At 57.7% G+C, this 43,274-nt stretch carries 26 protein-coding genes, 2 rRNA genes and 1 pseudogene (1 of these 29 only partly in view); 13 read left to right on the forward strand and 16 right to left on the reverse strand.

Features of this window, described 5'->3' with window-relative positions; all coding sequences use genetic code 11:
- Window positions 1–619, reverse strand: partial view of a long-chain fatty acid--CoA ligase gene (locus tag NMA52_RS17230; RefSeq protein WP_254828951.1) — the 5' portion only. The gene continues 1,010 nt to the left of window position 1, outside the view; 619 of the gene's 1,629 nt are visible here — the first part of the coding sequence; its start codon is at window positions 617–619; its stop codon lies off the left edge, out of view.
- Window positions 620–1,255: 636 nt separating this feature from the next.
- Entirely contained in the window at window positions 1,256–2,767 is a 1,512-nt protein-coding gene (locus NMA52_RS17235) for an arylsulfatase (protein ID WP_254828952.1), read from the reverse strand.
- Between the two features lie 166 nt (window positions 2,768–2,933).
- On the opposite strand from NMA52_RS17235, the gene NMA52_RS17240 reads away from it, so the two are divergent.
- Window positions 2,934–3,821 carry a glycosyl hydrolase gene (locus NMA52_RS17240; RefSeq protein ID WP_254828953.1) on the forward strand — a complete coding sequence of 296 codons (888 nt, stop codon included), beginning with the start codon at window positions 2,934–2,936 and terminating at the stop codon, window positions 3,819–3,821.
- A gap of 34 nt (window positions 3,822–3,855) precedes the next feature.
- Window positions 3,856–5,424, forward strand: coding sequence for an arylsulfatase (locus tag NMA52_RS17245; RefSeq protein WP_254828954.1), 1,569 nt, complete (start codon window positions 3,856–3,858; stop codon window positions 5,422–5,424).
- Window positions 5,425–5,431: 7 nt separating this feature from the next.
- On the opposite strand, the gene NMA52_RS17250 is transcribed toward NMA52_RS17245, so the two are convergent.
- Genes NMA52_RS17250 through NMA52_RS17270 form a run of 5 tightly spaced genes read right to left on the reverse strand, consistent with a single transcriptional unit; the run spans window position 5,432 to window position 10,867 of the window.
- Window positions 5,432–6,448 (reverse strand): L-rhamnose/proton symporter RhaT, encoded by a 1,017-nt coding sequence (locus NMA52_RS17250; RefSeq protein ID WP_254828955.1) that lies wholly within the window; start codon window positions 6,446–6,448, stop codon window positions 5,432–5,434.
- A gap of 51 nt (window positions 6,449–6,499) precedes the next feature.
- The gene (locus NMA52_RS17255) at window positions 6,500–7,591 is read right to left on the reverse strand and encodes a mandelate racemase/muconate lactonizing enzyme family protein (protein ID WP_254828956.1); all 1,092 of its coding nucleotides are present in this window, start codon (window positions 7,589–7,591) and stop codon (window positions 6,500–6,502) included.
- A gap of 21 nt (window positions 7,592–7,612) precedes the next feature.
- Window positions 7,613–9,046, reverse strand: a complete 1,434-nt coding sequence (gene aldA / locus NMA52_RS17260) for an aldehyde dehydrogenase (RefSeq protein ID WP_254828957.1) — start codon at window positions 9,044–9,046, stop codon at window positions 7,613–7,615.
- 18 nt (window positions 9,047–9,064) lie between these two features.
- Window positions 9,065–9,838, reverse strand: coding sequence for an SDR family NAD(P)-dependent oxidoreductase (locus NMA52_RS17265; RefSeq protein WP_256534358.1), 774 nt, complete (start codon window positions 9,836–9,838; stop codon window positions 9,065–9,067).
- 6 nt (window positions 9,839–9,844) lie between these two features.
- On the reverse strand, window positions 9,845–10,867 hold the full coding sequence (locus NMA52_RS17270; RefSeq protein WP_254828958.1) for a zinc-binding dehydrogenase: 1,023 nt from the start codon (window positions 10,865–10,867) through the stop codon (window positions 9,845–9,847).
- Between the two features lie 235 nt (window positions 10,868–11,102).
- Here NMA52_RS17270 and uvrA point away from each other — a divergent pair, with 235 nt between their 5' ends.
- The 7 genes from uvrA (at window position 11,103) to NMA52_RS17305 (ending at window position 28,910) form a co-directional block, all read left to right on the forward strand.
- The gene (uvrA, locus tag NMA52_RS17275; RefSeq protein WP_254828959.1) at window positions 11,103–13,925 is read left to right on the forward strand and encodes an excinuclease ABC subunit UvrA; all 2,823 of its coding nucleotides are present in this window, start codon (window positions 11,103–11,105) and stop codon (window positions 13,923–13,925) included.
- Between the two features lie 1,017 nt (window positions 13,926–14,942).
- Window positions 14,943–20,045: an MBG domain-containing protein gene (locus tag NMA52_RS19265; RefSeq protein ID WP_254828960.1), complete on the forward strand. Its 5,103-nt coding sequence runs from the start codon at window positions 14,943–14,945 to the stop codon at window positions 20,043–20,045.
- A gap of 73 nt (window positions 20,046–20,118) precedes the next feature.
- Window positions 20,119–22,071 carry a tetratricopeptide repeat protein gene (locus tag NMA52_RS17285; RefSeq protein WP_254828961.1) on the forward strand — a complete coding sequence of 651 codons (1,953 nt, stop codon included), beginning with the start codon at window positions 20,119–20,121 and terminating at the stop codon, window positions 22,069–22,071.
- A gap of 466 nt (window positions 22,072–22,537) precedes the next feature.
- Window positions 22,538–23,296: a LuxR C-terminal-related transcriptional regulator gene (locus NMA52_RS17290; protein WP_254828962.1), complete on the forward strand. Its 759-nt coding sequence runs from the start codon at window positions 22,538–22,540 to the stop codon at window positions 23,294–23,296.
- A 396-nt stretch (window positions 23,297–23,692) separates the two neighbouring features.
- On the forward strand, window positions 23,693–25,546 hold the full coding sequence (locus NMA52_RS17295; protein ID WP_254828963.1) for an LGFP repeat-containing protein: 1,854 nt from the start codon (window positions 23,693–23,695) through the stop codon (window positions 25,544–25,546).
- Window positions 25,547–26,589: 1,043 nt separating this feature from the next.
- Complete coding sequence (locus NMA52_RS17300) at window positions 26,590–27,633, forward strand: hypothetical protein (protein ID WP_254828964.1); 1,044 nt, start codon at window positions 26,590–26,592, stop codon at window positions 27,631–27,633.
- Between the two features lie 8 nt (window positions 27,634–27,641).
- Window positions 27,642–28,910: a hypothetical protein gene (locus NMA52_RS17305; RefSeq protein ID WP_254828965.1), complete on the forward strand. Its 1,269-nt coding sequence runs from the start codon at window positions 27,642–27,644 to the stop codon at window positions 28,908–28,910.
- A gap of 197 nt (window positions 28,911–29,107) precedes the next feature.
- Here the strand turns inward: NMA52_RS17305 and NMA52_RS17310 are convergent, their stop codons facing one another.
- Together NMA52_RS17310 and NMA52_RS17315 are read right to left on the reverse strand one after the other, a co-directional pair.
- Window positions 29,108–29,635, reverse strand: coding sequence for a hypothetical protein (locus NMA52_RS17310; protein ID WP_254828966.1), 528 nt, complete (start codon window positions 29,633–29,635; stop codon window positions 29,108–29,110).
- 130 nt (window positions 29,636–29,765) lie between these two features.
- Window positions 29,766–34,028 (reverse strand): Eco57I restriction-modification methylase domain-containing protein, encoded by a 4,263-nt coding sequence (locus tag NMA52_RS17315; protein WP_254828967.1) that lies wholly within the window; start codon window positions 34,026–34,028, stop codon window positions 29,766–29,768.
- A 427-nt stretch (window positions 34,029–34,455) separates the two neighbouring features.
- Between NMA52_RS17315 and NMA52_RS17320 the strand changes: the two genes are divergently transcribed.
- Window positions 34,456–36,225: an OmpA family protein gene (locus tag NMA52_RS17320; RefSeq protein WP_254828968.1), complete on the forward strand. Its 1,770-nt coding sequence runs from the start codon at window positions 34,456–34,458 to the stop codon at window positions 36,223–36,225.
- Window positions 36,226–36,488: 263 nt separating this feature from the next.
- On the opposite strand, the gene NMA52_RS17325 is transcribed toward NMA52_RS17320, so the two are convergent.
- Window positions 36,489–37,934 (reverse strand): amidohydrolase, encoded by a 1,446-nt coding sequence (locus tag NMA52_RS17325; RefSeq protein WP_254828969.1) that lies wholly within the window; start codon window positions 37,932–37,934, stop codon window positions 36,489–36,491.
- 32 nt (window positions 37,935–37,966) lie between these two features.
- Entirely contained in the window at window positions 37,967–38,131 is a 165-nt protein-coding gene (locus tag NMA52_RS17330; RefSeq protein ID WP_254828970.1) for a hypothetical protein, read from the reverse strand.
- A gap of 151 nt (window positions 38,132–38,282) precedes the next feature.
- Between NMA52_RS17330 and NMA52_RS19270 the strand changes: the two are divergent.
- Window positions 38,283–38,399: pseudogene (locus NMA52_RS19270) on the forward strand (antitoxin); the annotation flags it as partial.
- 499 nt (window positions 38,400–38,898) lie between these two features.
- Here NMA52_RS19270 and NMA52_RS17335 read toward each other — a convergent pair.
- The 3 genes from NMA52_RS17335 to NMA52_RS17345 all read right to left on the reverse strand — a co-directional run bounded on the left by NMA52_RS17335 (window position 38,899) and on the right by NMA52_RS17345 (window position 41,131).
- Window positions 38,899–39,357, reverse strand: a complete 459-nt coding sequence (locus tag NMA52_RS17335) for a GreA/GreB family elongation factor (protein ID WP_254828971.1) — start codon at window positions 39,355–39,357, stop codon at window positions 38,899–38,901.
- Window positions 39,358–39,535: 178 nt separating this feature from the next.
- On the reverse strand, window positions 39,536–40,030 hold the full coding sequence (locus NMA52_RS17340; protein ID WP_254828972.1) for a DinB family protein: 495 nt from the start codon (window positions 40,028–40,030) through the stop codon (window positions 39,536–39,538).
- Between the two features lie 99 nt (window positions 40,031–40,129).
- Entirely contained in the window at window positions 40,130–41,131 is a 1,002-nt protein-coding gene (locus NMA52_RS17345) for an OmpA family protein (RefSeq protein ID WP_254828973.1), read from the reverse strand.
- A gap of 97 nt (window positions 41,132–41,228) precedes the next feature.
- On the opposite strand from NMA52_RS17345, the gene NMA52_RS17350 reads away from it, so the two are divergent.
- Together NMA52_RS17350 and NMA52_RS17355 are read left to right on the forward strand one after the other, a co-directional pair.
- Complete coding sequence (locus NMA52_RS17350) at window positions 41,229–41,801, forward strand: hypothetical protein (protein ID WP_254828974.1); 573 nt, start codon at window positions 41,229–41,231, stop codon at window positions 41,799–41,801.
- A gap of 2 nt (window positions 41,802–41,803) precedes the next feature.
- Window positions 41,804–42,727 carry a hypothetical protein gene (locus NMA52_RS17355; RefSeq protein WP_254828975.1) on the forward strand — a complete coding sequence of 308 codons (924 nt, stop codon included), beginning with the start codon at window positions 41,804–41,806 and terminating at the stop codon, window positions 42,725–42,727.
- A 103-nt stretch (window positions 42,728–42,830) separates the two neighbouring features.
- Here NMA52_RS17355 and rrf read toward each other — a convergent pair.
- Both rrf and NMA52_RS17365 read right to left on the reverse strand, forming a co-directional pair.
- A 5S ribosomal RNA gene (gene rrf, locus NMA52_RS17360) occupies window positions 42,831–42,943 on the reverse strand.
- A 223-nt stretch (window positions 42,944–43,166) separates the two neighbouring features.
- Window positions 43,167–43,274: ribosomal RNA gene (locus NMA52_RS17365) — 23S ribosomal RNA — on the reverse strand; the annotation flags it as partial.

The raw sequence follows: 43,274 nt of genomic DNA on the forward strand, positions 1-43,274 counted from the left end.
GGGCGTGCAGGTAAGTGGACCGGTGGGAATAGAGCACCCCCTTGGGCAGACCGGTAGTACCGCTGGTGTAACACATGCCGCAGGCCTCGTTTTCGTCGATCTCGGGCCAATCGTACTCGTCGGGCTGTTCGGCGAGCAGGTCTTCGTAGTGGAGGGTATTGGGGAGGGTGGTGGAAAAGTCGGCGGGCGCGTTGATGAGTACGTAATGCTCTACGGTTTCCAGCTGGTTCGCGATCTTCTCCAGCAGGGGCACCAGGGTGGCGTCGACGAAGATGACCTTGTCCTCCGAGTGATTGATGATGTATTCGATCTGGTTACTCGACAGCCGGATATTGATCGTGTGGCAGACCGCCCCCATGCCGGACACACCGTAGTAGAGCTCGACGTGCGGACCGTGGTTCCAGGCGAAGGTACCTACCATATCCCCCCGTCCGACTCCCAGGGTATTCCGCAGCGCATTGGCCAGTTGCTTGCAGCGGAGGTACATTTCGCCGAAGGTGTAGGCGTGGCGGGTACCGTCGGGTAAGTAGGTAATGATCCGCTTGTGGTGAAACACCCGGTTGCCGTATTCGAGGATGGCGGTAGTGGTGAGGGGGTATGGCTGGATCAGTCCTTGCATGATGTGGTGTGGTGATTGAGGAACGGTGGATCGTTAATTTACCGATCTTATCGTTAAGTCGGGTCGAGGCGTTGCACGCCGAGGTAGGGAAGTGTTTTTTCACCACGGAGGGCCACGGATTTAACACAGATGTCTTTCGCCCCCCGGCCCCCAAAGGGGGAGGAAACCAGTCTTCCGGTCACCCATGCAGCCGCGCCTTTTCCCCTTTGGGGGCCAAGGGGGTTCACGCGGCGGTATGAATACGGCTATTCCCGATGTACTAGCCTGACTTTTGCCCCCCGGCCCCCAGAGGGGGAGGAAGCCAGTCTTCCGGTCACCCATGCGGCCGCGTCTTCCCCCCCTTGGGGGCTAGGGGCAAGCGCGGCGGTAAATACAGCTCTTTCGGTCGTACCAGCCTGGCTTTAGCCCCCCGGCCCCCAGAGGGGGAGGAAGCCAGTCTTCCGGTCACCCATGCAGCCGCGTCTTCCCCCCTTTGGGGGCTAGGGGGCCACGCGGCGGTACGAATACCGCTCTTCTGGTCGTACTAGCTTGGCTTTAGCCCCCCGCCCCCCAAAGGGGGAGGAAGCCAGTCTTCCGGTCACTAATGCAGCCGCGTCTTCCCCCTTTGGGGGCTAGGGGGCCAACGCGGCGGTCGGATCAGAAGCCGCTCCGTCGGTAGGCCATGTATTGAGTCAGCATCCTAGTGATCCGTTCTTGCTGAACGGGGGCGTTGATGAGGTCGCGGGACTGGTCCTCACCCGGATTATCGGCGAGATCGAAGAGCGATACCGGCGTGAGGGAGTCCTCCCGGTCTAGGTGCATGATTAGTTTCCACTGTCCGTCGCGGTATATGACCCTGCGGTCCGTTCCGCTCTGCAGGAGGAGGTGGTCGCGCGGGATGGCATTAGGCTGGGCGAGCAGTACCGGCAGAAAATTTCGGGAATCCATAGCTTGGTAATCCGCCAGCGGTTGGTGGGTCAGGGCGGCCAGGGTAGCGAGCAGATCGGTGCCGGAGATCAGCGCCCCGGAGGTTTCCCCGGATGGAATTTTCCCGGGCCACGCAGCAATGAACGGCACCCGGTGCCCGCCTTCGTACGCCTGGTTCTTGCCGCCACGGAATGGCCCGGGGGAACGGTGGCCGGAGGCTTCGGTATCGGCGATCCGCAGTCCGCCATTGTCGGAGGTGAAAATGAAGAGGGTGTTCTCGTACATGCCTTTCTCCTTCAGTGCATCCATGAGCATTCCCAGCTGTACGTCGAGCTCCCGGACCAGATCGAGGTGGGCGGAAGGGGTGGTCCCCCGAATTGTTTCCCCGTTCAGGGAGTCCGCCGGGGTATGCGGTAAGTGAACGGCCAGCGCCGCATAGTATAAGAACAGTGGGCGGTCCCGGGGCGCCGTACGGATTTGGTGCACGGCCTTGTGGACGAGCAACGGTCCCATACGGTAGGGGTTCCAGGCCGAATCGCCCAGGCCCTCGTCTTTATCCAACGTCACCCGGAGCGGGGTCATCTTCGCCTGGGTAATATCGCTTATGCGGGACTCGGGCGTGAGGGGCAACCACTCTTGGTTCTCGTACACGACATACGGCACGTCCTGGATGCCGGCGGGAAAGGTGAGGCTGTAGTCGAAACCCTGCTCCCGGGGGCCGGCACCGACGATGCGGGTGACGTCGACGTCGCGCTGAAATTTCGATCGGTCGCCCCGGTAAATCTTTGTGGTGTCGCCCCGCACGTGGTAGTCACCGCCCAGGTGCCACTTGCCGAGAAAAGCAGTGTGGTAGCCCGCTCCCCGCATGAGCTTGCCGAGTGTCATGTCCTTCGGTTCGATGGGGGTAGGCTGGAAGGATCCCCACACGCCCCAGGGGGCGTAACTGCGGTAGGGGTTGTTACCCGTCATCACGGCATAGCGGGAAGGCGCGCACAGGGAGGTGGGGGAATGCGCATCGGTGAAGGTCAGGCCCCGTTCCATCAGCCGGTCGAGATTCGGCGTTTCGACGACAACGTCCAGCCCCGACAGCCGACGGTAGCCGGACAGGTCGCCGTAGCCGATGTCGTCGGCCAGCACCACGACTACGTTGGGCAACGACGGCGCCGGCGGCTGGCTCAGGACAACGGCAGCGGTAAGTAAAAGAAGAAGGGTCAGAATACACTTCGAAAGGCGCAGAATCATCGGGAGCAAAATGGGTGGACGATCAAGGTATCGAGCCCCGGGAAGAAGACGCCCCCCCGCGGGCCGTATTTAACCATCCGTTACCCACACCAGAACGGGAGTGGTACGGGCCGTGCCCGCCCGGTCGGACATTTACAATCATTCCGCATCATCCAAAACCGCCGCCGTGAAAACACCTGCCCCCTTCGTTCTACTGATCTTGCTTTGCTCCTGCGTCCGCGCCCAACCTACCTTTCTGCCGGGAGAAGATCCGGCCCCGGATAACCGCGAGTGGATCGCCGTACCGGAACTGTCGGACGATTTCGAGGGGAAAACGGTGGACACCGAAAAGTGGCAGATCGAGCCCATCGGCAACGACTGGGCCTGGATCGGCCGGCCGCCCGGGCTGTTTCAGGCTAAGAACGTGAAGATCCGGGACGGTAAGCTGTCGGTGGAAGTCGGCGTACTACCCGAAATGCAACTCATCAAGGGAGATACCTTTACCCACTACGGCGGGATCGTGCGCTCCTTACGACCGGCCCGCGTCGGCTACTACGCCGAGGCTAAGATGAAAGCTAACCGCACCGAAATGTCCTCCACCTTCTGGCTGATGTCGAAATACGACTGCGAACGCAAACTGGAGCTGGACGTGCAGGAGTGCGTCGGGGTCGTCTCTCCCCTGGCCAAGGAGTGGGCCCGGGAGTGGGACCACGTGATGCATTCCAACTTCATTCACCGGACCACGGAATGCAATCCCGAGCCCGTGCAATCGCAGAACAGCGTAAAGACCCCCACCCAAAACGCGGATCGCTTCTACGTTTACGGCGTGTGGTGGAAATCGCCACGGGAACTGCGCTTTTACCTCGACGGGAAGTACGTGTACTCCATTGAGCCTACCGTAGACCACGACCGCGAGGCCTGGCTGCACATGGCCATCGAGACATACGACTGGAACCCCATCCCCCCCGACGGCGGCGCGATCAAGGATGCCCCCATCGAAGATCGCCGTACGGAGTACGAATGGATCCGGGTGTGGCAGTTGGACGGAGAGGCTCCGGCCGCGGACGGAAAGTGACCCCTCCGCCAATAATCGTTGCTAAATTAACGCCATGAACATCGTTGTACGCACCCTCCTCTTTGGTCTCTTTTTCGGCCTTACCCTCGTCTCCTGCGGCACCGCTCCCGATACGGACATCACCGCCGCCACTTCGGCCAGTGGCACCAACCCCAACATCGTATTCATCTACCTCGACGATCTCGGGTACGGGGACGTGAGCGCCTACGGGGCCGGCACCCTCCAGACGCCCAACATCGACGCCCTGGCCGAGGGCGGGGTGCGCTTTACCAATGGTTACGCCAGCTCGGCGACTTGCACGCCTAGTCGTTACGCGCTGCTGACGGGCGTATATCCCTGGCGCAACAGCGACGCCAAGATCTTGCCGGGCACCGCGCCGCTCATTATCGACACTAACCAAACCACCGTCGCGGGCATGCTCCGGGGGGCGGGCTACCATACCGGCGTGGTCGGTAAGTGGCACCTCGGTCTCGGCACCGGCAACGTCAACTGGAACGAGCACGTGAGCCCCGGCCCCAACGAGATTGGCTTCGACTACAGCTACATTATGGCCGCCACCCAGGACCGCGTACCCACCGTCTACCTCGAGAACGGGATGGTCGAAGGATTGGACCCCGACGATCCCATCGAGATCGATTACCAAAACAACTTCCCCGGCCAGCCCACCGGCAAGGACAATCCCGAACTGACCACCATGAAGTGGCACCACGGCCACAACAACACCATCGTCAACGGCATCCCCCGCATCGGTTACATGAAGGGCGGCGAACGGGCGAAGTGGAGCGACGTCGACATGGCCGACCACTTCCTGGAACGTGCGCAGCAGTACGTACGGGAGCATAAGGACGAGACTTTCTTCCTGTACTATGCCATGCAGCAGCCCCACGTGCCGCGCACTCCCCATCCGCGCTTCGTAGGGAAGTCGGGCATGGGTCCCCGCGGCGACGCGATCGTGGAGGCCGACTGGGCCATCGGCGAGTTTGTCCAAACGCTCCGCGAGGAGGGGCTGCTGGAAAACACCCTCATCGTCCTGAGCTCCGACAACGGCCCCGTCCTCAACGACGGCTACTATGACGATGCCGTGGAAAAACTCGGGGACCATACACCGGCGGGTCCGCTACGGGGAGGAAAATACAGCCTGTACGAGGCCGGTACCCGCGTTCCCTTCATCACCTACTGGCAAGGACACACCCAGTCAAAGGTATCCGATGCGCTGGTTTCCCAGCTCGATCTGCTGCCCTCGCTAGCGGAACTCGTGGGCGGGGACGCGGGAGCAACGGACGGACGGGAACTGCTGGCTACTTTCCTGGGCGAAAGCGATCAGGGTCGCGAGGAGCTGGTCCTGGAAGCCACGTCCCGCACCGCCCTGCGGTCGGGCGACTGGCTAATGATTCCACCCTATAAAGGCAAGCCGGTCAACGCTTACGTAAACATCGAAGTCGGCAACGACCCGAATTACCAGCTCTACAACCTCGCCGACGACGTCGGGCAAACCCAGAATCTCGCTGGAGAAAATCCCGACAAACTGGCCGAGCTAGTGAAGGCCTACGAAAAGATCCGGGGAACGGAAAATGCCAAAACCGAGCCACTGAAGCTGGAGTAGGCCCCACTCATGCCGCCAGACTATTCCCCCACGCGATGACGATCACCCCGAGCACCATGGCGATAAGGCCGGCGTAGAGCAAGCCCTTGGCTCTGTTCGAGGCGCTGAGCCACTCCCCGGTGATGAGGCCGGTAACGATGGCTACGGCTACGCTGACGGTGTTGAAGATGGCGTAGCCGACGGTATTCCCCGCCTGCCCGAGTTGGAAGGCCGCGTAGGCAAAGGTGACCGAAGCCGCGAAGTTGAGGACGGCCATGATGGTGGTGAGGCCGAGGTTGCGCCCCAGGGCGGGGGACTTAAACTTGCCCCAATAGTTCTTCTTGCTCAGTTGGTAGTAGAAGTAGGGAGCGACGAAGAGCCCGCCGGCCAGGTAGATGACGAACATCACCACGACCGCGGTGACCCACTCCGGATTGCCGGCGGCCTGGGAGGCGGCGTGGATGGCCGGGCGCCCGGCGGCATTGGCGTAGCTAAATCCGGTAGCCAGCAACCCACCCCCGATGGCAATGGCGATGCCCGTGCTCATAGCCGCGTCGGAGCGGGTGGAAAGGGCTCGCTCCTGCTCGTCCTTTTGCCGGGCCACTCCCGCCCGGCCGTTGGCGATCACCCCGACCAGCACGACCAGGATACCCGCCAGGATGGTGAGGAAGGCACCCCGGGGCGGTAGTCCATCCACGAGAAAGGGAAGCAGGGACCCTACCAGAATAACGGTGCCGATGAAGATCGAAAAGCCGAGCGACAGTCCGATGTAGTTGATGGCCTTTCCCCAGAGCATTACGCCGATGCCCCACAGGATGCCGGCGATGCCCATCTTAAGTAGGATCTCTCCGGAGAGGGAACCGAGAATGGCCGTAAAATCATCGACCAACAGAAAGCCGGCGATCACCGGTACGATAAACATATTGATGAGGAACATCAGTCCCCAGGTGTTCTCGAATTCGAAGTCCCGAGCGTACTTCTCCGGCAGGGCGTAGAGCCCCAGCATGATGCCGGCCGCGATGGCTGAAATGATTCCGATGGTCATGATCGATGCGCTAAAGGGTGAGTTGGTGGGTGGTCGTGGTTTGCGGGTTGATTAATCCTGGCGGAAGGGAAGCAACTTCTCCCAATCGAAAACGACCCCCGTGCCCGGGGTATCCGGCGCTACCGCCCGGGCATTTTCGACCACCAGCGGCCGGGTCGTGTATTCGTCGATTGGAAAGCTGTGGACTTCCAGCCACCCACCGTGCGACTGGCTGCTGACCAGGCTGACGTGCAGTTCCTGCATCCCGTGGGAGCAGACCGGAAGACCGTGCTCCTTCGCCAGCCGGGCTGCAGCTAACCAGCCACTAATGCCGCCGCAGTTGGAGGCATCGGGTTGAAGAAAGCCCAGATCCGCCTGCTCGCAGGCGTACCGGAATTCGTGAATGGTGTGGAGATTTTCCCCCATCGCGAGGGGAATGTTGGTGGCTGCCGCGATCTGCGCGTAACCGGCGTAATCGTCGGGAATGGTGGGTTCCTCGAACCAGGTAATGTCGTAGGGTTCGATGGCCCTGCTGAAGTCGGTCGCTTCCGCTACGCTCATGCTGTAATTGGCGTCCACCATAAAGGTGACCTCCGGTCCGATCAGCTCGCGGACCGCTCTGACGCGTTCGACGTCCTCGGCCTGATCCGGGCGACCGACCTTAATCTTGACGGCCGTGAATCCGCGATTCAGGTAGCCGCGGATGTTGCCGAGCAGTTTTTCAAGGGGAAACATGAGGTCGATACCACCGCAGTAAGCCTTACAGCTGTTACCCGCTCCGCCGGCGACTTGCCAGAGCGGCTGGCCGAGCTTTTTACCGCGAATGTCCCACAGGGCAATGTCGATCGCGCTGATGGCGAAACTGGCGATGCCGCCCCGGCCCACGTAATGAACGTGCCACTCCATGAAGTCGTAGAGCTCCTCGATCGCGGTGCCGTCCTTCCCCAGCAGGGCGGGCGCGAGATCGTGTTCGATCATGGCCCGGATGGCGCGTCCGCCCTTCCCACCCGTATAGGTATAGCCCGTTCCTTCACTGCCGTCGGACAGGGTGATGGTACAGGTAACCAGCTCGAAGTGGAAGTGATCGCCGTGTTTGGCGTCCGAGAGTACTTCGGGGAGGGGGACCTTGAATAGTTGGCAGTCTATGGAAGTGATTTCGCGCATAACTGGATCGGTAGCGGCGGCCTAATACCGGAGATAGGTAGTTTTCTTTTCGAGGTACTGTTCGATGCCGTACTTACCGTCTTCGCCCCCGCTGCCGGACAGCTTAAGGCCGTTGTGAAAGCCCTGGTGAAGCTCGCCGTGGCCGCGGTTAATGTAGATCTCGCCAAATTCCAGTACGTCGGGAAGGCGCATGATCTTCGCGAGGTCCTTGGTAAATACGATCGCGGCCAGGCCGTAGCGGCAATCGTTGGCGTATTCCACGGCCTGGTCGAATCCGCTAAACTTGATGACGGGCAGTACCGGTCCGAATAATTCCTCGTGCACGATGCGCATATCCTGGGTGACGTCCTCGACCAGGGTAGCCTCGAAGAAGTTCCCCCTGGCAAAGGCGTCGCCGTCCGGCCGTTTTCCCCCCTGGGTGATGCGGGCTCCCTGGCCGACGCTGTCGGCGATCAATTCTTCCAGCTTGGTGACCACGCCGGCTTCGGTCAGGGGACCGAGATCGGTGTCCTCCTCACTTGGGTCACCGACCCTGAGTTGAGCGACGGCCTCGCGGAATTTGGCCATAAACTCGTCGTAGATCTCCTCCTCCACGTACATCCGCTCGTTGCAGGTGCAGACCTGCCCGTAGTTATCGAAGCGGCTGTGGAGGGCACCGGCCACAGCCTCGTCCAGGTCCGCGTCGGCAAAGACGATGCAGGGGGCCTTGCCGCCCAGTTCGAGTTGGACGTGGGTCAGGTTTGCGGCGGCCGAGCGGGCGATGGCCTGTCCGGTGGGCGTACTGCCCGTCATGGTGACCATATTTGTCAGGGGGCTTTCCACCAGCGCGACGCCGGCTTCCACGCCGCCGGTCACGACGTTGAGGACGCCGTCGGGCAATCCGGCTTCCCGGGCCAGGTCGCACAGCATCAGGGCAGACAGCGGCGCGGCGGGGGTTGGCTTCAGGACCATCGTATTTCCGGTGACCAATGCCGGACCGATCTTTCTGCCCGCGAGGGCTAGTGGAAAGTTCCAGGCTGTAATGGCCACTACTACTCCCCTGGGTACCTTATGAATAAGTAACTGTTCGTTGGGGTTATCGCTGGGTACGATATCGCCCTCGAGGTGGCGGGCCCAGTCGCAGGCGTACTCCAGAAAGGAAGAGGTGACATCGACTTCGAAGCGGGCGACCTTAAGCAGCTTCCCCTGTTCGGCAACGATGGTGCGGGCCAGCTCCTCGCGGTGCGCCTTGATCTTATTGCTGAAGGCCCGGACCAGGTCGGCGCGTTGCTTATTGGGCAGGCGCCGCCAGGACACCTGAGCCACCTTCGCGGCCTCCAGGGCTTTAGTAACGTCGTCGGCCGTAGCGACCGCAACCGAACCGACCGCTTCGCCGTTGGCGGGATTGACTACCGTGTCGGTGCCGCCGCTTCCGGACGTCCACTTGCCGTCAATGAATAGCTTAAAGTTTTTCATGGCTTGTCTTTTGAGTGCTTACCGTCCCATCCAGCCGCCGTCGACGACCAGGATGGTGCCGTGTACGTAGGCGGCGGCTTCGGAGCAGAGGAATACGACCGGGCCGGCGAAGTCTCCGGGCTCTCCCCAGCGGCCGGCGGGGATGCGCGCCAGGATGCTGTCGGCCCGCTCGGGGTTATTACGTAGGGCTTCGGTATTATCGGTGGCGATGTATCCGGGGGCGATGGCATTGACGTTGACCCCGCGGCCCGCCCATTCGTTGGCGAAGGCCATGGTCATCTGGCCGATGGCGCCCTTACTGGCGGCGTAGCCGGGTACGGTGATGCCGCCCTGGAAGGTGAGGAGGGAAGCGGTAAAGACGATCTTGCCGCTGCCGCGCTCGACCATCTCGCGCCCGAACTCCCGGGTGAGGATGAACTGGGCGTTCTGGTTGATTTCGATGACCTTATCCCACATTTCGTCGGGGTGCTCGGCGGCCGGCGTGCGGAGGATGGTTCCGGCGTTATTGATGAGTATATCGGGGGTGCCGTGCTTTTCCTTTACCGCGCCGATGAAGCGGTAAAGGGCCTGACGGTCACCGAAGTCGCAGGAGTACCCGGTGAACGACCGGCCCGTAGCCCTCACTTCTTGCTCTACTTCCGAACCGGATCCGGACAGCGTCGCGCTCACGCCGATGATGTCGCAACCGGCCTGGGCGAGGCCGAGGGCCATGGCCCGGCCGATGCCGCGTTTGCAACCGGTGACGAGGGCGGTCTTACCGCTCAGTTGGAAGGCGTCTAAAATATTGGTCATACCTGATTATGCTTGACAATCGAGCAGCACTTTCATGCCGTCGGGGTTTTGATCTATTTGCTCGAAGACGGATTGCACCTCCCGGAGGGGGGCGACGGAGGTGATCAGGGATTCCAGGGGTAAGGATCCTTCCGCAACCAGGCGAATGGCATCTTCGTAATCTTCGGGTTCGTAGACGCGGGCACCGATGAGCTGCAGTTCTTTCCAGAAGAACTTGAAGAGATTCACCGGACGGGGTTGTCCGTGAATGGCGACGAGCACGATGCGCCCGCGTATTCCGGCCACCTCGGTCATGACGTCAATGGTGGGTTGCACGCCGGCTACTTCGAAGACCACGTCCGCCAGCCCGCCGTCGGTCTGCCGGGAAACGTAGTCGACCAGGTTCTCTTTGGCCGGATTCACCACCGCGAAACCCAGCTCCCTGGCCAGTGCAACCCGGGTTTCGTTGGTTTCGGAAATTAGGACGTTGGCTCCCGCGCTCCGCGCCCGCATCGCTACGAGCATCCCGATGGGCCCGCCGCCCAGCACGACGGCGTATTCACCTTCCCGGAGACCGCCCAGGCGTACGTCATGACAGGCAACGGCCAGAGGTTCGATCAGGGCGGCCAGGCGCATATCGATGTCCGGAGGCAACTTATGCAGGGTGAAGGCCGGCACGTTCCAGTAGGCCTGCATGGCACCGGGACTGTCGATGCCGATGAATTTGAGGGCCGCGGCAATATGGTGGTGGCCCTTATCGGAAGCTTGGGCTCCGCGGTCATCGAGGGGCCGGACGACCACCTTATCCCCTACCCCGAAATCGGTCACGCCCTCCCCTACGGCATCGACCGTTCCGGACATTTCGTGGCCGATGGTTTGGGGGGTACTTACGCGCTGGTCCATCATACCGTGGTAGATGTGGACGTCGGTGCCGCACACGCCGCAGTACGCAACCCTGAGGCGGACCTCTCCGGGATCGGGAGAACTGACGGGTGCGTCAACGATGTCGAATTGTTTGTCGCCCGTATACCGGGTGGCTTTGTTGGTCATGCCGAACGGAGGTTATGAGGGGGTAAAGAAGCGAAGCGGAGTAGTGATCCGGGGTTACCCGTGGGTCTAAACCTATAACATATGGGTAAGGAATCACTAAACGGTGGCTGTTCCTGACTTACGGGGTAGAGAATGAGGGATTTGGCGCGCTGGGGTCGGCCGTTTTTCCGTTCAGGATCCCGACTTCGCCGGGCGGCCGCCAAAACCCGGACGCCGCCCCAGCCGTTTCCACCCCATGTCCACCAACCGCCAAGACCTGAGCGCGGCCGATCTGAGGAGCGCCGTATTTATCAAGGGAGCCAATGCCAATAATCTGAAGAACGTCGATCTGACCATCCCGAAGAACCAGCTCGTCGTGGTCACCGGGGTCAGCGGAAGCGGCAAATCGAGCATCACGATGGATACGCTCTTCGCCGAGGGGCAACGGCGCTACGTGGAGTCGTTGAGCAGCTACGCGCGGCAATTCCTGATGCGGATGAAGAAGCCGGAGGTAGATTACATCCGGGGTATTTGTCCGGCCATCGCCATCGAGCAGAAGACCACGACGGCCAACGCGCGCTCCACGGTGGGCACCCTGACGGAGATCTACGACTACCTGCGTCTCCTCTACGCCCGGGTGGGCCGTACCTACAGTCCCATCAGCGGGGAGGAAGTGCGGCGGCACAGCGTATCGGACGTCGTGGACTACATCACCGGTCGGGAGGAGGGCAGCCGCGTTTACCTTTACGCTCCCGTACCCCGGACTTACGGAGACCGGACCCTGCGGCGCGAACTCGAACTACTACAGCAGAAGGGTTATACGCGAGTCCTGGTGGACGACGAGCCCCAACAGATCGAGGACGTGCTGGAGAGTGGGCGCGGCAGCCTCGACAAGATGCTCGATCAGCTGGAGACCGAAGAGGAAGTGATGGTGCTGGTGGACCGCTTCATCGTGCGGGCCGGCGACGAGGAAAACGATAAGCGAATCGCGGACTCCGTGCAGACCGCCTTTACGGAGGGGAGCGGGGAGGTCGTCGTCAGCCTGGACGGCGGGGAATGGGCCGCCTTCAACAATCGCTTCGAGCTGGACGGGATGATCTTTCTGGAACCCTCCCCCGCCCTGTTCAATTACAACAATCCCTACGGAGCCTGCCCGACCTGCGAGGGGTTCAGCCGGACCATGGGCATCGACGAGGATAAGGTGATCCCTAATCCCGGCCTTTCCGTCTACGACGGGGCCGTAGCCCCCTGGTCGGGCAGCAGCTACGGACAGTGGCAGACCGACTTCCTGCGCGTGGCCAATCGCTTTCAGTTTCCGGTGCACACTCCCTACGCCGACCTGACGCAGGCCCAGAAGGATGAACTGTGGGACGGCAACCGCCACGCCCAGGGTATCCACGCCTTCTTCGAGGAACTGCAGAAAAAGCTCTATAAGATCCAGAACCGGGTGATGCTGGCGCGCTACCGGGGCCGCACGCTTTGTCACACGTGCAAGGGCGGGCGGCTGCGCAAGGAGGCCGGTTACGTCAAGATCGACGGAAAGGCCATCATGGAGCTCGTCGATTTGCCCATCGACCTGCTGCAGCAGCACTTCCTGGACCTGAAGCTCAACGACCACGACGCTACCATCGCCCGCCGGCTGCTGCTCGAGATCAATAACCGACTGCAGAGCATGATGGACCTGGGCCTTGGTTACCTGACCATCAACCGTCTGAGCAACACCCTGTCCGGGGGCGAGAGCCAGCGCATCAATCTGACCCGCACGCTGGGCAGCAACCTGACGGCCAGTATGTACATTCTCGACGAGCCGAGCGTGGGCCTGCATCCCCGGGATACCGAACGACTGGTGAAGGTACTGCGGCGACTCCGCGATCTGGGCAATACCGTCCTGGTCGTCGAACACGAAGAGGGCATCATCGCCGCGGCGGATTACCTGATCGACGTCGGACCGGCAGCGGGGGTCTACGGCGGCGAAATCGTCTTTGCCGGTCCCTATGAAGCCATCTATGGGGAAGCGACCGAAAGCCTGACCACGAAATACATGAACGGCACGATGCAAATCGAGGTGCCGGAGCAGCGCCGCCGCCTGACGAACTGGATCAAGCTCGAGGGCGCGCGCATGCACAACCTGAAGAAGATCGACGTCCAGATTCCCCTGAACGCCATTACGGTGGTCTCCGGCGTATCCGGCAGTGGTAAGACCAGTCTGATCAAGGGCATCCTCTACCCCGCCCTCCGCCGCGAACTCGGGGAAGGGACCTCCCAGGCCCCGGGGCCTTACTCGCGGATCGACGGTGATCTGAAGTTGCTGACCCAGGTAGAGATGGTCAATCAGAGTCCCATCGGTAAGAGTAGCCGCTCCAATCCAGTGACCTACGTCGGGGCCTACGATGCCATCCGCAACCTGATGGTGAATCAGCAATTGGCTAAAATTCGGGGCTACAAGCCGAGTTTCTTCAGCTTCAACGTAGACGGCGGCCGCTGCCCCACCTGCAAGGGCGAGGGGGAACAGGTGGTGGAAATGCAGTTCCTTGCCGATGTCCGCCTGGTATGCGAGGAGTGCAACGGCGCCCGCTTCAAGCGCGAGATCCTCGACGTACAGTACAACGGTAAGAACATCGCCGAAATCCTGGACCTCAGTATTGACGAAGCGATCGGCTTCTTTGCCGAGGAGAAAGACATTATGAAAAAACTGCAGCCCCTGCAGGACGTCGGATTGGGCTACGTCACCCTCGGCCAGTCCAGCTCTACCCTATCCGGCGGCGAGGCGCAGCGGGTGAAGTTGGCCAGTTTCCTCACGAAGGAAAAGAAGGGCGAGCACATCCTTTTCATTTTCGACGAGCCTACGACCGGCCTGCACTTTCACGACGTCAAGGTGTTGCTGTCGGCCATGAACGCCCTGGTGGAAAACGGTCATACCGTACTGATCGTCGAGCACAATATTGACGTCATCAAGTCGGCCGACTACGTCATCGACCTCGGCCCGGAAGGCGGACGCGACGGCGGTCACCTGGTCTTTCAGGGCCGGCCGGAGGAGTTGAAGGAGGTGGAGGGGAGTTATACGGGGAAGTATCTGTAGGAGGTGGAAATTTGAAATTTCCAATTTTCAATTTAAAATTGATGGCTCTGCTCGCTGTGCTCGTGTAGGGTCGAGGCGTTGGACGCCGAGGGAGAGGAGGTGAAATTTAAAATTGCCAATTTTTAATTTGAAATTGACGGCTCTGCTCGCTGCGCTCGTGTAGGGTCGAGGCGTTGTACGCCGAGAGAAGGGAAGTGAAATTTAAAATTGCCAATTTTTAATTTGAAATTGGCGGGGATGCTCGCTGCGCTCGTTTAAGGTCGAGGCGTTGTACGCCGAGGGAAGGGAGGCAAAATTTGAAATTGCCAATTTTCAGTTTGAAATTGATGCCTCTGCTCGCTGCGCTCGTGTGAGGTCGAGGCGTTGTACGCCGAGGGAGGGGAGGTGAAATTTAAAATCGCCAATTTTCAATTTGAAATTGGCGGGGATGCTCGCTGTGCTCGTGTGAGGCCGAAGCGTTGTACGCCGAGGGAGAGGAGGCAAAATTTGAAATTGCCAATTTTCAGTTTGAAATTGATGCCTCTGCTCGCTGCGCTCGTGTGAGGTCGAGGCGTTGTACGCCGAGGGAGGGGAGGTGAAATTTAAAATCGCCAATTTTCAATTTGAAATTGGCGGGGATGCTCGCTGTGCTCGTGTGAGGCCGAAGCGTTGTACGCCGAGGGAGAGGAGGCAAAATTTAAAATCGCCAATTTTCAATTTGAAATTGACGGGTTGACTTGTCTTGCGCTCCCCCAAAATGTCGGCTCCCGCGCGCCGCCGCCCGTCCGAATACCCGATCCGAAAGACTGTGTAAACACATTGTTTGCGAACGAGGGGATTTCTGCCTAACTTCCACAGCAGGGTTTTGGTCGCTTGACCGCAAGACACGAACACATGAACATTCACACCCACCAAGGAACAGTAGGCTCTGTTCCGTTATTCGCTTATTCTCTGCCGGCTCGCCTTCGAGCAGCTGCTGCACCACTGCTTTTTCTCGTTGGCTGGCTCGTACTCAGCAGCTCCGTCGGGGCCCAGAATGTGCGTACTTACACCACCACCGGCGGCAGTGACGACTGGCTCGATGCATCGGCGTGGAGTTGCAGGGGTGGGGGCTGTAACGCGAATCCCGTTCCGACGAAGCAGCTGGACCGGCAGGTGGTGATCATCGGGCATACGATCAATTACCGCCTTAACCAGGCGATCGTGGTCCCCGCTTCGGGATCGATCACCATCCGGGACGGCGCGGTCCTCCATCTGTCCTCGAACCTGAACGTGCGGGCGGGCGGAGTGGTCACCATCAACAAGGGGCGGCTGGACATCGGTCCGGGGGTGCTCAACAACGCCGGACTGCTGGATGCGACCGACGCCGTCATCGTCAAGGACGGAAACTTCATCAACGACGGCGAGACCATCCTGAACCGCTCCTGCCTGGACCTGGTCGAAGGCAATTTCAACAATAACGGCCGGCTGAGGGGCGAGGGAGCGGTCACCACCCAGAACGGCAACATCAACAACAACGGAGACTGGGCCGCTACGGGAATTCTCTACTGCGCGAGCGGCAACGCCTCCAAGGTGCCGGGCGCGGAAGACTGTGCCGGCGTGGCCCGGTACTGCGAGTGCGTCAGCGGCAACTGCGACATCCTGCCCGGCTACCGTTCCACGACCAAGGTGGAGGAACTCATCGGTTCCGAGCTGACCTCCCTGGCGGCCGACTACGACCCCGACAACCCGCCGACGCCGCGCATTTACCGTATTCAGGCAAATGAGGTACTCATTGACATCATCGTCGTCGACGGCTTCCGGCAGCAGGTCGTGGACTTACTGAACAACACCTACGGGATTCCCTCCGCGGCCTTCATCGACAACGGAGTGAATCAACTGCTCATCACGGTGTACTTCCCCATCAACCAACTAGGTTCGCTCAATGGCCGGGGCGACATCATCAACTACGTTCGCCCCGCCTTCCCGGCGATTTCCAATGCCGGCCTGATCACCAGTCAGGGCGATACCGCCCAGGGATCCTTCCTGGCCCGGGGCGGATTCGGACTGGACGGAAGCGGAATGAAGATCGGCGTGATTTCCGACAGCTACAGTAGCAATCAGGCCGGACTTAACGCCGATATCGGCAACGGCGACCTGCCCGGCGGGGACGATGCGGTAACGGAAGTGCCGGTCATCGTCAACGGATCGCCGATTACGGTAGCGGGTTCCGACGAGGGGCGGGCCATGCTACAGATCGTCCACGACGTAGCGCCGCAGGCAGAACTCTTCTTCCGGACCGGCTTCATCAGCGCCGGCAATTTCGCCGCCGGGATCACCGACCTGGCCGAGAACTACGATTGCGACGTGATCGTGGACGACCTTACTTACCTCACCGAGCCTTTCTTAAAGGATGGATTAGTAGCCCAGGCAGTTCAGCAGGCGACCCGGGACGAGGGCGTGACCTACGTGACCTCGGCCGGCAACTTTGCCTCCCGCTCCTACGAAGGCACCCTGGCCGCCGGCGGTAGCTACCACGATTTCGGTGGCGGCGATGTGTTACAGCAAGTGAACCTGGATGTCGGTTTTTACCTGCTGGTACTGCAGTGGGAGGACAACTTCTACTCTATCGGTGAGACGGCGGAGGGCACCGTCGAGGACCTGGACATTTACCTCACCGAGAACGACGGATCTGTCCTCTACGGCTTCAACCGCAACAACCTGGGGGGCGATCCGATCGAGGTGCTGCCCTTCGAGGTGGTCAACCCCACCAGTACCAACATACGGATCGAGCGGGGACCGGGAAGTGAGGGCGGGCCGGTCAAATTCAAGTACGTCGTATTCCTGGCCGGCGACCGGGGCGTCTTTGACGCCGAATACATGAGTACCACGCCGGGTTCGGGGAATTCGACGATCGTCGGGCACGCGAACGCCGAGGACGCCCTGACCGTGGGGGCCGTGCGTTACAATAATACGGGCGCGGTCGAAAGCTTCTCCTCCACCGGCGGTACGCCCATCGCGGGTGAGGCTGCGTTACGCCAGAAGCCCGACTTTAACGGCCCCAACGGAGTGAACACCAGCGTCGGTTTCGGCTCGCTGGACGTGGAGGGTGATGGTGTTCCCAACTTTTTCGGCACCTCGGCGGCCGCTCCCCACGTCGCGGCGGCGGCGGCTCTGCTCCTCGAAGCCCGACAAAAATTCGGACTCGCCGCCACCGCAGAGACCTCCGGCGCCTGGGTACGCGATCTGTTGCGGCGGACCGCCTCCCACGGCGGCGCGTACGATCCCGTGGGGGGCTACGGCTTCGTTTCCACCCTTGCGGCGGTCGACGAGTTTGCCACTCCGACGCCCCGGCTGACGGCGCTCAACATTCAGAACCTGGCGGAGGGCCGGCAGCCCGGCGAAGTCGCGTTTAACCTTATCCTGGAGGGGGCTTTCTTTGACGAGACTACCCTCGTATTCTTTCGGGATCAGATCCTGGACATCATTTCCATCAGTCCCGACCGTACGCGGGCCGAGGTACTGGTTCCCCCCTTCATCGGCAATCCACCGATCTACGTATTTAACCCGCCCAACGTGCCCGTAACCAACGGTACCGACGGGGGGACATCCGATACGCTGACCTTCGAGGACATTCCCCTCACCGACGTGCGGATCGTCGCCGAGAATCAGAGCAAGCACTACGGCGCTCCGCTACCGGAACTGACTTACCGCATTGAAAGTACCGGCGAGCCCATCGACCCGGCGGTATTGCCCCTGATCGAAGCCGCGATCAGCCTGGAAACTGCGGCCACCACCGGCAGTCTGATCGTCGACGTCGGTTACGCCATCACTCCGGTGTGGGATCCGGCCGCCCTCGATCCGGCCGTCGCGGAACTGTACAGATTGGAGGCAGTACCCGGAATTCTGACGATCACGCCCCTCCCCGTGACCATCAGGCCGAAGCCGGCAGCCATGACCTACGGAGACCCGATCCCCACGATCGAATACGAATATCTGTTTGCGGGTGATGTGGATCCCACGGTCGCCGACGCCGTGCAACAGCAGCACCGGACGACACTCGGGCAGACGGACGGAGTAGCGATCGTGAACGGCATTCCGCTGGTCAATGGCATCCCCCTCGTGAATGGTATTCCGCTGGTCGACGGCCAGCCCTACATCGACGGCAGCGACGACGGGATCGACAACGGCGTGTCTTTACTAAACCGCACCTTTTACGTCAGCGAAAATACCGTGAGCAGCGCCCCTACCGCCGCCGCCTTCGGCATTCCGCTGGTCAACGGCAGCACTACGGCCAAGCTCTTCCGGATCGGCGTTGATGTGTTCACCATGCCCTCCATCGAGCAGGGGGATGACTCCGCCCTGGTTCCGGGTACGGCGTTGGTGAACGGCATACCCCTGGTCAACGGGCAGGCGCGACTCTTTGGCATCCCGCTCGTGAACGGCATTCCGCTCGTCAATGGCATTCCGCTGGTGAACGGCATTCCGCTCGTCAACGGCATTCCGTTGGTGAACGGCATACCCCTGGTCAATGGCGTGACGCTGGTCAATGGCATCCCCCTGGTCAATACCGAGGCGCAGGGGCGGGTAGCCCGCATCCTGGATGCGTTCGGGGGTAGCCTGGTAACCCTGAATTCAGCCGATGCGAATCTGGACGCCACCGACACCCTGAAATTTGCTCCGGTGACTCTACTGACGGGCCTCACCGTCGGTACTCAGTACATCGTTCCCGGAGCCCTGATCAACGATCAATTGCTCGTCAGCTACGAGACCGCGCCGCTGGAGATCAGTCGGGCGACCCTGGTGGTATCCGTGAATGACGAGGCCATCACGTACGGCGAATCGCCCACGGGATCGGCCGCCATTACGGGCTTCGTGCTGGACGACGACGCAGGCACGGTCTTCCCCAATGGTCTGACCTATACGACCAGCTGCACCCATCCCTGCCCGGTAGCGGGACCCCACACCATATCGGCCGGCACGGCGCCCTTCCCCCAAAATTATGAACTGGTCTTTACCGACGGACAATTAACCGTGAACCGCAAAGCCCTGACCGTTACGATCGAGGATGCAAGCGTCACTTACGGGGGGCCGATCCACCCGACCTTCCGGTACGCTGGCTTTATTGCGGGCGAGGATGCCTCCGCTGTATTTCCCGAAGAATTCACGACCACACCGACGGACGGATGCACGACCGCGACCGAGATTCAGTTCGTGAATCCGCCGCTTACGGACAACTACGCCGTGACCTACGCCTCCGGTGCCCTGACCATCCATCCGGCCACCCTGGACATTAGCGTGCGGGATGAGGTCATTACCGTTGGCGATCCGATTCCGACGACCTTCTCCGCCACGGTAACCGGCCTGCGGTGCGGAGAAACTACGGCACCCGAAATCATTTACTCCGTGCGTCTGCCCGACCCCGTCCTGCCCGGCGTATATCCGATCGAGGCCCGCCTCGCCGCGGGCAGTCCGTACCTGGCGAGGGTAACGGGAGGTTTCCTGTACGTTAATCCGGCCGGAGGCTGCTCGGATAAGATCAGGGTGCAGATCGAGTGTAAGGAAGACCTGGCGATCCCGGTCGTCATCGACGGCGTGAGCTATTCCAAGCGGCTGAGCTTCAGCTATACCAACCGGAATCCGTATCCCTACTACGTACCCGCGGGTCCCAACAACCGCCTGACCCCCGCCGGCGCCGCCAGTAAAACCGCCGCTACCCTACCGGAGGTATTCCTGGCCAATACCCACCACGCCTTCGATGTTTATGCGAACAACGACCGGGTAAAGTGGGAACTAGAAACCTTCGGCTGCGTCGATAAATCACGTACGGGCTCACAGGCCAACCCCTGTACGCCGGTAAGCAGCCCCTCGCTCGTGTTGTCGCCGACTTACCTAAAGGAAGCTTCCCCTTCTGTTGCTATCCTGCAGACCTACCCCAATCCGGCCGCAAGTGAGCTCCGCGTCAATTTTACATTACCGGAAACGGGAGATGCGCAGCTGACGCTGATCGATCTGCTGGGCCGGGTGGTCTGGACGAAGCAATTCACGGAAACCGACGAGCAGGCGATCGTCCTCGACCTGACGGACGAACCGCCGGGAACGTTCATTCTGCGACTGCAGTACAGCGATGCGGTACAAACGGTAGTCGTGATCAAGGAATAGCGAGATGCCAGCAGGAGGAACCATATACCGGAAAATTACCGCGGTCACAGCGACGGGAGCGAGGCTAGTGCGCGTGCTGCTGATCCTGATCCTGGGAGTGACGCAGGCGGTGCGGGCGGCCGATCCGCCCGTCGACAGTCTACGCGCCGTACTCGAAACGGCCAAGAGCGACACCCTCCGGCTGAGGACGCTGCTGGAACTGAGCACGCACACCTTCCGGTCGGACCCCAATTCCGCCATTGCGTACGCCGAGAGTGCGCGTCAACTGGCCCGCAGGATCGACGACCAGACCAGCCTGGCCTACGCGCTGAAGAACATCGGATTGGCCTACTACATCAAGGGGGATTACTTCGAGGTGCTGGAGAACTGGCAGCGGTCGCTAGAGATTTTCGAAGCCATCGACGACCGGCTGGGGATTAGTAACCTGACCAGCAACATCGGCGCGGTGTACTTCAACCAGGGTGACGACCCCAAGGCCCTAGAGTACTACTTGCGCTCCCTGCAGGTATCCGAGCAAATCAGGGATTCCCTCCGCATTGCCACCGCCCTGAACAACATCGGGGCGGTATACTTCAACAACACCAACACCCACGACCGGGCCCTCGATTACTACCTGCGGGCCCTAAGCATCAGTGAGGGGGTGAATGACCTGGAAGCCATCGGTACCTCGGCGGTCAATCTGGGAGAGATCTATCAGGACAGGGGTGAATTCGAGCGGGCGATCTTCTACTTCGAAAAGGCGCTCGCGGCCTACGAGCAGTCGGGAGGAAACGCGCCCTACGCGCTGTACAATCTCGGAAAGACCTACGCCGCGAAGGGTGAGTACCGGAAGTCCCTGGAGTACCACCGGCGCGCCTATACCGTGGCCGCCGGACGGGAAGCGCGGCTGGAGATGGCGACGGCGCTGGTCGGCATCGGTCAGACACAACTGCTCAGCCAGCAAATGGAGCAGGCGGCGGAGACCTTCAAACGGGCACTTTCCCTCGCCCGCGAGGTAGGCTCCCTGGTTCGCATGAAGGATGCGTACGAAGGCCTCACCGAAGCCTACGCCCGGCAGGACGACTACCCGGAAGCCTTCCGGTACCAATCCTTACTCAACTCCATCCGGGATACGCTCTACACCATCGAAAAGGACAATCGCATTCAGAGTCTGCAGTTTCAGTTCGACATCGAAAAGAAGGAGAACCAGATTGCGATGCTCAACAAGGACAATGCGCTCAAGGAGGTACAGATCCAACGCGCGCATACGGTACGCAACCTCCTGTACGCCCTTGCGCTCTTTCTGATCTTCACCGTGGCGGGAATTTTTTACCAGTACTGGTTCGCGAAGAAAAGCAACCGGCTCATCCAGAAGGAACGTAATCGCTCCGAACGGATCCTGCTCAACATCCTACCCAGCGATACCGCCGAGGAACTCAAGCAGAACGGTTTCGTAAAGGCCAAGCGGTACGAACGGGCCACGGTGCTGTTCACGGACTTCAAACGGTTCACGGAGTACGCCGAACACTATTCACCGACGGAAGTAGTCAAGAGCCTGGACTACTATTTCCGCGCCTTCGACGAGATCACCAGCCAGTACCAACTGGAAAAAATTAAGACCATCGGGGATTCCTACATGTGCGTGGGCGGCCTGCCGGTCATCAACGATACGAATCCCGTCGACGCCATTAACGCCGCATTTGAGATGGCCGCATTCGTCCGGAGCGTCAAGATTGAAAAGCCGGAAGGCATCATACCGTTCGACATGCGCATCGGCCTCAGTACCGGTCCCGTGGTCGCGGGGGTCGTGGGCACGAAAAAGTTTCAGTACGACATCTGGGGCCCGACCGTCAACATCGCCAGCCGCATGGAGACCTGCTCCGACGCCGGTCGCATCAACATCTCCTTCTTCACCTACGAACTTATCCGCCACCACTTCGCCTGCACCTACCGCGGCATGATCGAGGCCAAGAACGGAGAGCAATTACAGATGTACTTCGTGGACCGGCCGCTGGTGGAGAATCCGGAGGTTGCCGGGGTAGTTTAAAAGGGGGTAAAATTTCAAATTTTCAATTTTCAATTTGAAATTTAAAAATGGCGTGGATGCTCGCTTCGCTCGTTTCAGGTCGAGGCGTTGCACGCCGAGAGGACATAAGGGGCGGGGCCGCGGGTGCAATGAATACAGGTAAAGCGGCCTCATTCCGCATCCACTCCAGTTACCTGCGTACAGAAATATCACCTCCGGCAATTCGAGACGTGTTTTACCGCTCTTCCGTAGCGATCACCCCATCCAAATAGCGCTAAAGAACGGGCTGCATTCAGATGATCTTTTTTAAATGTGAACCCCGGTTTTCCCGTATTTTCCTACTTGTGATGAACAGACTGGGGGCGAAGATCTACCGGCCGCTCGTGACCGCGCTCGTTACCCCTTGATTTGAAGAAATAGGTTTGCCATGTGGGTTACTCCGATTGGCTCAGTGGAATTTACGCTAACACCAAAGACTCATATCCGTATGCTCCCGTCAACCTCTATACCCGCCGGCAGGGGGCGGGCTGGGGCGGCGATCAAGATTTCCGCCGTACCACTTCCCCCCATAGGTCATGATTCCCCCTTCGAGCAGCTGATGGCTCAGACCAATGTCTACTGCTATTCGGTGGATTATCAGACCGGTCGGTTCCGCTACGTCAGTCCGGGCATCTACCGACTGCTCGGCTACAACCGGGACACCTGGCAATTTAGCGGACCGCAGGAAGCCTTCCGGCAAGTCCACCCCGACGATAGAGAATGTGTAGTCAAGATTTACGCGGAGATCAAGCGCGAGCTCCTTCATCAGCCCATTACGGCGCGCGGCGACCTCAGCTTCGTCTTCACCTGCCGCATGCGCACCCAGCAGGGGCACTACCTCCACCTCAGTCACCACCTCTCCTTCCCCAACTTCGATATGCGTGGCCGCCCCCTCGCCGACCTTACGCTGGTATCGGACATCACGGCGCTGAAGGCTCCGCACTACTGCCAACTCCTCGTCCAGTACACCAACGGCACCGGCGAAAAGACCGTCGTATTCTCCTGCTCCCCTACCGTCGACTTCTCCCGCCGCGAGATTGAAGTGCTGCAACTCGTCGCCATGGGCCTCGACAGTCACGAGATTGGGCGGCGGCTGTTTATCAGCTACCACACCGTCTGTACCCACCGCAAGAATATGTTGCGCAAGGCGGGAGTGAAGACGCCAGTGGAGTTGGTGGGTTGGGGACGGGGGGTGGGGTTGGTGTGAGGGTTTGAGCTACTTATTCCAAGACCTGGAAAATACCTAGAGCTAGCGATTTGATCACGAAGGATGCGATACCCAACTTTGACTATAGCCAACGCACCATAGTCAAGAGATAGTAATCCTTTCTGTGGTAAAACATACGACTAAGTCGGGCATCCGTGTGACTAGAAATGTCATCACCCACGACCACCAACACCGTATCGTGCAAAGGTAAAATTGGTAGACTTCTTAGAAATCAACACCAAAGCACGGACATGAAAGTATGAGCCCTGATAAACTAGGACCGGAAATTAAGGCGTAAGCCGGAATATTTCCCTACCCATCATATCGACTCCTATAATCATCGCGGGACACCAGGATTGAAATCTAAGCTATTCATTCATACTAAATGATTGAGTTATGGCTGATTCAAGATCTACGTGCCAGGGCGGTGAGTTCGACGGACACAAGCTGGCCACCCCGCGCGACGAGGCCCTCTGCGGTCAGGGCGGTGGCGTGGTTGTCGCCGGTCAACCGACATCCGATGGTTGTATGGGAGGCTCCGTCGAGAACTTTTCCGCCACCCGGGGGCAAGCCTTACACTTCAATTCCTTGCGCAACGCCGCGGCCATCTTCGGGGAACGGGAGGAGGTAGCCCTACTGCGCAGATTGAGCGCGGCGGCCGTGCCGGCGACGGATGCCCTGCTCAGCATAGAACCCGAATATATTGAAAGGCTTTCCGAAGCCGGGCAACGTATTGAAATCATTGCCTCCAACCTGATCGACCCCGAATTTGACGGGGTTTTGTACACGGAGGAGGACCACCGGTTCTTCGTAAAGATCGGCCGGGAACTGGCGGAACGCACCGGGGATGATGTATTTCCGGAACTCCTTGAAACGGCAACGCAGGTCGCGGAGCAGCACCTCAACGTCAGGGCACTCGAAGTGCGGGAGCGCTTCGGAGGTCTTCCGCAGCCCCCCGACCTGGATGTTAGCGATACGGACTTGAACCTGACCTCACCGCTCGGTAACCTTTCCAACTTGACATATGACCTGTCACCGGTCTTGATGCACCATCACCACCGACTGGATAAGCTGGACCTGATGGTAGACGTAGATACGATCACCGACTTGATGCATTCCGCCCGTGCGGAAACCGCGATCGCCGCCAAGGCGGACCAACTGGGTGCCCTGGCCGCTTCCCCGCTGGGCGAGGTCACCCCCGTCCGGGGAGGGTTCGTGCGCAGGTACGCTGATTGCGACATTTACTACTCAGATACCACCGGCGCCCACGAGGTACACGGGGAGATCCGGCGAAAGTACTCGCAGGTAAACGGTCCCACCCTGCTCGGGCTGCCCACCACCGACGAAACCGGGTGCCCCGACGGGAAAGGTCGCTTCAATCACTTTGTGAAGTCATCCATATACTGGACGCCCACTACCGGCCCCTTCTACGTCAGGAACCCCTGCCGCTTCCGCTGGGCGTCCCAGAGCTGGGAGACCGGCCCCCTGGGCTATCCCGTACGGGATGAGGAATCTTTGTCCGCCGCCTACCCCGGTGGCGGCCCCACCATGTACTGGTCGCACTTTCAGAACGGCATGGTCTTTGGCCGGGGGGGCGATGCGCAGGAAGCGCTGGCCGCTACTGCGACCCGACAACAGGTTCTGGATGCCCTACGTACCACGATCGACCGCAGGATGCCTTCCTTTGAGTTGGACACGGGCATCTTTTCGTACACCGTCCGTGGCGGGCTGCACGGCGTAGACTTCCTGGGCGTAGACGACTGGCAGTACGGCTTTTACGGCTCCGTCCCCCGCACCCTACGCATTCGCGTCAATGGCTTCGTAAGTGTCCCCCTCGCGCCGGATCCGACTTTCCAAATCGAAATGGGACTTCGCTTCTCCACCCGGTGGCCGATCGGCAGCTTCTTCTACCCAACGACGAAGAAGTTTGTCGCGACCCTCATCCACACCAGGATTTCGGTTCAGGGTATCGCTTCCGGCACCATTGCCGGTATGATACAAAAGGCAATCTGGTCGGCTTTCACCCCAGGTCCGGCCGATCCCGAGATCACCGACAACTCCATGGTCATCACTTCGATTCCCACCGGTGCCAATCAGAAACCGGGAGCCGAGAACCTCGACTTCCTCGACGTGATGCTCATGGCCGACGGCTCCCTGAATGTTTTCGTCAACCCCCTGCCGGCGATTGCGGGTGGATTCCGGAGGTACTTTGCTCAGAATGCACTGAATTCAGCATTAGAGAATCTTTGAGGGAATATACCGATGTAACGGGCTACAGTTATTGCGAACAATGCTGACCAGATCAGTCGATCTGCAATGGACTGGGGATGCCAAACTTGTAGCGGATTCCCATGACGACTGCAGTGTTTGCTTCCGGTACATGACCTTCAGATTGTTTGGATTGGCTCTTGTGCGGAGAACCGGGCAACTACCTCCACCTGAGTCACCATCTCTTCTTTCCTGATTTCGGTATATGCGGCCGGCCCCTCGCTGATTTCTATCTGGCATCGGACATCACCCTCTGAAAGTTTCACGAGCTTGTTAGCTGTAAATACACTCTCCCCCTACGGATCCACCCGCTGCAAAATCCTCTTCTTCAGCTGCACCGCGCCGTGACCGAGCTTAACTGCCGATAGATCGAAATCCTCAAACTCGCAGCCTAGGGCCTCGATAGTCACACCATCGCTAGGTAACTTTTATCAGCTACTATACGGTTTGTACCCACCGCAAGAATATGCTGCGCAAGGCGGGGGCGAAGAGCCCGGTGGAACTGGTTGGGTGGGGACGGGGGGTGGGGGTGGTGAAGGCGGGTGGGTAAATGTTGAATTATACCTAGCCCTGGTGATTGAGTTCCCGCTTTATTATCCCAATTTTTATCCTAATTAGATTGAATCAAGATGGGTAAATGGAACCTTTGCAATTCAGTACATCTTCATTTAACATACATAACTTTTCATCGCTAGAGTTTATGCTATCAAAAGCAATATAATATTCTAATCTGTACAACAAAGCTGTGAGTCAATTAATATAACATTTTATTCAGAAGCTAGACTATTTTAGTGTCACGACCTATTAAAATCACTACATCAACAATTTTAAATTCATGCCCTTTCAAAATCGGCGCATTCCAGAAACTTAACAAATGACTTTACTCTAAATGCAATTGCATTGCTCCACCAGACTAACAACAAACAGAGGATGGATTCATCAACGGCCCTAATTCACAAATAATTTGTAGTACACACTAACAATTTATTTAATTTAAACAAATTATCTTACATAAAAACGCCAAAATGAAAGCAAAGTTATTTTCCAAAATTATGTTCTCAACTTATATGATATTTTTTGTTGCACAAGTTACTGCACAGGGCGAAAACAGTAAACCAAAGTCAACCGAAGCTGATGTGGAATTAGAAAAGACAATACAGAAATATGCCTCTATACGGTGTACACCAGATGAATTAAAGCTACTCAGCGACGGGTACATTATTCCAGACTCAGCGTTTGTTATCTCGCCTTTTGGGTATTCATGGCATCAACCAAATCAAATATTAGCAGGCAGCTCCGTTTACATTGACCTTATATTGCCCAAGGGTCTGTCAAATCAAGTTGGAGTTATTCGCACCAGCGAGACAAGAGATGTCAATGTTGTACATTATTTTGGAGTCCCTGATGATCAAAATGCAGCAATGGGAAGTGTTCCTGACGAGGAAACCTGTACGGTTAAAAGACTGACATTGTCCTATTTTGAAGCAGGTGAGGGCAAAATGGCAATACAAGCACGAAATGGTTTGGCTACCCTAAATCTTGCGGAATATGCTTTTCCAGTTTCTGCCACCTATTCAGGTTCGATAGTGTTCGGCCCAGTTTTGTCCTTATTGAAGGACCGTTCCTTCTCTATTGTGCCCTCTGAGTATGGCTCGAACACCAACCAAAATACATCTACACTTAACATTGAGGAGTATAACAATATTCACTATGTAGCCGGATTCACAGCATTCCTAAATGGCCCTCGTGCTATTGAACCAAGTGTTTGGGACCCTCATGTAGATTTGTTCATGGGAATCGATGTAGTCGATCCTTTAGACAATGGATACTTAGGATTCAACATAAGCTTAAATGGATTTTTCTCGTTTAACGTTGGTGCCCATGCTGGCAAGGTAAACCGTCTAGCTTCCTATTCTAACTTGAGCGCGGGGGATAACATAACTCTAGGCGAAGGTGAAAGCATACCAACCGTTTCTAAATGGGATGTTGGACTTTTTGTTGGGTTTAATATTGATGCACGCTCCGCTGCAATTGCCTTTTCTAAAACTGTTCGCGGCCTTATCAATTAAATCCCCCCATGAATAAACTGTCCTACTATTATTTTCTGGCAATCTATCTTCTGTTGACAACTAACTGCTCAACCGATGGAGATATCGGCAATAATAATTCTCTTTCAAACTACACTTCTTCATTGTGCGATTCTATTTCGCCAATAATATTTTCAAATTTTTGGCTTGAACAACCTTGCTACGAAAAAATTAAACAGTGGAACGATGCTAATCCCGACTACCCTGTAGTTCCACCAACTGCATATATTGACGCCTGCCCAGTTATTTCCAAGGGAGGTAATATACACAAATACTGTCCAGACGACCCATATTGTCCAATCAAATTACCGGCCGAACCAAATTCTGAAACTAGATATATTGATACCATTGATGGGGAAGAAGTAGTTGTCACTGAAATAATTCTTCCAGATGGTGACCTTCCTGATTTTGAGCAATTATTTTTAAGAGAAAGTAGCTTTACGGCTGAGAATGACGACATGAGTGAGATTCAATTTGGTTATGAAAACTGTGAAGATATATTCTCCTTTGGAAGCTTTAAGGAAGCTATGTCAATGATTACTCCCATGGATGTCCGTAAAATATCAAGAAGATGGATAGATAAATTTGATGTGGAAGCAAACCCATCCCTTATCCAGAGAAGCATGGCCACTGTTTTTGACAGATTTGGCGGATGGACCTACTGCAATAGCCTTCAAAGCAATAACAACTCTAAAGTTCTTGGAATATACCACGAGAATAGCCGGCAAATTGTTCTCTATAATAGCCTATGTCGCTCAGTCGATGTGTATGGACAAAATATAACTCACTTAGAAGCTTACCAACGCTACTTATTCATTACTAGTCATGAACTCGGACACCTTATAGATCACGAAACAGGAATGTTAACTGACAAAGATAGACGTTATGCAAGAGAACCAAGAGCCACTATGTATGGAATTTTCGTTGCAGAATGTGCTATGAGAAAGCTACAAAAATTACAATATTCCTTCATCGCACTTTATCAAAGACACCTTCAATCATGCTCCACAGATTCTTGGCAAAGTGATTGGTGCAAGGAAAACAGAGACCGGATCAATATTAACATTTATGCGTCAGAATGCATGGCAGAAGTATATGACCGGATTTTATCTCAACTGAAGACTCAAAGGCTTTCTTACCATAAAATTACTGATGGGGAAAAATGGTACAAATCATCAAATATTGATTATTTTGGCACTTCAATTTTATCGGTTAGCTGCGGTGGAATACAATCTAACACGACACCAATCGACCGTTAAAATTTGATCATATAGACATAGCCCTAACAAACGAGACGCAGAAAGTGTGATTTTCCAAGCACGCGAAACCGAAGCCACCACCAAAGTCAGGCAAGCGCACCTACCACTGGTTTGCCCCCCTGGCTGAACAGCCGAATGCCTTAACACCTCGACCGGTCCAAATCTCACTGCACCCCGCTAGCCCCTGTGTTGGGGGCCTACCGCACCGCCCTACCCAGCGCAAACAACACCTGATCCCCCCCATACCGCCACCCCGCCTCGGCGCGAAGCGAGTCACATAAATCCTCATCATCAGCCATCCAGGCTCTGTAGTCGTCGATAAGGTCCACGTGCGACTTGCGCAACTGACCCAGCTTAAGCATCTTTTTAATCTTAATCTCATCCTCCCCCGCCCGGTAAATGCCGAAGGCGCGCAGCACGTGCTGGTCGACAATCGGCTCCGCGCCCCCACTGCCAAGGTGAGCCCCGAACTGGTAGTACACAAAGGCAGACGCACAGTTGCGTTCCGTGGAGTTCGCTTCCGCAGCCCCACGGGCGATGTGGCGGTGCTTCCCCACGTCGCCGTTCTTCCAGGCCTGGGCGTAGAGGAGCTTGATAATTGGATCCACCGAATCGTCGAAGGAGGCATGATTCAATGAGAAGTCGTCGTTGATCCACCCTTCCCGCTTTAACCGCTCCACCTCCTCGGCCGTAAGCGAAAACCCCAGCCTCGGAAACTTCTCCAAAGGCATCCGGAACTTGCAGATGGAGTCGTGATTGCACAGCTCCTCTATGTCAGCGACGGACTGACAGACTTTCAGTCGGTCAAATACCCTTCGAACGATCTCCCGGGCGCACTCTGGACTAGTCGGTTGCTTACGCGCCATGCTCCTCGTTTTCAGCTTCCACCTCCGGCGCCGCCCCCAGATACTCCTCCTCACTCAACCCAAACTCCGGATCCACCACCAACACCTCCTCGTAGGAGAGCCCGTACAGGTGGTACACCAACAGGTCGATCTCGGCCTCCAGGGCGGTGGTGTCGGCTTGGGGGTTTTGGGATTTAATTTCAATAATCCTGTTGACGGTGCGGTCTATTGTCTGCTCATATTTCAAGTCATAAACTATTGGCAAGGACAGAATAAAAGGGCTTTGCATTGCAATAGCTCCACCACGATAGGTTGTAGCAGTATTCCGGAGAATGAACCATATAATTAAACTGTTTAGAATCCCCAAAGTATAATAGGTCCCATTAGGGATTATAAAAAGTTTATTGTTGCTATAAATATGGTTTACGTCAAGAGTAAAAGACTGAAAAGTCATTATCTCTTGATAAAAGATCTTTGGCTTCTCAAATTCTCCATAATAATCACAAGCCCGAAGTTCCCACCAAAAATCACCCTTATCATACCGCTTTTTAGCCTGGTCCTCATACTTCATTAACCACCCAGCTACTGCCGGGTACTCTCGTTTAAGTAAGGCTAGGCCCACCGTTTCGGAAATTGCAGGACCTCCCTGAGAATAGGTCCACCCCTTCTTGAAAAGGATCAAATACTTGTCCGCCACCGGCGGCACATATCGCTTCACGTCCCGTCCCGCCAAGAAGGGTTTAATGACCACGGCGCTTTTTGGGTCTTCGGCGATGAGCCTGTCGCGGGTATCGGCATCGATGACGAAAGCTTCGTTGTAGCCGGTTTTAATACCGTAATAGATCTCTCCTTTGACGTATTCTCCAAGCGGCACTCCGGTATTGCGGAGCTTTTCGAGCAGCCGCTGGGTCTTCACGTCCGCTAGGTTCCACCCTTCCTCCGTCAGTTCGGATTGTAGACTCGTAAAGCGATGCGCGGCGAGCTGTTCGCGGAAGAGCTGGGTTTCCAGTCCCGGAACGTTCATGGCGACAAAGGTGTCGGCGGGCGCTTTCTTTTCGAGACTGATGATCAAGGGATAGGTGGTGGCACCATCGAAAACCGGCAGGTCGCCAAAGTCGATCAGTTCGACGATTCGGAACTGTTTCAGGTACCGGCGCAGGGCCCGACCAAAGCCCGCCCGCATGAACTTATTGGAAATGATGAAACTGAACTGCCCATTGTTGCGCAGATTCTTCATCGACAGCTCAATGAAGTACACCAACAAGTCGGCGGTGCCCGCATAAACCTCGTAAGATTGCTCCAAATAGCCTTTCAGGTCCCCCAACTCCTCCTGCCGGATATAAGGCGGATTCCCCACCACCACGTCAAAGCCCAGAAACTCCCCATCCTCCCCCAGCACCGCCGGGAACTCGAAGCGCCATTCGAAGGCGTTGCGGTAGATGGCGTTGGAGCGGACGGACTCGATCTCGGTCTCCAGTTTTTCCACCTTCGTTTTCAGGGGTGCGATCTCCTTGCGCACCTTCTTCTCGTCCACCGAGCCAAAGAGGTCGCCTACCTCCAGTAGTCCCTGCAATTGGTCAAGCCGGCCACGGGCCTTTGCCAGGGCTTTCACTTTCTTATCGTTGCGGCTGATATGCGACTGGAAGTTGCCCTTGATCTCATCGATCACCCGCAGCAGTCCCTGCTTTTCCTCCGGCCCCGTAGCGCGGTGGTAGGCGGCTACGGCTATGCGGTAGCTGTCAAGTCTAAAGCGGGGAGAATCCGCCAGGGCCTCCTTCAGTTCGTCGTCGAGGGCGAAGCGGCTGACCAAGCTGTTACCCTGCTTGATGTTGATGTCGATGTTGGGCAGCGTTTCGAGTTGTGACCGTCCCGCTGTACTCCCCCCTTCGGGGGTTAGGGGGCCATATAGTGAGGTAGGCTCGCCAGTACCCGTGCCCGCCGTACTCCCCCCTTTTGGGGATAGGGAGCCATGTGGCGGGGTACGCTCGCCAGCACCCGTGCCCGCCGTGCTCCCCCCTTTGGGGGATAGGGGGCCAGGTGGCGGGGTAGGCTCATCGGCACCCGCGCCCGCCGTACTCCCCCCTTTGGGGGCTAGGGAGCCATGTGGCGGGGTACGTTCACCACCACCCGTAACGGCGTTTGCCCCCCGGCCCCCAAAGGGGGAGGACGCCTCCCCTTCCACCCGGTAATAGGCGTGTTTCAGCAGTTCGATCCACAGCCGCAGCCGGCAGATCTTGACGGAGTTGGGGTTGATGTCGACGCCGAAGAGGCAGTTTTCGATCAGGGTGCGCTTCTCGTCGAAGAGGGTGCGCTGCACGGTCTGCACGGTATCGTCGACGTGGAGGGTACCGTTGCTGTCCTCCCGCACGTGGTATTCGAACGGCCGGCCGTCGCTGCGGTAGGTGAGTAGCAGTTCGTCGTTCTCCACGGAAGCCTGGACCTCGCGGTTGAACACTGCACCCGCGGCCCCGCCCCCGAGTATGCCGAGTTCCGCCTTAACGGCGATCAGTTCGTTGAGGGCCGATACCAGGAAGTGGCCGGAACCCACCGCCGGGTCACAAACGGTAACGGAATTGACCACGGCGTTGGCGGCTTCCAGTTCTTCGGACCGGTACTTGCGACTGAGGAAGTGGCACAGGTCAGCGAAGCTTTCGGCGTCGAAGTCGGCAAAGTGCGCACTACGGTCGTCGCGGAACTTCTGCACCACGGCCCGCCGGATCGTCTCGCGGCACATGTATTCGGTGATGAAGCCGGGGGTGTAGAAGCTGCCGTCCTTATAGCCGTTGATCTTCTCAAAGATCAGGCCCAGCACGCTGGCGTTGATGAGGCGCTTGTTCTCCTCCTGGATGGCCCCGCCGCCGCCGCCGAAGTCGTAGGCGTCGAGGAAGTCGAAGAGGTAATGCAGGGGGTGGGCCGAGCCCTTACGCCGCAGCACGGAGTTGGGGTGGTAGGGCAGTTCGAACTGGTCCTTGAGGGCGTGGACGAAGAGCACCTGGCTCTCCAGTTCCGTAGGCTCGAAGAGGGAGCTGTTCAGGTAGGGTACGCGGTGGAAGTGGTCGACGATGGACTGCCGCTCTCCGGGGCGCACGGCCAGCACCTTGAAGAAGAGGGTGTGGAGGCCGTCGTAGTCGGGTACGAGTTTGGGGGTAAGGAAGCGATACGCAGCCCCCGTCGGACGGTTGGAACCGTCCGACGGGTTGGGTGCCGGGTGGTAGCTCACCAGCTGACTTTCCAGCAGCTTCAGGAAGAGTACGCGGTTGATCCAGGTGATGCACAGCTCGATGGCCACGGCGAATTCCCTTTCCTCGCGGTTGCTGCCGTAGCTCAGGAAGTCCGGCAGGCGGCGGAAGCGGTGGTCGGTGGTGGCCATGTCGATCACGTTCTCGAGCAGACTGGCCGGGTGGCGCTGTCCGGGCGGCAGGCGGCGGATGATTTTCTTGCCGCCGCTCTTCTTCACCTTCCCCTTGCCGTCTACGCTCACCTCCTCCAGTCCGATGATGTGGAGCAGTTCGCGGTAGAAGGCCTTATCGAGCTTATTCGAGTCGTTCGCGAAGGGCCGCCGCAGCAGGTGCACGGGCGAGAGCGCCTTGTAGAGGGGAATCAGCTTGTCGTCGGTATCCGCGTTACCGTCCTCGCAGTATTTGCGGACCTTGCTTAGCTGGACTTCGGTCACCGTTACCTTATCGTCAAGCTCCGCGATGTGCCGCCGGATGTGTTCGTAGACCTGCTCGTTCGTCTTGCCGCCATCGGCGTCGATCTGTAGCAGTTGTTTACGGAAGCGTTTCTTCTCCCAGAACAGCCGCTCGAAGTCGCGGTCGGCAAAGAGGTAGATGGCGTCGCCGTTGGTGATTACGAGCGTCTTGATCCCGGTGTTGCCCGCTTCGCGTTCCCGCATGAAGTACAGCACCAGTTCGTGCAGCGCTTTGGAATTCGGGCGGGTACGCAGGTGCCACATTTCCGAGGAATTGCGGCGCGTTTTGGCTTCCACGATTACGCCGATGGGGTCCTTCTTTTTCGGCCCGTCGTGGATCACGGTATCCATACGGCGCACTTCGCTCTGCACCAGGAAATCCTGTTTCGGGTACCACACCTCCCGCAGGAAGTGCTGCAGGTGGTCGCGCAGGGTGGATTCGCTCACGTCGTCGCCCCCGGTCAGGTCGAGCAGCCGCGGCAACTCGGCCTTAAGGCGGTCGATGTCCTTGCGGGCTACCTTTTCCTTGCGGTAGGCTTTGTTGAGGGATTTCTGGGGGGTCTGGGTGTCGAAGGTCAGCATGCGCCCGGAAAATACAGTTGGGTGCCGGGATATAGATAGAAAGTCGGCATATAAAATGGGGAGATGTACAATTTCGGATTCAGGAGGTACGATGCTGGATTGCGGCTCAGCACGAGGCGCCCGTATCTGGTCTAGCACCAAGCAGTATCCCCAGCTCAGCGAAGGCCCCGCGAGTGTTCGGCCACCAGCACGGCCATCCCGAATCGCTAACCGTAAAACCCTACCGTGGCCCGCGCAACTGCGCTGAGCGTATGTCCCCCCCCACTCTGCAGGAGGAATATCCCCAATTCTGGGGATAAACACCCCGCGCAGTAGCTCATACTTTGTTCGCTACGCAAGCTACGGCCCGTAGCGTACAACATCCTTCACCCATCCAGAATGGCGCCGGCTGTCTTATTTGGTTGGCACCTCACTATGAACACCCGTTATGAAATATATAATCCTTTTGGGATGCTTGCTTATGCAGGTGACCTTCCTCGGCGCCCAGTGTGCCGAAGTATTCTTTTACCGCGTCAACGGGGCCCTGGCGGGCTCATCCACGGTATACCTGATGTACGACGGCGTTCCCATCGCCCAGGTCGATCTCGGCCAGCGCTACCGCATGGAGTTGTGCGATGAGGGCGAATATGAATTCGTGGTCCGAGCCAACCCTACCGACGTCATATCGGACCGGCAGGTGCTTCAGGTGAAGCCCGGAGATCGTCACTACTTACGGGTTGGCCTTACGATGGGCGTCGAGGTGGTCAGTCTTCGCAACATGGGCACCGACAAAGGAAGCAGGGAAATGGACCGGTCGGCCAAGTTCGTAGGTGCTATGCAGGAACTCAGTCTAAACAGCACGCTCGCAACCCATACCGGCGGCGGCGGCAACGGCGGCGTCCCCTCCGGAGGAAATGTCGGAAGTGGGGGCAAGAGCAGTAGCGAAGCGGTAACCATCAACAATTTCCGCTTCGACATGACCGATGTCCGAAAATCCGGTGAACTGGTCGAAATGGATTTCAAAATCACCAACCTGTCGGGAACCGACCGGCAGATGGAACTTTGTACCCGCATGCTCAGCTTTTACGATGAAAATGGACAACTCTATTTCGTTGATAAGGTATGCCTGGCCAATGATTGTAGTTCTTCCGGATCCGGCGCGGAAGTAGTATCGCAAGAATATAGGTGCAATCGGTACGAAAAGGCTTATGCGACCATGCCATCCAACATACCGCTGAACGCTTCTTTCACACTGAAGGTAGACCGCAATGCCAAGCAATTCGTCCGGGGGGACATGTGGTTCATGGCGGAGGAGCCCGTTCACTTCCAGTACGGCGTAATTCCCTTTCCCGGGACGGTGGATACGGAGAATCCGAATCGCAAAATTGCCGGTCGCCAAACGATCACCTACCTGGACAACTTCCGGCGGGGCAACCAAGTCTTCACGCACTTCCGTGTAGAAAATTCGGTTTCCAGTCCGCACAACCTCCAGGTGGAGGGCGGCAAAGCGTACGATGACCAGGGGCTGCCGCACGACGCTGCCGCCCTTTCCTTCGGCAGCAGCGAAAACGCTCAATTCACCTCCCCCGGCCGTAACGGATGGCAACAGTCCATTCCAGCCAACGGCCAACTCGAGTTTTACCTCGGTTTCGACGGGGTTCCCCGCGAGGCCAAGTCGTTACCCCGGGTAGACATTGACTTTGGTGACTTTGACCTGCGGTGGGAAAACATTTCCATTGGTTCCGCCGCGCTTTCACCACCGGACGGCAGCTCCTCGGCCAGCCCCGCCCTCGCCACCGCCAACTCGGACCTACAGGCGGAATACATCAGTTACGACCGGTTCAAGACGGAAGCCCCGGAAAAAGCCAAACTGGTGGGGAAACGCGTCATCTTGGATAACATCTACTTTGACAGCGGCAGCGATAAACTGCTGAGTACGTCCCACTCGCAACTAAACGATCTGGCCACCACCCTAGCGCAAAATCCTGGATTAATAATAGAAATCTCGGGACATACCGACAACGTTGGATCTTCCGGTACGAACGTGCTGCTGTCGCAGAAGCGAGCCGATGCGGTCCGGTACTATCTTATCGAACGATCAGTACCCCCCTCCCAAATGAAGAGCACCGGCTACGGCGACGGCCGAGCCATAGCGGACAACAACAGCGCGGCGGGCAGACAAAGCAACCGGCGCGTGGAGGTCAGCGTGTTAGAGTAAAGTGGAAGATGCACCCTCATGGTTGCCCCCCCGCAACAACCGAAGACCGTTCGATCCGTGATGATCTACGGTTCCTGAAACAGGTTACAGATCGAGGAAATATCAGAATAATCCAGAGCCACGGGACACCCCGGAGGCAGCACGTAAACCTCTCCGTATCCCTAATGACTTTCGTGGATTACCGGTCACCAAGACGGTGGCGAATTAGCAGTTGCTAAGCCCTCCAGTAGATCATTCGTCAGTAAGTTATTAGCGGTAAGCAGCTACTCCCCCACCGGCGGCGGCCCCTCCGGCACCATCGGCTTATACTCATACTCCCCCAGATCCTCCTCGAATTCGGCGCGGATGCGGTCACGCAGCTGCTCGTCCCGGTAGAGGTCGACCATGGTGCGGGCCAGGGCCTCGGCGGCGAAGGCCATGCCCTTGTGACCGATGCTCATGCCCCCGCAGGCCACGACGGCCCAGCTGTGCCAGGGCGTGCCGTTCGGGGCGGTGGTGGCCCGCAGACGGATCACCGGTACCACGTAGCTGACGTCGCCGACGTCCGTGGAGCCTCCGCTGGCGACCTCCTGGGGTTGCTCCAGAGGCTCGATCTTGCTGATGGCGCCGATCTGGGGCTTGTTCACGGCTTGCTGGATGCCCCGGGCGAATTCCTGCTCCGCGTCGGTATACTCGATGGGGCCCATCTCCTCCAGGTTCTTTTGCAGGACCTCGGCGCCGGTCCGGTTGACCAACACTTCGTGAATGCCCGACACCAGCTTGACCTCGTACTCCACGTTGGCCATCAGGGCGGCCCCCTCGGCGATGCGCTTGATCTGGTCGTAGACCGGCCGCACGCCCTCGAAGTTGGCATCGCGCACGCGGGTCCAGATGCGGGCATAGTCCGGCACAACGTTGACCACTTCCCCGGCTACCTCGATGTCGTAGTGAATGCGCACGCTCGGTTTTACGTGTTCCCGGTAGTAGTTGATCCCGGTGGTATACAGTTCCAGACCGTCGGAGGCATCGCGGCCGTTCCAGGGGTCGCTGGCCGCGTGGGCCGCCTGACCGCGGAATTCGACGATGAAGTCGACCAGCGCCAGACCGGTTTGTACCCCCGTTTTCGTTTCGTCGGAGGGGTGCCAGTCCATGACCACGTCGACGTCCTCGAAGGCCCCGGCGCGGATCATCCACAACTTCCCGAAGTATTTCTCCTCGGCCGGCGTACCGTAGAAACGGATGGTGCCCTGCAGTTCTCCGCTTTCGATCAGCTCCTTAATGGCCGTAGCCGCGCCCAGGCTGGCCGTACCGAAGAGGTTGTGTCCGCAACCGTGACCGGCTCCGCCTTCATTCAGCGGCTGCTTGTGGGGTACCGTGGCCTGACTCAGTCCCGGCAGGGCGTCGAATTCCCCGAGGATTCCGATCACCGGTTTCCCGCTGCCGTATTCCGCCGTGAAGGCGGTCGGCATGTCCCCGATGTTTTCCTTGATGGTGAAGCCCTGCGCCCGCGCGTACTCCTTGAGCGCCTCCGCCGAGCGGGACTCCTGGAAGGCGACTTCTTCGTACGACCAGATCCGGTCGCTCAGCTGGGTCAGCTCCGAAAATTGCTCCTCGATGCTTTCGCTTACGGCTGCTTTGAGGTCACTCTGGGCGGCGAGCGCGGGAGCAAGCTTAGCGACGGGAATCCCCATCAGTAGCCAGAATAATAGAAGGGTAATGCGTGTGTCCATACTGATCCGTTTGCTACAAGGTAGCAATATAGTCAGTTCTTGATGCGGACTACATCCTTGAAATCTGCCCGGCCATCACCAGTAAATACCGCAACAATCAGGATGCGCTCAGCAACCGCACGTCGGTCTCCCAGCTCTTTCATGAAGGATGTGAATTCTTTTGATGAATAGCTGAGAGCTTGTTTGGGCTTTACCATTCGACCTACAAACGGTCCCTTTGCGCCTGTCCTTCGTTGCTGAAAATGGCTTCGTAGCCCGGCTACGATCCACTTCCAGTGCCTCGGCCACACAAAAAGTGACTCGCTTTTGGTCAGAAAAGCAACGCCCAAACAAGTGAATCACAAAATGCTACGCAGAGCTATCGAACGGGTGATTGAAATTATCGGTGAAGCGATGAATAGAATCTTGAAAGTATACCCAGACATCGAAATACCCGATGCAAGAAAAATTATAGCTACCCGGAATATACCCGGCACGAAGTGGTTTGAAGATTTAGGTCGGCGCTATCTTCGTTCAGATTAAGGCGGCAAATGCAGGCGACACCTGAGTGTCGGCGAGGCTTGCCAGCGTAAAGCTGGGCGCAGAGAGCAAGAGATAAACGCCCAAACCACTTTGTAACGGGTATAAAATAATTCATGGATACGACGAGGTTGATGATGTAGTAATATATTATTGCTACGAAGTACTTCCAGGAATTAAGGAATAGTATCAGCAAATTTTAATGGCCCCCAAACACAATTATGGGGGGGAGTATTTCAGAGAGTGGGTCAACTGCTTGGGCACTGCATAGTTTTTGAAACTGTCTCTCTCACTCAGCCGCAACGCTTTTCCGCTGGCGGAGGTGATGTCGCGCAGGATCACCCGCTCGGCCCTGCCGGCTTTCATTATTCGGGCGGCGGAGCGCGGGAGCAATACCCCTTCCCGGAATGCCGGCCTCTCTGGTGAAGACCTTAGTAGATCCCATCTAGAGAATATCCTCGATCGTATGGGTTCTTCCGTTAAAGGTGATGCTATCCCCTACCCCACGGTTCAGGAATGCCCGGCCAATCGGTGACTGCACGGAGATGCAGAAGTATACCTGATCCCCTAGCCTGACCTTGCCGAGTCCGATGGACAGGTAGTAGCTTCCGTGCTTGGTCACCACCAGACTACCCCGGGTAACGCGGTCGCCGCCATCCTGTAATTTCAGGGCCGCCAGGGTCCGCCGGTCCTCCATCACCTGCAGCAGTTGTCGATTGGCCTGGACTTCCTCACGGTGCAGCATGGCGCGTCCGGTTTCGTATTTATCCCCCGCGCTGCTCTTGGTTTCGCTTTCGCGGGAGCTGTTGATTCCGTCCAGGATATTCTGGAGGGTAGTGATGCGGCGGTCCGTGTCGGAGACGCAGAATTGGTGAAGTTGGCTTTTGATGGTTTGGACTGACACGGACCGGGGATTGGTGTAAAGGTAGCGAGTAGAACCAGGTGAACCCGCCTCTGGTCGATACCCACAGCATGGCGGCTTTAGGACTATGCAACGGACTTGAGGGGTAACCGGCAGTGAAAGCTCCTTCCTGAAACGCCTTGCTCCCGCGCCCCGCCGCCCAGTGCACGTCAAGACCAATTCAGAAACTCTGATCGTCCGCGCTAGGCCCGTAGCTCGACGGGACGGGGATCTCCAGTAATCGGTAGTAGACGCCGAGTTGCGCGCGGTGATGGGTGATCTGGTTGAGGGCCTGACGAATGGCAAAATACTTGCTCCATTCCGCGATGACGGTGCCGTTCATTTTCAGGGCCCACTTAGACGTGAGGTCGTCGTCGGTGGCTATACTCAGTGCCTCCTGGCTGTGCCCGAAATTCTTGTCCAGTTCGGTGATCAAGCTGGAGGAGGAGGTGAGGGGCGTCGGCGTTTCCGCTCCGGCGAGGTCCATGTATGAGGTAGCGAGCATATCGCCCGTCCAGCCGAATACGTGGGTGAGGTGAGTGACCAGGTGACTAAGCTTCATACTCTTTTCGTGGGGAGCGTAGTCATTGTTGTCCCCGGGATAGCGTGCAAAAAATTTGGCGGTGGTAGAGTGTTCCCGCGCCAGTTCGGTTTGGAGAAGGTGGGTGATTTGCATTGGGTGTTAGTTGATGATGCGATTGTGCAAGGTAATCACGTGGGGTGCTCGGCGTGCGACGCCTTGGCCAATGTGGGACTCGGCGTGCAACGCCCCGACCTAGTTTTGCCGCAGGACCAGTTCTACCCGCCGGTTAAGCGCACGGCCGTCCTCCGTATCGTTGGCGGCTTTGGGGGATAGGAAGGCCACTCCGTCGGGCAGGAGGCGGCCCGTAGCGATGCCGTGGTCGGTTTCCAGGGCACGGACGACGGCGGCGGCGCGATCGTGGGAAAGCGTGCGGTTGTACTTCAGGGTACCGGACATATCGGTGTGGCCCACGACGTAGAGCTTCTTATCCGGGTACTGCGTAAGGTAAGCGGCGATCTGCTCCAGAACGGGCCGGGATGACTCCCGCAAGGTGGCGGAGTCGAAGTCGAATTCGATGCCGTAGATGCTGATGCTGCCTTTAGCTTCCAGTTCGTTGGCCAGGTAGTCGGGGTCGAGGCTGACCAGACCGGTTTCCGCGGGGGTGACCTCGATGATGTCCACCAGGTAGCCGATGAGATCCTGGCTGTGGCGCTCGCCGTAGATGGCAACGTAGGTCGTACCCTCCGGCCGGACCAGCTGCCCGACCAGCGTGAACGTCCCGCCGCTGGTAGCCGTACCCGCGAACAACTTACTGGCCGGCGAGCCACCGGCCGGCTGCTGGCCCGCCAGGGCAATGCCGATCCACTGGGGAGAGCCGATCTTATTGCCGCCGCCGTCGGGGATCAGACTTTCGGTCAGGATTGTGATTCCGGCCTGTTCCATGGCTCGTTTGTAGTCGATGTACACCTCTCCGATCGAGACTTCCTCCTTGGTGGAGGGTACCTCGTAGTAGATGCGGTAGACTTGGCCGGCGACCGTATCCCGCTCAGCGATGTAGCGGTAGCCCGCGATGGGCCCGGTGGCCAAATCGTACTCGAAGTACTTTTCGGTTTCGTACCAGGTGATGGAACTGCCGGGATAGCGCGTCAGGAGGGGATGATCCCGGGAGCCTGCTACGTCCGTTTGCGCGTGAAGACCCGCCCACGGGAGGATACAGAGCAGTAAAAGTACGGGAGGGAAGTACTGGCATTTCATAGGGTGAAAGGTTAAGTGAGGGGTTCAACCTGCAATGGAATATACGCAGCTATTTCTTATTTGTGTTGTAACTTGTAAAGCAACCAATCCGATGCTTATGTTACCCATCAGATTTCTTCCCCTTCTTTTCCTCTTTTTTACAGCTTGTGGCGATCCGGATGCCGAAGTGGATAATTCGGTGACCTCCGATCCTACGACCGCTACCGATGTCGCCGCCCACATTCAGGGGGTGAATGAGCGTTCCGTGCTAGACAAGGATGCGCTCAAGGCCATGCTTCCCGCGAAGTTGCTCGGTATGGAGCGACAGGAAAGTAGTGCGAATAGTATGGGGGTGGGTGGATTTGATATCGCGACCGCTTCGGCTACTTACCATACCGGTGATAGCGGAGGCCGGCGGATAACCGTAACCGTCAGCGACGGTATGGGCGGAAATCTCGCGAATATGGGGATGGTAAATTCCTTCACCATCGACAGTGAGGAAGGATCGAAATCGACCAAGACCCTACAGATCGACGGACATAAGGCCATTCGGCATTTCGATCAGTCCAGTATGAACGGTACCCTGGCCGTGATCTTCGATCAGAGCGTCGTGCAGATCGAGGGAAGGCGGCTGAACCGGATGGAGGATCTCGAGTCGGCCTTTAGTGAACTTGACGTGGACGACCTATAGGGATGCGCTGGTCCAGGATACTCGCCACGGTCATCAGTGTATTCCTTGCCTTCATCGCAGGTGCGCTCATTGGTGCGTATCCCGGTCGTGTGGCCGGAGAAGGTCAGATGCTGGCGGGAGGGGCTATCGTTGCCTTTTATATGTTGATCGGCGGCGGCATAGCCGTGGCACTCGTGGGGTACTACTGCTCACGCCAGGGCTCCCGGAAAATATGGCGGCTGGCCATTGGTCTATTCTTTGTTGCCGCGTTACTGATCTTCCATACGCGCTACAGCCTCGCCGAACGGCGGGTAAAGCGGCAGATGACTCCGGATACCGTAGCTCCGAAGGTGGACACCGTGATGAAGGTCGAACAAGACGGGGGCACGGCGCTGGAGGGGTACGGGTTCGTGGGAGCGCCCTTTAACCGCGAGGGATTAAAGCTGTATTTCTACCCCGGAACCGACTACTTCGAAGCGCCGGTGGATAGTCTCGTATATGATACGGAAGGGTACCGGAATACGCTCGTGTATGCCCCCCCTTATCTGCTTCCCTACTACCTGAAGGAAGATTACGAGTCGCTGTACTTCAGGCTCACGGGAACTCACGGGAACCGCGTACAAATCGAACTGAATGCCGATACCGGTCAGCGCGGATGGGTCGATCGCCCGGCCGTATCCATTTTTTACTGGCCTGACTTTCTGCAAAGCGTGTTTGCCGTCTATCCCTTGGATCCCGCGACCAATCCCGTGCGGCAACGGCCCCTCCCGCACGCCGCTGCGGAAACGAACATCACCGCCGACGAGATCTTACTCTCCGAAAGAGTGGAGGGGGACTGGATATTCGTCAGGGCATTCGTGGAGGGCGATTCGGAAACCGGGTTTAGCGGATGGATCCGCTGGCGGGACGGAGATCGGTTACTGGTGGGATGGGATTATCGATTATGATCTGGGGCACCGGTGCCTGTCGCTCGGGCCGACCGCATTCCTGGTTGGACCCTGCCTAAATGACACGAGCCCCACCGACGCGTGTCGGCAGGGCTCGTGATAAAATTGGCGGCGACCTACTCTCCCGGGATCAAGTCCAAGTACCATCGGCGCTGGGCAGCTTAACTTCTCTGTTCGGAATGGTAAGAGGTGATCCTGCCCGCTGTAGCCACCAAAGTCTTTGTTCCCGACATCAATCGTCGGGATCGTTTCTTTGGTAACGATCAACAAGTTCGATAAGAGAGCTTCAGTCCTTTTTAGTGCTGGACTTACCATCCACATCAAGACCGATTACTTAAAACTAATACTTTTCCACAAGCGTGCTGCTTTATCGGATTCTTACTCATAAGTCTCAGACCAGTTGATTCAACTAGTTACTTAAACTCACTTCAAAGAAAAAATAAAGGAAGCTGTCGGGCGATTAGTATTGCTCGGCTCCATACGTTACCGCACTTCCACCTACAACCTATCAACGCACTCATCTGGTGCGACCCTTTAGGGACCGAAG

Origin of the sequence: Lewinella sp. JB7, assembly GCF_024297185.1 — a bacterium.
GTDB lineage: Bacteria > Bacteroidota > Bacteroidia > Chitinophagales > Saprospiraceae > Neolewinella.

Coding starts and splice junctions, on each gene's coding strand:
- NMA52_RS17235 (WP_254828952.1), bottom strand. CDS start 2,767: ATGATTCTGCGCCTTTCGAAGTGTATTCTGACCCTTCTTCTTTTACTT.
- NMA52_RS17245 (WP_254828954.1), top strand. CDS start 3,856: ATGAACATCGTTGTACGCACCCTCCTCTTTGGTCTCTTTTTCGGCCTT.
- NMA52_RS17250 (WP_254828955.1), bottom strand. CDS start 6,448: ATGACCATCGGAATCATTTCAGCCATCGCGGCCGGCATCATGCTGGGG.
- NMA52_RS17255 (WP_254828956.1), bottom strand. CDS start 7,591: ATGCGCGAAATCACTTCCATAGACTGCCAACTATTCAAGGTCCCCCTC.
- aldA (WP_254828957.1), bottom strand. CDS start 9,046: ATGAAAAACTTTAAGCTATTCATTGACGGCAAGTGGACGTCCGGAAGC.
- NMA52_RS17265 (WP_256534358.1), bottom strand. CDS start 9,838: ATGACCAATATTTTAGACGCCTTCCAACTGAGCGGTAAGACCGCCCTC.
- NMA52_RS17270 (WP_254828958.1), bottom strand. CDS start 10,867: ATGACCAACAAAGCCACCCGGTATACGGGCGACAAACAATTCGACATC.
- uvrA (WP_254828959.1), top strand. CDS start 11,103: ATGTCCACCAACCGCCAAGACCTGAGCGCGGCCGATCTGAGGAGCGCC.
- NMA52_RS17290 (WP_254828962.1), top strand. CDS start 22,538: ATGCTCCCGTCAACCTCTATACCCGCCGGCAGGGGGCGGGCTGGGGCG.
- NMA52_RS17295 (WP_254828963.1), top strand. CDS start 23,693: ATGGCTGATTCAAGATCTACGTGCCAGGGCGGTGAGTTCGACGGACAC.
- NMA52_RS17300 (WP_254828964.1), top strand. CDS start 26,590: ATGAAAGCAAAGTTATTTTCCAAAATTATGTTCTCAACTTATATGATA.
- NMA52_RS17305 (WP_254828965.1), top strand. CDS start 27,642: ATGAATAAACTGTCCTACTATTATTTTCTGGCAATCTATCTTCTGTTG.
- NMA52_RS17315 (WP_254828967.1), bottom strand. CDS start 34,028: ATGCTGACCTTCGACACCCAGACCCCCCAGAAATCCCTCAACAAAGCC.
- NMA52_RS17320 (WP_254828968.1), top strand. CDS start 34,456: ATGAAATATATAATCCTTTTGGGATGCTTGCTTATGCAGGTGACCTTC.
- NMA52_RS17325 (WP_254828969.1), bottom strand. CDS start 37,934: ATGGACACACGCATTACCCTTCTATTATTCTGGCTACTGATGGGGATT.
- NMA52_RS17330 (WP_254828970.1), bottom strand. CDS start 38,131: ATGGTAAAGCCCAAACAAGCTCTCAGCTATTCATCAAAAGAATTCACA.
- NMA52_RS17340 (WP_254828972.1), bottom strand. CDS start 40,030: ATGCAAATCACCCACCTTCTCCAAACCGAACTGGCGCGGGAACACTCT.
- NMA52_RS17345 (WP_254828973.1), bottom strand. CDS start 41,131: ATGAAATGCCAGTACTTCCCTCCCGTACTTTTACTGCTCTGTATCCTC.
- NMA52_RS17350 (WP_254828974.1), top strand. CDS start 41,229: ATGTTACCCATCAGATTTCTTCCCCTTCTTTTCCTCTTTTTTACAGCT.
- NMA52_RS17355 (WP_254828975.1), top strand. CDS start 41,804: ATGCGCTGGTCCAGGATACTCGCCACGGTCATCAGTGTATTCCTTGCC.